General features: G+C 68.8%; 45 protein-coding genes, 1 tRNA gene, 1 rRNA gene and 1 pseudogene (1 of these 48 cut by a window edge). 30 read left to right on the top strand and 18 right to left on the bottom strand.

The annotated features are described in order from the left end of the window. On the bottom strand, positions 1 to 257 hold the start of the coding sequence (locus HHL10_RS21410) for a glycosyltransferase (protein WP_169162434.1). The gene continues 838 nt to the left of window position 1, outside the view; 257 of the gene's 1095 nt are visible here — the first part of the coding sequence; it begins with the start codon at positions 255 to 257; the stop codon falls past the left edge of the window. A gap of 392 nt (positions 258 to 649) precedes the next feature. Here HHL10_RS21410 and HHL10_RS21405 point away from each other — a divergent pair, with 392 nt between their 5' ends. From HHL10_RS21405 to HHL10_RS21335, 15 genes are all read left to right on the top strand, one after another. Continuing rightward, entirely contained in the window at positions 650 to 1624 is a 975-nt protein-coding gene (locus tag HHL10_RS21405; RefSeq protein ID WP_169162433.1) for an EpsD family peptidyl-prolyl cis-trans isomerase, read from the top strand. 116 nt (positions 1625 to 1740) lie between these two features. Further along, a complete protein-coding gene (gene epsE, locus HHL10_RS21400) occupies positions 1741 to 2505 on the top strand; it encodes a polysaccharide export protein EpsE (RefSeq protein ID WP_169162432.1) in 765 nt (254 codons plus the stop codon). 9 nt (positions 2506 to 2514) lie between these two features. Then, the gene (gene epsF, locus HHL10_RS21395; RefSeq protein WP_169162431.1) at positions 2515 to 3933 is read left to right on the top strand and encodes a chain length determinant protein EpsF; all 1419 of its coding nucleotides are present in this window, start codon (positions 2515 to 2517) and stop codon (positions 3931 to 3933) included. Beyond that, the gene (locus HHL10_RS21390) at positions 3933 to 4874 is read left to right on the top strand and encodes a polysaccharide biosynthesis tyrosine autokinase (RefSeq protein ID WP_169162430.1); all 942 of its coding nucleotides are present in this window, start codon (positions 3933 to 3935) and stop codon (positions 4872 to 4874) included. Before epsF ends, HHL10_RS21390 begins: the two co-directional genes overlap by 1 nt. Positions 4875 to 4903: 29 nt before the next feature. After that, a complete protein-coding gene (xrtB, locus tag HHL10_RS21385; RefSeq protein ID WP_169162429.1) occupies positions 4904 to 5776 on the top strand; it encodes an exosortase B in 873 nt (290 codons plus the stop codon). Continuing rightward, positions 5773 to 6495: an exosortase-associated protein EpsI, B-type gene (gene epsI / locus HHL10_RS21380; protein ID WP_169162428.1), complete on the top strand. Its 723-nt coding sequence runs from the start codon at positions 5773 to 5775 to the stop codon at positions 6493 to 6495. The genes xrtB and epsI overlap by 4 nt, the downstream gene beginning before the upstream one ends. Further along, positions 6492 to 8072 (top strand): hypothetical protein, encoded by a 1581-nt coding sequence (locus HHL10_RS21375; RefSeq protein WP_169162427.1) that lies wholly within the window; start codon positions 6492 to 6494, stop codon positions 8070 to 8072. Before epsI ends, HHL10_RS21375 begins: the two co-directional genes overlap by 4 nt. Next, entirely contained in the window at positions 8065 to 8964 is a 900-nt protein-coding gene (locus HHL10_RS21370) for a sulfotransferase family protein (RefSeq protein WP_169162426.1), read from the top strand. The genes HHL10_RS21375 and HHL10_RS21370 overlap by 8 nt, the downstream gene beginning before the upstream one ends. 54 nt (positions 8965 to 9018) lie before the next feature. Beyond that, entirely contained in the window at positions 9019 to 9732 is a 714-nt protein-coding gene (locus tag HHL10_RS21365; protein ID WP_169162425.1) for a sulfotransferase family 2 domain-containing protein, read from the top strand. Positions 9733 to 9741: 9 nt separating this feature from the next. After that, positions 9742 to 10674, top strand: a complete 933-nt coding sequence (locus HHL10_RS21360; RefSeq protein ID WP_259373280.1) for a sulfotransferase — start codon at positions 9742 to 9744, stop codon at positions 10672 to 10674. A gap of 3 nt (positions 10675 to 10677) precedes the next feature. Then, the gene (locus tag HHL10_RS21355) at positions 10678 to 11898 is read left to right on the top strand and encodes a glycosyltransferase (protein ID WP_169162423.1); all 1221 of its coding nucleotides are present in this window, start codon (positions 10678 to 10680) and stop codon (positions 11896 to 11898) included. Continuing rightward, positions 11898 to 13460, top strand: a complete 1563-nt coding sequence (locus HHL10_RS21350; protein WP_169162422.1) for a lipopolysaccharide biosynthesis protein — start codon at positions 11898 to 11900, stop codon at positions 13458 to 13460. Before HHL10_RS21355 ends, HHL10_RS21350 begins: the two co-directional genes overlap by 1 nt. After that, on the top strand, positions 13457 to 14437 hold the full coding sequence (locus HHL10_RS21345) for a sulfotransferase family protein (RefSeq protein ID WP_169162421.1): 981 nt from the start codon (positions 13457 to 13459) through the stop codon (positions 14435 to 14437). Before HHL10_RS21350 ends, HHL10_RS21345 begins: the two co-directional genes overlap by 4 nt. 50 nt (positions 14438 to 14487) lie before the next feature. Further along, positions 14488 to 15447: a sulfotransferase domain-containing protein gene (locus tag HHL10_RS21340; RefSeq protein WP_169162420.1), complete on the top strand. Its 960-nt coding sequence runs from the start codon at positions 14488 to 14490 to the stop codon at positions 15445 to 15447. 50 nt (positions 15448 to 15497) lie between these two features. Continuing rightward, positions 15498 to 15953 carry a serine O-acetyltransferase gene (locus tag HHL10_RS21335; protein ID WP_169162419.1) on the top strand — a complete coding sequence of 152 codons (456 nt, stop codon included), beginning with the start codon at positions 15498 to 15500 and terminating at the stop codon, positions 15951 to 15953. 34 nt (positions 15954 to 15987) lie between these two features. Here the strand turns inward: HHL10_RS21335 and HHL10_RS21330 are convergent, their stop codons facing one another. From HHL10_RS21330 to HHL10_RS31245, 7 genes and pseudogenes are all read right to left on the bottom strand, one after another. Then, positions 15988 to 17631, bottom strand: coding sequence for a glycosyltransferase family 39 protein (locus HHL10_RS21330; protein WP_169162418.1), 1644 nt, complete (start codon positions 17629 to 17631; stop codon positions 15988 to 15990). A 20-nt stretch (positions 17632 to 17651) separates the two neighbouring features. Next, a complete protein-coding gene (locus tag HHL10_RS21325; protein ID WP_169162417.1) occupies positions 17652 to 19112 on the bottom strand; it encodes a UbiA family prenyltransferase in 1461 nt (486 codons plus the stop codon). A 7-nt stretch (positions 19113 to 19119) separates the two neighbouring features. Next, complete coding sequence (locus HHL10_RS21320) at positions 19120 to 20067, bottom strand: NAD-dependent epimerase/dehydratase family protein (protein ID WP_169162416.1); 948 nt, start codon at positions 20065 to 20067, stop codon at positions 19120 to 19122. A 10-nt stretch (positions 20068 to 20077) separates the two neighbouring features. Continuing rightward, complete coding sequence (locus HHL10_RS21315; RefSeq protein ID WP_169162415.1) at positions 20078 to 20452, bottom strand: SMR family transporter; 375 nt, start codon at positions 20450 to 20452, stop codon at positions 20078 to 20080. Between the two features lie 297 nt (positions 20453 to 20749). Further along, positions 20750 to 22654, bottom strand: coding sequence for a sulfate adenylyltransferase subunit CysN (gene cysN / locus HHL10_RS21310; protein ID WP_169162414.1), 1905 nt, complete (start codon positions 22652 to 22654; stop codon positions 20750 to 20752). Between the two features lie 68 nt (positions 22655 to 22722). Further along, positions 22723 to 23622 (bottom strand): sulfate adenylyltransferase subunit CysD, encoded by a 900-nt coding sequence (gene cysD / locus HHL10_RS30680; RefSeq protein WP_235971705.1) that lies wholly within the window; start codon positions 23620 to 23622, stop codon positions 22723 to 22725. 687 nt (positions 23623 to 24309) lie between these two features. After that, positions 24310 to 24444 (bottom strand): annotated as a pseudogene (locus tag HHL10_RS31245) (winged helix-turn-helix domain-containing protein); the annotation flags it as partial. 882 nt (positions 24445 to 25326) lie between these two features. Here HHL10_RS31245 and HHL10_RS21300 point away from each other — a divergent pair. After that, positions 25327 to 25899, top strand: a complete 573-nt coding sequence (locus HHL10_RS21300) for a PEP-CTERM sorting domain-containing protein (protein ID WP_169162413.1) — start codon at positions 25327 to 25329, stop codon at positions 25897 to 25899. A 113-nt stretch (positions 25900 to 26012) separates the two neighbouring features. Here the strand turns inward: HHL10_RS21300 and HHL10_RS21295 are convergent, their stop codons facing one another. Together HHL10_RS21295 and HHL10_RS21290 are read right to left on the bottom strand one after the other, a co-directional pair. Continuing rightward, positions 26013 to 26525 carry a disulfide bond formation protein B gene (locus HHL10_RS21295; protein WP_235971699.1) on the bottom strand — a complete coding sequence of 171 codons (513 nt, stop codon included), beginning with the start codon at positions 26523 to 26525 and terminating at the stop codon, positions 26013 to 26015. Continuing rightward, positions 26522 to 26983, bottom strand: a complete 462-nt coding sequence (locus HHL10_RS21290) for a RidA family protein (RefSeq protein WP_169162412.1) — start codon at positions 26981 to 26983, stop codon at positions 26522 to 26524. The genes HHL10_RS21295 and HHL10_RS21290 overlap by 4 nt, the downstream gene beginning before the upstream one ends. Between HHL10_RS21290 and HHL10_RS21285 the strand changes: the two genes are divergently transcribed. The 6 genes from HHL10_RS21285 (at position 26982) to HHL10_RS21260 (ending at position 39224) form a co-directional block, all read left to right on the top strand. Continuing rightward, the gene (locus HHL10_RS21285) at positions 26982 to 29474 is read left to right on the top strand and encodes a DNA internalization-related competence protein ComEC/Rec2 (protein ID WP_169162411.1); all 2493 of its coding nucleotides are present in this window, start codon (positions 26982 to 26984) and stop codon (positions 29472 to 29474) included. The genes HHL10_RS21290 and HHL10_RS21285 overlap by 2 nt on opposite strands. Positions 29475 to 29562: 88 nt before the next feature. Continuing rightward, on the top strand, positions 29563 to 33081 hold the full coding sequence (locus tag HHL10_RS21280) for a transglutaminase family protein (protein WP_169162410.1): 3519 nt from the start codon (positions 29563 to 29565) through the stop codon (positions 33079 to 33081). 4 nt (positions 33082 to 33085) lie between these two features. Then, positions 33086 to 35587 carry a circularly permuted type 2 ATP-grasp protein gene (locus HHL10_RS21275; protein ID WP_169162409.1) on the top strand — a complete coding sequence of 834 codons (2502 nt, stop codon included), beginning with the start codon at positions 33086 to 33088 and terminating at the stop codon, positions 35585 to 35587. Positions 35588 to 35684: 97 nt separating this feature from the next. After that, positions 35685 to 36647, top strand: a complete 963-nt coding sequence (locus HHL10_RS21270; protein ID WP_310734646.1) for a transglutaminase family protein — start codon at positions 35685 to 35687, stop codon at positions 36645 to 36647. Between the two features lie 97 nt (positions 36648 to 36744). Then, positions 36745 to 38181 (top strand): circularly permuted type 2 ATP-grasp protein, encoded by a 1437-nt coding sequence (locus HHL10_RS21265; RefSeq protein ID WP_169162408.1) that lies wholly within the window; start codon positions 36745 to 36747, stop codon positions 38179 to 38181. A gap of 20 nt (positions 38182 to 38201) precedes the next feature. Further along, complete coding sequence (locus HHL10_RS21260; RefSeq protein ID WP_169162407.1) at positions 38202 to 39224, top strand: alpha-E domain-containing protein; 1023 nt, start codon at positions 38202 to 38204, stop codon at positions 39222 to 39224. A gap of 76 nt (positions 39225 to 39300) precedes the next feature. Here the strand turns inward: HHL10_RS21260 and mltB are convergent, their stop codons facing one another. Genes mltB through HHL10_RS21240 form a run of 4 tightly spaced genes read right to left on the bottom strand, consistent with a single transcriptional unit; the run spans position 39301 to position 44612 of the window. Then, positions 39301 to 40437 carry a lytic murein transglycosylase B gene (gene mltB / locus HHL10_RS21255; protein WP_169162406.1) on the bottom strand — a complete coding sequence of 379 codons (1137 nt, stop codon included), beginning with the start codon at positions 40435 to 40437 and terminating at the stop codon, positions 39301 to 39303. Between the two features lie 7 nt (positions 40438 to 40444). Then, entirely contained in the window at positions 40445 to 42541 is a 2097-nt protein-coding gene (locus HHL10_RS21250) for a transglutaminase TgpA family protein (RefSeq protein ID WP_169162405.1), read from the bottom strand. Between the two features lie 9 nt (positions 42542 to 42550). Then, positions 42551 to 43675: a DUF58 domain-containing protein gene (locus HHL10_RS21245; protein ID WP_169162404.1), complete on the bottom strand. Its 1125-nt coding sequence runs from the start codon at positions 43673 to 43675 to the stop codon at positions 42551 to 42553. Between the two features lie 10 nt (positions 43676 to 43685). Next, positions 43686 to 44612, bottom strand: a complete 927-nt coding sequence (locus tag HHL10_RS21240; RefSeq protein WP_169162403.1) for an AAA family ATPase — start codon at positions 44610 to 44612, stop codon at positions 43686 to 43688. A 31-nt stretch (positions 44613 to 44643) separates the two neighbouring features. Between HHL10_RS21240 and HHL10_RS21235 the strand changes: the two genes are divergently transcribed. Together HHL10_RS21235 and HHL10_RS21230 are read left to right on the top strand one after the other, a co-directional pair. After that, positions 44644 to 45585, top strand: a complete 942-nt coding sequence (locus HHL10_RS21235; RefSeq protein ID WP_169162402.1) for a histone deacetylase family protein — start codon at positions 44644 to 44646, stop codon at positions 45583 to 45585. Between the two features lie 124 nt (positions 45586 to 45709). Then, positions 45710 to 47122 (top strand): mechanosensitive ion channel family protein, encoded by a 1413-nt coding sequence (locus HHL10_RS21230; protein ID WP_169162401.1) that lies wholly within the window; start codon positions 45710 to 45712, stop codon positions 47120 to 47122. Positions 47123 to 47191: 69 nt separating this feature from the next. Here HHL10_RS21230 and HHL10_RS21225 read toward each other — a convergent pair whose 3' ends face one another. Both HHL10_RS21225 and HHL10_RS21220 read right to left on the bottom strand, forming a co-directional pair. Next, positions 47192 to 48718, bottom strand: coding sequence for a fumarate hydratase (locus tag HHL10_RS21225; RefSeq protein WP_169162400.1), 1527 nt, complete (start codon positions 48716 to 48718; stop codon positions 47192 to 47194). Between the two features lie 135 nt (positions 48719 to 48853). Beyond that, positions 48854 to 49450 carry a TIGR00645 family protein gene (locus HHL10_RS21220; RefSeq protein ID WP_169162399.1) on the bottom strand — a complete coding sequence of 199 codons (597 nt, stop codon included), beginning with the start codon at positions 49448 to 49450 and terminating at the stop codon, positions 48854 to 48856. Positions 49451 to 49619: 169 nt separating this feature from the next. On the opposite strand from HHL10_RS21220, the gene acs reads away from it, so the two are divergent. Then, the gene (gene acs, locus HHL10_RS21215) at positions 49620 to 51590 is read left to right on the top strand and encodes an acetate--CoA ligase (protein WP_169162398.1); all 1971 of its coding nucleotides are present in this window, start codon (positions 49620 to 49622) and stop codon (positions 51588 to 51590) included. Between the two features lie 130 nt (positions 51591 to 51720). On the opposite strand, the gene HHL10_RS21210 is transcribed toward acs, so the two are convergent. Next, positions 51721 to 52029 carry a c-type cytochrome gene (locus tag HHL10_RS21210; protein ID WP_169162397.1) on the bottom strand — a complete coding sequence of 103 codons (309 nt, stop codon included), beginning with the start codon at positions 52027 to 52029 and terminating at the stop codon, positions 51721 to 51723. A 120-nt stretch (positions 52030 to 52149) separates the two neighbouring features. Beyond that, a complete protein-coding gene (gene ilvD / locus HHL10_RS21205) occupies positions 52150 to 53829 on the bottom strand; it encodes a dihydroxy-acid dehydratase (RefSeq protein ID WP_169162396.1) in 1680 nt (559 codons plus the stop codon). A gap of 133 nt (positions 53830 to 53962) precedes the next feature. Here ilvD and HHL10_RS21200 point away from each other — a divergent pair, with 133 nt between their 5' ends. The 5 genes from HHL10_RS21200 to HHL10_RS21180 form a co-directional block, all read left to right on the top strand. Then, positions 53963 to 54886: a LysR family transcriptional regulator gene (locus HHL10_RS21200; protein WP_169162395.1), complete on the top strand. Its 924-nt coding sequence runs from the start codon at positions 53963 to 53965 to the stop codon at positions 54884 to 54886. Further along, positions 54886 to 55683, top strand: coding sequence for a prolipoprotein diacylglyceryl transferase (gene lgt, locus HHL10_RS21195; protein WP_169162394.1), 798 nt, complete (start codon positions 54886 to 54888; stop codon positions 55681 to 55683). Before HHL10_RS21200 ends, lgt begins: the two co-directional genes overlap by 1 nt. 10 nt (positions 55684 to 55693) lie before the next feature. Further along, positions 55694 to 56401 (top strand): DNA polymerase III subunit epsilon, encoded by a 708-nt coding sequence (dnaQ, locus tag HHL10_RS21190; protein ID WP_169162393.1) that lies wholly within the window; start codon positions 55694 to 55696, stop codon positions 56399 to 56401. Positions 56402 to 56438: 37 nt separating this feature from the next. Next, positions 56439 to 56513 (top strand) — tRNA-Val (locus tag HHL10_RS21185). Between the two features lie 487 nt (positions 56514 to 57000). Further along, positions 57001 to 57340, top strand: a 16S ribosomal RNA gene (locus HHL10_RS21180); the annotation flags it as partial.

Below are 57340 nucleotides of genomic sequence, written 5' to 3'. Positions count from 1 at the left end.
TGCGTGTGCAGCAGCCTGAAACCGCCCTGGCGCACCAGCGCCGCCACCTGCCGGGCGCAGCCCAAATCAAAACGGTGCCGCATGGGCATGGAGTGCAGGCAAATATGGCGGCTCGTACGCAGCGCGGGAAATTTGTCCGGCTTGAAGCACACGAAACTCACCTCGTGGCCCAGCGCCGTCAATTCCATGGCCAACAGGTCCTGAACCTTTTCGGCCCCTGCGTAATATTCCCCGTTGATGACATGCAAGACTTTCACGGGAGGGCTCCGGCAAAAAGGTGAAAGCAGCAGAACTTTTTGCAGTACCCATTGCTATAACAGGGATGCTGCCGAGACATGCGAAAGCACAAAACTCTGAGCATGGAAAAGTGATGTTTCAAAGATTTACCTCATGCACATTTTCATGCGTATTTCGCGGGTCCCGATAAACCTTAGCATTCCGGGATGCCTGATTCGCTACCGAAGTGAGGGTGGACTATTTCTACGGGAAACCCCTGTTCTCGTTAGTACCCGTGTTCACGGGGCTGCCGCTGGATTGTTGAAAAGGGTTTACTTCGCCCCATCGAGTGCATCCAGCTGCAGGTTCTCACGTTGACTCGTCAAATTCGGGCTGGCGGTTCGTGCAAATAGCTATCAGGAGGACACGACCCATGTCGCCGTTAATGCCCCGGGCTGTTGGTCAAAATCTGCTGCGCGCCGTGGTGATGGCGCCGTTGCTGCTTGGGCTTTTGGCGGCCTGCGGCGACAAAAAGGACAAGCCGGCAACGCAGGTCGCAGCCCGGGTGAATGACAAGGAGATTTCCGTCCACCAGCTCAACTACGTGCTGCAGCAGCAGGACGTGCGGCAGGACTCGGTGGAGGCGGCCAGCCGGCAGGTGCTCGATCGCCTGATCGACCAGGAGCTGGCGCTGCAGAAGGCGCTGGACCTCAAGATCGACCGGCAGCCCGCCGTGCTGCAGGCCCTGGAGGCCGCCAAGCGCGACGTGCTGGCCCGGGCCTACCTGGAGCGCGTCGCCGAGGCCGCCGCCAAGCCGACGGCGGCGGAAGTCGAGAAGTTCTACAAGGACAAGCCCGCGCTGTTCAGCGAGCGCCGCATTTACCAACTGCACGAAATCAATATCCAGGTCGGGCAGGATCGTTTGCCCGAGGTGGGCAAGCGGCTGTCCGCGGCCAAGGACCTGGGCGAATTCACGAAATACCTGCAATCCAGCGACATCCGGTTCGTGCAAAACCGAGCCGTCCGTGCCGCCGAGCAATTGCCGCTGGAACAGCTCGATGAATTTGCCCGCATGAATGACGGGCAGGCCCGTCTGATACCCACCGCGAATGGCGCCATCGTCATCGCGCTTGCCGGCTCGCAGAGCCAGCCGGTGTCGCTGGAAAAGGCCCGGCCGGCAATTGATCAATATCTGAGCACCCAGCGCAAGCGCGAGCTGGTCGAGCGGGATATCAAGGACTTGCGCAGCGCGGCCAAGATCGAGCTGGTCGGCAAGTTTGCTGAAAAACCGCAAAACACGGGGGGCAACCAAGCGGCGAACGGGCCCGGTGAAACCGACACGTCGAACGTCCCGGCGGCAGGGCCGGGAGCCTCGTCAATTGACCATGGATTGGGGGTAAACAAGTGAATATTTCGTACCGCAGCACGCGAATCGGGCTGGCTCTCATTTTGGCGGCGTGCGCGACCGCCCAGGCGCAGGGCGACAAATCAAATACCCGGCAGGCCGCCCTGACGCCGGCGGCCATGGCCGCCGCGCCGTCCTCGGCGGCCAATGTCGCGGATTACCGCCTCGGCCCCGGCGACGGCATCAAGATTTCCGTGTTCCAGAATCCCGACCTGGCGCTGGAAACGCGCATCACGGACACGGGGATGGTGACCTATCCCCTGATCGGCGCCGTGAAGATTGGCGGCCTGACCGTGCCCCAGGCCGAACAACGCATTGCCAATGCGCTGAGCAGCGGCAATTTCGTGAAGCAGCCCCAGGTGTCCATCCTGATCATGCAGGTCCGGGGCAACCAGGCGGCGGTGCTCGGCCACGTCAACCGGCCCGGCCGCTATCCGCTGGAGCTGGCGCAGATGCGCTTGACCGACCTGCTGGCCGTGGCCGGCGGGGTGGCGGAGTCCGGCTCCGACGTGGTCACGCTCGTGGGCGTGCGCGATGGCCGTCCCTTCAAGACCCAGATCAGCCTGTCCGACGCCTTGGCCGCCGGGCAGCTCGACAGCGCCTTCGACACGCGGGTTCAGGACGGCGACGTGGTGTACGTGGACCGGGCGCCCACGGCCTACATCTACGGCGAGGTCCAGCGACCGGGGCCGCTGCGCGTGGAGCGGGGCATGACGCTGCTGCAGGGCCTAGCGGCCGGGGGCGGGTTGACGGCCCGCGGCACCGATCGCGGCCTGAAGGTGCATCGCAAGGCGTCTGACGGGCATGTCGAGGTGCTGCAGCCGTCGATGAGCGAACCGTTGCGCGATGGGGACGTCGTGTACGTCCGCGAAAGCATTTTCTAAGGATCGAGCATGTCCATCGCCCAGTTCCTGGCCATCCTGCTGGCACGCTGGAAAGTCGTGCTGGCCGTGCTGCTGGCCACGGTGCTCACCACCATCGGCATCAGCCTGCTGCTGCCCAAGAGCTACACCGGCTCCGCCTCGGTGCTGGTGCAGGTGGCGGTGCCGGACCCCATCGCGGGCATCGGCCTGTCGAGCCAGCTCGTGCCGCAGGTCATCACCAGCCAGGTCGAGATCCTCAGCAGCGACCGGGTGGCGCAGCGGGCGGTGCGCCTGATGCGCCTGAACGAGAACGCCGACTTGCGCGCGCAATGGCAGGAGGCGACCCAGGGCGTGGGCGCCTTCGAGGCCTGGCTGGGCGACATGCTGCAGATCAACCTGCAGGTGGTGCCCAGCCAGTCCAACATCATCGCCGTCAACTACAAGTCGCCCGACCCCAAGCTGGCCGCCGCGACGGCCAATGCCTTCGTCCAGGCCTACCTGGAAACGGCGCTGGAGCTGCGGGTCGATCCGGCTCGGCAGTCGGCCGCGTTCTTCGATGAGCGCGCCAAGAGCCTGCGGCAGCAGCTGGACAAGGCGCAGATGGCCCTGTCCAAGTACCAGCAGGACAACGGCATCGTGGCCACGGACGAGCGCATCGACATCGAGACGGCGCGCCTGAACGAGCTGTCCTCGCAGCTGGTGGCGGTGCAGGCGCTGGCTGCCGAATCCCGCAGCCGCCAGGCCGCGGCCAACGGGGCCAGCGACCGCCTGCAGGACACGCTCAACAGCGGCGTGGTGAACCAGCTGCGCGGCGAGCTGTCGCGGCAGGAGGCCAGCCTGAGCCAGCTCAGCGCCCGCCTGGGCGATGCGCATCCGCAGGTCCGGGAAGCCAAGGCCGCCATCGCCAGCTTGCGCACCCGCCTCGACAACGAGGTGGCCCGCGTCGCCGGCGGCGTCGGCGTCAGCAACCGCATCAACCAGTCCCGCGAGGCCGAGATCCGCACGGCGCTGGAAAGCCAGCGCGAGCGCGTGCTCAAGCTCAAGGCACAGCGCGACGGCATGGCCTCGCTGCTGCGCGACGTGGACAACGCGCAAAAGGCCTACGACACCGTGCTGGCGCGGCTCAACACCACCAGCATCGAGAGCCAGGCCACCATGACGAACCTGATCGAGTTTTCCAAGGCCACCGAACCGATCGCGCCCTCGTCGCCGCAAATCACCCTGAACGTCATCGTCGCGACTTTCGTGGGCTCCCTGCTGGCCGTCGGCGCTGCCCTGGTTCTGGAATTCATGAATCGCCGTGTGCGCTCTCCCAGCGACATCGTTCAGCTGGTCGATATGCAGGTGATTGGTGTGCTCCCCAAACCCGACCGGAAGAATTGGTTCCGCGTCGGGCGTCCGGGCTCCATGCAAACGCGTCTGGTCGGTTATCACGGAAGGGCGGTCTAATGGAACTTCATCGCATTCCGACCACGGCGCAGCGCGACGGCACCTCGGGTTCGTCTTTCAATTACCGGACCGACCAAGGCAACGCGGTGGACGACAACGACGCGGCCAAGGAAAAGCCGCTCGGCGAAATCATCAAGGCGGCCAACCAGCTCAGTGATGAGCAAATCGAGCGCGTGCTCCAGCACCAGAAGGAGCGCGGCATCCGGTTCGGCGAAGCCGCCATCGAATTGGGCGTGGCCAGCGGCAACGACGTGCTGTGGGCCCTGTCGCAGCAATTCCACTATCCCTATCCGGCCAATTCCAAGAGCCTGCTCAGCAGCGAGCTGGTGACGGCCCGTGACCCCTTTTCCTTCCGCTCCGAGGCTTTTCGCGCCATCCGCAGCCAGCTGATGATGCAATTGTTCACGGATGAGGGCGGGGCGCGCTCGCTGGCCGTGGTCAGCCCGGATACCGGCGACGGCAAGACCTATTTCTCCGCCAACCTGGCCATTGCCTTTTCCCAATTGGGCGGGCGCACGCTGCTCATCGATGCCGACATGCGCAATCCGCGCCAGCACGAGGTGTTTTGCGTGGACAACACGGCCGGCTTGTCCGGTGTTTTGTCGGGCCGCACGCTGGTGAATGTCATCCGGCCGGTGGAGGAGTTGCCCAGCCTGTACCTGCTGCCCGTGGGCGCCGTGCCGCCCAATCCGCTGGAACTGGTGGAGCGGCCGGCCTTCGGCCTGCTGATGCGGGAGCTGTCGGCCAAATTCGATTACGTGGTGGTCGATACGCCGGCCTATGTGCACGGCTCGGACGCACCCGTCATCGCGGCGCGCTGCGATGGCGTGCTGACCATGGTGCGCGCGGGCCGAAGCCGGGCCACGGCTCTCCAGGACCTCACCACGGCACTGCGCAGCGTGCCCGTGCGCCTGTGCGGCGTGGTGATGAATGAATATTGAGCCGCCTTCGGGCGGTGCGGCAGTACAGCATGAAAGCTCCGGCTCTTTCCGGTTTCCCGGTCGCTGCGCAATGGTGGCCGTTCGCGCTGCTGTGCCTGGGCTTCGGCCTGCTGTACCTGCCCACCTTCGCGGACCTCTCGCGCACGATCTGGGCGTCGGACGAGCAGGGGCATGGGCCCATCATCCTGGTCGTCAGTTATTGGCTGGCCTACCGCAAGCGGCATGAATTGATGGCCACGCCGGCGGTGCCCAGGCCGCTGGCCGGCGCCCTGGTGTTTGCCGTGGGCTGGTTCCTTTACGTGTTCGGCCGTTCCCAGTCGATCATCGCCTTCGAGGTCGGCTCGCAGATTTTTCTCTGGACCGGGGTGCTGCTCATTTTCCGAGGCTTCCCGGCGGTCCGGATACTGTGGTTTCCGCTGTTTTTCCTCATTTTCATGGCGCCTCTGCCCGGCGCCGTCGTGGCGGCCTTGACGGCACCCTTGAAATCCGCCGTGTCCACCGTGGCGGAAACCGTGCTCTACAGCGTGGGTTACCCGGTGGCGCGCACGGGCGCGATGCTCAGCATCGGGCAATACCAGTTGTTCGTGGCCGATGCCTGCGCCGGATTGAATTCCATGTTCACGCTGGAATCGCTGGGCTTGCTGTACATGAATCTCATGAACTACAAGTCGGTGGCGCGCAACGTCGCGCTGGCGATTTGCATCATTCCAATTTCATTCTGCGCCAACGTGATCCGGGTCATGATTCTGGTCCTGGTGACTTATCACTTTGGTGATGCGGCGGGGCAGGGTTTCATCCACGGTTTTGCCGGCTTGGTGCTGTTCCTGGTGGCCCTGGTGCTGATGCTGGCGGTGGATTACCCGCTTGGCCGCCTGTTCCCGGAAAGGAGGGCGGCAGCATGAGCCCGGTGGCATTGCGCGTGCGGGTGCTGGTCGTTTTCATCGCGATGGCGCTGGCGTCCTGGTTGGCCCACGCGTTCCGGCCGTCGGTGCGTATCGCGGACACCCGACCGATGGGCACCTTGGAAGAAATCGTGCCCTCGCGCTTCGGCGATTGGCATATTGACGACAGCCTGCCGGCCATATTGCCTTCCCCGGAAGTGCAGGAAAAACTGGACCGCATTTACAACCAGGTCCTGTCACGGACTTATGTGGACGCTCAGGGTTACCGCATCATGCTGTCGATCGCCTATGGCGGTGACCAGTCCGACGGCACGACGGCCCACAAACCCGAAGTTTGTTATCCCGCCCAGGGGCTGGAAATCATCTACAACCGAGTGGGCACCATGAATGTCGATGAGCAGGTTTTGCCGGTACGCCGCCTGCGCGCGCGCATGGCAACGCGGCATGAGCCCATCACCTATTGGATCGTCGTGGGCGACAAGGCGGTGACCTCGGGCAGCGGCATGAAAATGGTCCAGCTCCGCTACGGCATTCGCGGATTCATTCCGGATGGGGTCCTGGTGCGGGTTTCGAGCATCGAGCGCGATCCGGAGGCGGCTTTTGCGCGGCATGAAGCCTTCGTGCGCGCCATGGCCGCCAGCCTGAGCGCGCCGGCCCGCCAGCGCCTGTTCGGTGCCGTGTCCGAGCCTGCAGCCGAAATCAAGGCGCCCGTGCTATGACCGCCAGCCCACTGCGCGGCACGCTGCCGATTCTGGTGGCCAGCCTGTTTATGGCCCTTTTCCTGGGGGCCGTGGCCGGCCTGGGGCGGCCGCTGCTGCTGGCGCCCTTCATCGGCCTGATCGGGCTGGCGACGCTGTTCGTCATCCCGTCGCCGTGGATGTTCTGGTCCCTGCTGGTGGGGTCGATGTTCGTGGTCGGGCCGGTGATGTATTTCGGCCATATCGAGAACGCGCGCTGGTTGCCGCCCTTGCTGGGCCTGGCGCTTTACGTCCCCTTGGTGGCGCATGTGCTGAAGCCACGCCGGGCCGCGCCCGAAGTCGGCTGGCCGCTCTGGTTTTTTGTGCTGAGCCTGTTTCTGGTGGCCGCGGCCTTCAGCACGGCGCTGGGTGACCCCCGGCTGGGCGAGGTGCTGGTGGCCTCGCGCGCCTATCTCGCGTTCTGGTCCATCGCGCTGGCGCTGGCGGTGGGCATGGTGTCGCAGTCCCACATGCTGCTGGCCTGGAAGGCGCTGATGGTTTGTGCCGTGCTGCAGTTGCCGGTGGCGATTTACCAGTATTTCGTGGTGGCCAAGATTTCCAACCGCTTGTCGCCCTGGGATGCGGTGGTGGGCACCTTTCCCGGCAACATGGACGGCGGGGGCGCCAGCCATGGCATGGGAATTTTTCTCCTGGTCGTCATGGCGGCGGTATTGGCCTTGTGGCGGACCCGGCAGATTCGCCGCAGCCTGGCGGTGGTAATTTTTCTGGCCATCCTGGCGACCCTGGCCCTGGCCGAAGTCAAGGCCGCGGTATTGATCATGCCGCTGGTGTTCGCGCTGGTGTATTACCGCGAGCTGCTGCGCCGCCCGTTGCTGAGCGTGGGCGCGGTGGTGATTTCCGTGGGCCTGATGGGCACCTTGCTCGCGGTATATGAAAACACCTTCTATGCCAACCGGGGCATGACCCTTTCGGGCAAATTGCCCACCTCGCCGTTGGCCGCGGTCCAGAACCAGCTCAATCCCGAGCAAATGCACACCCGTTCCGAAGGCGGGGTGATCGTCAGCCGGGCGGCGCGCATGGCGGACTGGTGGCAGCGCAATGTCCGCTACGGCGACCCTTACCACGCGCTCCTGGGTTACGGCGTCGGTGCCACGCAGCTGTCCACCATCGGCATGGGCGAGCTGGTGACCAAGATGCCTTATTCGCTGGACATGACCGGGACCGCCATCCTGTTATGGGAAACGGGCCTGGTGGGCCATTTGCTCCTGGTATTGGCCTTGCTGCTGGCCGCCAGGAATTGCAATACCAGCGTGCGCTCCAACGCGGTGCCGGCGATGCACAAGGCCATGCTGGAGGCCGCTTCGGCCGGATTGGTGCTTTATGCCGTCACCTTGCCCTACAGCAATTTCGCGCTGCGTGCTCCGCCCTCGCAGTTTCTGATGGTGTTCTTGCTCGGTTATTCGGCGTACTGGTGGCGCATCACGCGGGTGGCGCAATTTGCCCGAGCCGGCCGGTCTGAGGGTGCCGTGCACGGCGGGACTCCTTCCCAAATCGCAGCCCATGCTCAGCATCAGACCCCGAGGTATAGCCATGGATGACAAGGTCGTTTTTCTACTGGGTTCCGGGCGGTCCGGGACCACCTTGCTCTACAAGCTGCTGGCCGCGCATCCCGGCGTGGGTTATCTCAGCAATTACCAGAGCCGTGTGCCGGCGTTGCCGAGCTTGGCCGCCATGCACCGGGTGCCGCGCAACCTGCTGGGCATGAAACGCCGGGCCTGGTTTGGCGGCCAGGGCAACGCCTATTTCGAAGGTCGGCGCAGCTGGTCGCAGTTCTGGATTCCCGCGCCGGCGGAAGCCGAAAGCGTGTTCGAGCGCGCGAACGTGCCGCACACGCCGGCGGACAGTTTCGTGCTGGATGAGCGCAACGTGCAGCGCCTGCGCGACACCTTCGGCTCCGTGCTGCAGTACGGGGGCGGGGATGTGCTGGTGTGCAAGCGCACGGCCAACAATCGGCGGGTCAGGGTGCTGCGCCAAGTGTTTCCGCGCTGCAAGTTCATTCACCTGGTGCGTGACGGGCGCAGCGTCGCGGATTCCCTGGTGCGGGTGGGCTGGTGGTCGGATCACCAATTGTTTTGGGCCGGCAAGACGCCGCGCGAGCTCAAGGCCGAAGGCGCCAATGATCTGCATATTGCGGCCCGCAATTGGGTCGAGGGCATGCGGCAAATCGAACAGGGCCTGCGCCATGTGGAGCCGGACATGAGATACACACTGCATTATGAGCAGTTGTTGGCCGCCCCCCATGCCGAATTGCGCAAATTGTTCCAGTTCATGGGTGTGAACACATCGGTGCACCCGGAATACGAGGATTTCATCAGCTCGCTGTCCATCAGGCCCGTGGAAGCTTCGTGGCGGCGCAAATGGTCCGCGGTCGATTGTGAAACCGTGACCGCCCTGCAGCGCGACATGTTGAGCCGCTGGGGTTATGCATAAGGTGGTGGCCAAGGCCCTCGGCCACCGCGGCAACAGCAGTCAGCAGGAGCGCAGATGCATGCCATGATTCATTCGATATACCAGCGCTCCGTGCCTTGGAGCTATCGCCAGTTGCTGCGGGCGTACAAGCCCAATGGGCCGTTGCAGCAGTTGCGCACGCGGCCGGACGCCGAAGATTATTGCCTGGCACCGTTTGACGACAATCGCTGCATTTTCGTGCACATTCCGAAGACGGCGGGAATTTCGCTGTGCACGGCACTTTTCGGCTGCAAGGGCGGTGGGCATTTGACGGCCCGCGCTTACCGGGCATTGTTCGGTGCGCAGACCTTCTCGGATTATTTCAAGTTCACCTTCGTGCGCAATCCATGGGATCGCCTGGTGTCGGCCTATACCTTCTTGTCCCAGGGCGGCGCCAATGAGCGCGACCGGGAATGGGGGCGGCGGGTGCTGGGGCGTTACTCGTCCTTTGACGAATTCGTGATGGATTGGCTGGACCGCCGCAACATCTACACCCAGATCCATTTCGTGCCGCAGTGGGAATTCGTGGTCGGCACCCAGGACAAGATCTGCATGGATTTCGTGGGGCGCTTCGAACGGCTGCCCGAGGATTTTGCCTACGTGACCGAACAGATCGGCCGCTCCTGCCATCTGCCGCAGGTCAACGCCAGCCAGCGCACCGGCTACCGCGACTATTACAGCGACGCCAGCCGCCGGCGCGTGGAGGAAATCTACCAGCGCGATATCGAGCAATTCGGATACTGTTTCTGAGGCCTGTCCATGAAGGTGCTTTACGTTTGCTCGGCGGCCCGTTGTGGCTCGACCTTGACCGACATGTTCCTGGGCGGGCATCCGCAAGCCACGTCGCTGGGCGAAATCAATTTCCTGGCCAAGGCCATCAAGGTGGGCGAGCGCTGCTCCTGCGGCGCGCTGGTGCGCGACTGCCCGCAGTGGGAGGCGGTGTACGGGCGGCTCGGCCGCTGGGGCTTCGACCTGCAGGACCCTTATCGCTTCCGCCTGTGGGATGCGGTGGCCTGGACCTACATCGACAGCGCGCACCAGACCCAGGCTTTCCTGGCCGCCGTCAAGCTGCGCAAGGCCTGGATGGCGGCGCGCGACCTCGTGCCGCCCCCGGCGCGGGCGCTGTGCCCGGTGCCGCCGGCGTACCGTCAGGCGCTGGCCAACAAGATGCGGCTGTATGAGGCGGTGGCGCAGGCCTGGGACAAGCAGCTGGTGATCGACTCGTCGAAGAACGTGCGCGAGGCGGTCGAGCTCTACCAGCGCCATCCCGACACCGTGCGCATCCTGCTGGTGACGCGCGACGGCCGCGGCGTGTACCTGTCGCGCCGCAGCAGCGGGCGCGACCGGGAGGAGAGCGTCAAGGGCTGGCTGAGCTACTACGCGCGTGCGCTGGTGCTGCTGGAGCGGCATGTGCCGCCGGCCGCGCGCATGCAGCTCAAGTACGAGGACATCGCCGGCGACCCCGAGGCCGCCGGCCGTACCCTGTGCGACTTCGTGGGGCTGCAGTTCCAGCCCTCGATGCTGCAGCTCGACGGCGTGGTGCGGCACATGGTCAACGGCAACGCCACGCGCTTCGCGCCGGGCAAGGGCATCGCGCTGGACGAGCGCTGGCGCCGCGACCTGGCGCCGGGCGAGCTTTCCTTCTTCGACGGTCGAGGCGGGCGCATGAACGCCGCGCTGGGTTACCGCTAGTCCATGCTCAAGCTGCTCTACATCACGGAAGACACCTTTCCGCCGTACCGGGTCGACGTGGTCGAGCTGTTCGCCAGGCAGCTGGTGGCGCGGGGCTACACCATCGACTGGGTGATGGACGTGGCCTCGGCCAGCCCGGACATCGGCGCCGAAACGCAGTGGCTCGGCAGCCGGGTGTTCCTGGCGCGCAATGCCGCGGGCGACGGGCTGCTGGGCCGCGTCTCGCGCAACCTCAAGGGCCTGCTCAACGACCTGCGCATCCTGGGGCTGGCGCGGCGCGGCTACCACGTCATCCAGGTGCGCGACAAGTTCTTCGCCGGGCTGGTGGCGGCCTTGGCGGCGCGGCTCACCAAGGCCAAGTTCGTGTTCTGGATGTCCTACCCGCTGGCCGAGTCCAAGCTGCAGCTGGCGCAGAACCCGCGGGCGCGCTACCGCTGGCTGCTGCGCCTGAAGGGCCGGCTGATGCAGGCCACCCTGTACCGCGCCATCCTGCCCGCGGCCGACCATGTGTTCGTGCAGAGCGAGCGCATGCGGCGCGACGTGGCCGCGCGCGGCATCGACCCCGCGCGCCTCTCGCCGGTGCCCATGGGCATCCGGGCCGACAAGGTCGGCGTCCCCACGGACGCCCGCCCGCCCTCGCGCGAGGCGCCGCTGCTGCTGCACCTGGGCATCATCCTGCGCATCCGCAGCCCGGAATTCCTGCTGCGGGTGCTGCAGCTGGTGCGCCAGCGCTACCCGCGCGCCTCGATGGCCTTCGTGGGCGAGGGGCAGACGGCCGCCGACCGCCAGGCCCTGGAAGCGGAGGTCGCCCGGCTGGGGCTGCAGGACGCCGTGACCATCACCGGCTTCCTGCCCATGGAGCAGGCCTGGGAATGGGTGCAGCGCGCCGACGTCTGCATCTCGCCGTTCAAGCCCATTCCGGTGCTCGAATCCACCTCGCCGACCAAGCTCATCGAGTACCTGGCCATGGCCAAGTGCGTGGTGGCCAATGAGCATCCCGAGCAGTCGCTGGTGATGGAAGAGAGCGGCGCGGGCCGCTGCGTGGCCTGGGACGAGGAGGCTTTCGCGGCCGAGATCTGCCGGCTGCTGGACGAGCCGGCCGCCGCCCAGGCCATGGCCGCGCGCGGCCCGGAGTGGGTGCGGCGGCACCGCACCTACGACGTGATCGCGCAGCAGGTGGACGCCGCCTACCGGCGCCTGGTGGGGCAGGGAGCGGCCTGCTGATGGGCGGCGCCAAGCATCACGGCCATGGCCGCTACTCGGCCGCCCGGGTGCGCCGGGCCCTGCTGTACTTCCTGGTCGGCCGCGGCGCCCAGGCCCTGACCTTCCTGCTGCTGACGCTGCTGCTGGTGCGCGTGCTGTCCGCGCGCGACTACGGCGCCTACATGTCGATCTGGGGCATGGTCGAGCTGATGGTGCCGCTGAGCTCCTTCGGCCTGCTCGAAGCCACCCGCCGCTACCTGCCCATGCTGGCGCAGGCGGGCTCGCGCCAGGCAGTGCTGCCGTTCGTGCGCGGCGTGGTGGTGGTGCGCCTGGCGCTGCTGCTGGGCTGGGCGGCGGTGCTGGCGCTGGCCTGGTCGGCCGTGACGCGCTTCCTGGGCGTGGAGGCGCGCGACCTCGGCGGCGGCCTCGCGGCCTTCGGCGCCATCGCCGTCATCTGCAGCGTGCCGGCCTTCCGCTTCGTCAGCGAGATGCTGGAGTCGCTGCTGGAGCAGAAATGGTCGCAGTCGCTGCATGCGGCCATGCCGCTGGTGCGCATCGTCGGCGTGGGCGTGCTGATGGGCTGGGATGCGCTGAGCCTGCCGCACCTGCTGCTGCTCGATGCGGCCATCGCCATGGCGTTTCTCGTGGCCGCGCTGTGGGCGCTCTGGGGCAAGGTGCACGAGATTCCCGAAGGCCCGCCGGCCTCGACCGGCTTCGGCGAGGTGCTGAATTTCGCCTGGCACATGACCGGCGTGAACCTGCTGCAGGCCACGGCCAGCATCGGCGCGCTGCGGCTGCTGGTGGCGCGCTTCCTGGGCCTGGAAGCCGCCGGCATGTTTGCCTTCATCCAGCAGCTGCTGCTGATGGTGGGCCGCTACATGCCGACCCAGGTGCTGGGCAGCATCGTGCGTCCGGTGCTGGCCGCGCGCCATGCCCAGGGTGAGCACGAAACCGTCATTGGCGTGCTGGAGCTGCTGTGGAAGGCCAACCTGATGGTGCTGGTGGTGTGGCTGGCGGCGGTGGGCGTCAGCGGCGAGGCGCTGCTGGCGCATGCCAGCGGCGGCCGCTTCACCGACACGGGCCTGGTGCTGCTGCTGATGCTGCTGGGGCTGGGTGCCACCACGCAGGGCCAGACCATCTCGATGTGCATGCAACTCTATGGTCTGACGCAGCAGCTGCGCGCGCAGAGCCTGCTGTTCCTGCTGGTGCCGCTGGGCGTGGCGCTGGGCAGCCCCTACGGCATGTCCGGTGTGGCTGCCGGCATCGCGATCACGCATGGCATCAAGAACAGCTTCGCGATCTGGTGGCTGCGGCGGCAGGGCATCCGGCTTGCCTATGACCTGCACGCGCTGGGCCGCATCACCGTCGCCATGGCGGTGGCCGTGCTGCTGGCCGCGGCCTTGCATGCCCTGCTGGGGCCCTGGGTGGCCCTGGTGATGCTGGGGCTCTTCACGGCCGGCGCCATGGTGCTGTGCAAGCCGCTGCGCGAGAGCGAGTTCACGATCATGTCGGGCCTGCTCAAGGGGCGGCTGGCGACCTGGCTGCGCGCGCTGGTGTATGTCGATCGCAAGGGGGTGGCATGAAGTCCGAAGCGGGTCCGGTGTTCGTGGTCGGGGTCAACGGGTCGGGCACGACCATGCTGGCCGATGCGCTGGGCAACCATCCCGCCCTGTACATGCTGCCGCGTGAAACCCGGGTGCTGCCCAGCCTGCTGCACAAGTACGGCACGCCCCAGGCGCTGGCGGGCGACGGGTTGAAGGCGCTCGCGCACGAGCTGGGGCGCAGCAAGGCCTTCTGGCGCGAAAACGGGGATCAGCCCGTGCTCATCGGCGACGACGAGCTCGCCGGTGCCGGCCATGCCGCCGAGGCCATGGCCCGGGTCTACCTGCACATGGCCCGGCGCGAGGGCAAGGCACGCTGGGGCGACAAGACGCCGATGTACGTGCAGCACCTGGCGCTGCTGGGCCGGGCCTTTCCGGACGCGCGCTTCGTGCATGTGCTGCGCGACGGCCGCGATTGCGCGCAGTCCTTCCACCGGCGCTGGAGCCTGTCGCCCTTGCGCTCCATCTGGCGCTGGAAGAAGGCGGTGGCCACCGGGCGCGAGCAGGGACGGCAGCTGGGCGCGCGCTATACCGAGGTGAAGTACGAGGACCTCACGGCCGACCCGGAGCGCTGGATGCGGCAGCTGTGCGACTTCCTGGAGCTGCCGTTCTCGGCCGAGGTGCTGAAGTCGCGCATGCGCTACTTCGACCCGAGCTCGGCCCAGGCCGGCACCGGCGCGATGGTGCGCAACTCCGAGCGTTGGCGCACCTACTTCAACAGCGGCACGGTGGCGCAGCTCGAAGCCGTGGCCGGCCGCATGCTGCACGACGCCGGCTACCGGGTGGAACAGCGCGGCGATGCCGACCCGGCGGCCTGGCGGCTCGGCTGCCTGAAGTGGATGGACTGGGCGCGCATGACGCGCATGCACCTGGTGAACACCAAGCGCGCTGCCGGCGTGCGCGCTTTCATGCTGCGCGCCCGGGAAGCGGTGGCGCAGGACCGCGTCAACCGCTATTGAGACTTCCGGGCCGCGCGGCCCCTCCTGGCTGGACCTTGCATGGAGCGTTCATGACACTGCCCAACTTCATCATTGGCGGTACCGAGAAGGCGGGCACCACCTCGGTCTTCACTTACCTGCTGTCCCATCCCCAGGTGTGCGGCTCCAAGGTCAAGGAGACTGATTTCTTCCGCCAGGACGATGGCGCCGATCCGGGGCGCAGCGCCGAGGCCTATGCCGCCTACTTCGCGCACTGCAAGTCGCGCGAGGCGCGCGTGGTGATGGAGGCCTCGCCGGGTTATCTGGGCGAGTCCCGCACCGTGGCGCCGCGCATGCAGGCGCTGTTGAAGGATGAGGTGAAGCTGCTGTTCATCCTGCGCAACCCGGTGGACCGGCTTTATTCCTCCTTCAATTTCCACAAGGCCCGGCTCGAATTGCCGGCCGAATTGAGCTTCGAAGATTATGTGGAGCGCTGCCTGCAGTTTGATCGGGGCGTGCCGGCGGAAAAGCTGGGTATTGGCCGCTGGTTCCTGCAGGTACTGGATTTCGGCCGCTACGCGCCGCACCTGGAACCTTTTTTGGAGCGCTTTCCCGCGGCCCGCATTCGCATCATGTTTTATGAGGAACTGCAGTGCGACGAGCGCGCCTTCATGAAGGAGTTGTGCGTCTTCCTGGGCATCGACGCCGCCTATTTTGACGACTACACCTTCCAGGCTGCCAACGTCACCTTCTCCAGCCGCTTCGAAGGGCTGCACCGGTACGCCTTGAAACTCAACCACATGCTGGAGCCCGTATTGCGGGCCCGGCCCGGCCTGAAACGGGGCCTGGTGGGGTTGTACAAGAAATTCAACCAGGCCCGCCAAGGTTATCCGGCCATGCCGGCGCCCATGCGCGACCAGCTGCAGGCTTATTACGAGCCGAGCATTCGGCAATTGGCCGGCATCGTGGGCGAGGCCGCCGTACCCGGCAGCTGGCAGGCACCGTCGTCGGCTGCGCCGGCCGGTTCGCTCAAAGTGCAGCCTGCGCGCTGACCGAGAATATGGCCATGGATGCCAAGGTTTCGTGAATTCAGGAGTGCGCTATGGAAAAGCTCTACTACTTGTCGCACTACCTTTACCTGAAAAAGATTCCTGTTTTGCCCAAGCTGATCGAATTGATGATTCGGTTCTTCTTCCATGCCTCCATTCCCTACCAGGCCGACATCGGGCCGGGTGTGTCCTTCGGCCACCGCCAGGGAATCATGATGGGGAAGCGGGTGAAAGTGGGCCAGCGCTGCAAGATCCGGCATCAGGTCACCATTGCCGGCGGCAAAGGGGGCGGGGCGGTCATCGGCGATGACGTGCAAATTGGCGCCGGCGCCAAGATCATCGGCGCGATCCGCATCGGCAACCGGGTGCGCATCGGCGCCAATGCGGTGGTCGTCAAGGATGTGCCGGACGACGCCACCGTGGTCGGCATTCCGGCCCGCGTGGTCCGGATCGCCGGCAAGAAGGTGGTGGACGCCAAGGAAGATATTTCGGCGGCGGAATTGGTTTGAAACCCGACCGGGTCTGATTCAACGTCGCTTTCGGTCAGCGGGCCGATGTTGCTGTGCTGGATGGCAACGCAGACGCCGGGCGCATGCAAATTGCCTGTGTGGCTGGATGATGCAGCCAGCTCAGGCCGGCACTCCAGAAGGCATAGTCCTCCCGGTTGCCGATCAAGCCCAGGTCCAGCACGCCGGGGGTTTTGACTGCGGCACGTTGATCGCTGCTCAGGATGCGGACCTGGCGGCCCGATACCGGGTGCCGCAGCCGCGCCTCCTTGCCGGCGTCGTATTCCAGCAATTGCCAGTCGGACTGGGTCAGGTACAGCGGCAGCCAGCCCCAGCTCCAGACGTTCTGCCCGAAACGGGGCACGGGTGACATCACCACCGTCAAATCGGACTGGCAGCCGTTCACCAATTCGGCCAGCTGCTTGTAGAAAAGCACGCTGTTTTGCGGGACCTCGAAATTCTCGATCTGCTTCAGGAAACTCAAGTACGCCCCGGCGGAGCGGGCGCCGTCATGGGTGCCGACGATCAGGGGGCTTTCGGCCCAGGCGGTCAATGGGCGCTGTTTCAGCGAACTGGGAGCGGGAATGCCGAACAACAGCAGGCCGGCCAAAATGCCCAGTGAAAAGGTGACGCCCGTGCGCAGCGTGGAATCCATCAATGCCTGGGGCTGGGAGCGTGACCGGCCTTGAGCGGCCCGCGCCAGCGCCTGGGCCAGCGCGACGACCAGGCACAGAAAGAACGGGATCAGGTATTTGCCGGAGTAGAGATTCTTCAATGGGGCCAGTGTGGGGAGCAGGGCCAGGCCCAGCAGAATCCAAAGTCGCGTCTGCCTTTTGTCCAATAGGCCAGGCCCCGGCTGGTGGCAGGCCCACCACAGCAGCGGCAGCACCACCAGTGCCGGCCCCATGGAAAACAGGATGATTTTCAGGCGGTAGAGCAGATTGACGTCATGCTCGCCCTGGCCATAAAGCCGCAGGATCGCGGCGGCCTCCTGGATGAAATCCGGTTGCCAGGCCAGAAAAGCCAGGGCGACCAGAATGCCGCCGGCGATGAGCAGCAGGGCGCGCCGGATCGGGTTGTGGCTGGTCCAGAAGGCCTGCAGCACGAGGGCGGCAGGGATCATGGCCAGGAAATCCAGCCGGAACAGGCAGCCCAGCCCCGTGGCCATGCCGGCCAGCACCATGGTGAACGCCGGCCTTCGGGAGCTGTCGGCCCGGTGGGCCAGCAGCAGCCCCGCGGTGATGAACGGCAGGGCCAGGGCCGTGGTATTGAAATACAGCGTCGTGACCCAGAGTTCGGTCAGGCACAGCGTCAGTGCCAGGGCCAGGCCGCGGGCATAGGCCACGCCCTTGAAGATCCGGGTGAGCAGCAGATACAGCAGCGCCAGGGCCGCGCCGCCGAAAAGCTGGGCGACATAAGCCAGGGAAAAGGGCCGGTCCAGCAGCGGGTACAGCGCGGACAGCAGCTCGTAGGACAGCGGCTGCCAGTGGTAGCGGTACACGCCGGCGCGTCCCAGGCTGTCGAACTGGCTCATGCCGAACAGCATGGCCAAGCCGTCGCCTTCGAACCCCTGGTGGTCTCCGGACAGCACCGGAAACAGCAGCAGGGCCAGGACGATGACCGGGGTCGCTGCCGACCGGCCGTGTCGGGGCGGGTGTTCCGTGACGCAGGTGCTGCTCATGCCCGGAGCCAATGCAAAGCTCAGGCGCTGAGCCAGATCAGCCCGATGGCAACCAGCACGAACACCCGGCTGACCCAGTCCCGCGCCGCGAACACCACCGGGTCGTCATGCAGGCGGCGCCGGTTCGCCTTCAGCCACAGGCGCAGCAGCCAGAACAGCAGGATCGGGCCCAGGGCCCACAAGTACTGCGGATGCTTGAAACGCTGGGCGGTGAGGGGGTCGTTCAGGTAGAGCAGCAGCACCACCACGGCCAGCTGCCCCGCGGCGGCGCCGGCGGCGATGACGAAGGTCTGGTCACCGATCAGGTAGCCGCGCGAGCGCAAGGCCGCGGTATCGGTGGGCAGCGTCATGGCGATTTCGACGTAGCGCTTGGCAAAGGCCAGGCTGAGAAACAGGAACACCGAGAAACTGAACATCCACAGCGACAGCGGCACGCCCAGCGCCATCGCGCCGGCGACGATGCGCAGGGTATAGAGCAGGGCCAGCACGCACACGTCCACCACCGCCCGCCGTTTGAGCCGCAGCGAATAGGACAGGCTCAATCCCATGTAGACCAGCAGGCACAGCGTGAATCGCCCGGGCAGCAGGCCCAGCGACAGCCCCACCGAACCGATGAACAGGGCGGCGCTCATGCCCAAAGCGCTGGGAATGGAAATCAGCCCGCTGGCAAAAGGACGGTGGCGCTTGCGCACATGGCGCCGGTCCGCCTCCAGGTCCAGCAGGTCGTTGACCACGTAAATGGCGGAGGCCATCAGGGAAAAGGCCAGCATGGCCAGCGGCACGTGCAACAGCGCGGCGGTGCCCAATTGCGAGGCCGACGGCAGGATCGGCAGCAAGGGCAGGGCGATCAACAGATTCTTGAGCCACTGGTGCAGCCGCAGCCCGTACAGCACGTCCATCAGCCGGGCACGCGGCGGGCGGATGACGCAGGTCACGGGCGCCACCGCGCGCGCCGAGGATTCGAGCGCGGCCGAGCGGGTGATGAGCAGCGCTTCCGAGGTTTCACGCCAGATGGGCAAATCCACGGGCTGGTCGCCCACATACGCGAATTGATCGCCATGGGCGCGCGCGTCTTCACGAATGGCGGCCAGCTTGCGCGCGCCGCTCATGTTGCTGTGCCCGTCCGAAGCCAGCACGGCATCGAACAGGCCGAGGTGCTGGGCCACGGCCTGCGCAAATTTCAGGTTGGAGGCCGTGGCCAATACCACGCGCCGGCCTTCGGCGCGCGCCTCGCGAATCAGCTCAAGCACCTCTTCGCGGTAGGGCAGGCTGCTGACGTCGAGCTCCACCCGCTGCGCGATCTCATGCTTGAGCTGCGCCTTGCCCTGCAACAGCCAGCGCGGCAGGTTCAGCAAGGCCAGCGGGTCGCTGCGCACCAGCCGCAACACCGATTCATGCAGCAGGTCGGTGGCGATGAGCGTGCCGTCGAGATCGACGTAAAGCGGCAGGGAAGGCGCTGCGGCCGCCTCCGCGGTATTCATGGCGGATTTAATGGCGGGCTCCTGCACGGACAGGCTGAAACTCGCTGCCGTAAATGTGGCGCGCGATATGGCGCGCGATGAGGGCGTTGTCGTGGCGGGGCTGCCAGCCCAGGGCCAGGGAGCGGTCTATATCGAGCACATGCGGCCAGGTCAGCATCAGCACCTGCTCGCGCGCCAGCAGGCGCCAGCCGCTCAGCGCCGCCAGCCACTGCAGCGGCTTCAGGGGCAGGTGCACGATGCGCGCCGGCGGCGCGCTGATTTCCTGCTGGATCTCCCGCACCCAGTCGTTGATGGACAGCGGCCTGGGCGCGGCGGCGTTGTAGAAGCCGCGCGCGCGTTGCCGCACCACGGTGTCCACCAGCCGTGCCACGTCCTCGACATGCACCATGGCCACGGGATGGTCGGCCCGGCCGGGCACCAGCACCGGCCGGCCGCGGGCGATGGCGCGCACGAAATTGCGGAACAGCCCTTCGCGCCCGGGGCCGCCGATGATGCAAGGGATCACCGTGGCCCAGCGCGCCATGCCCTGTTCCACGAAGCCCTGCGCCGCCAGCTTGGAATGGCTGTAGACGCCCTGACCCTGCATGAGGCTGTCGGTGCCGTACTGCGGCGCGCCGTTTTGCGCGTACATCATGCTGGTGCCGATATTGACGAAATGGGTGTCTTCGTCACGGTAACGGTCCACCAGCCGCTGGGTCGCCTCGATATTGTTGCGCCTGAACCAGCCCACGCGGCCGAGCAGCGGCAAATTCGGGGATACATATTGAACGGCCGCCGCGTGCACCACCGCGTCCACCACGGGCAATTGGCGGGTGAAATGGGCATCCGCCAGGTCGCCGCGCAAATCCATGGGGCCGGCGAGATCGGTGGTCGTGACCTGGTGGCCGACCTCTCGCAACCGGGCGGCGCAATATCCACCCAGAAACCCGTTGGCACCGGTGAGTAGAATGCGCATATTTTCTGCCTCAGCCGCGTGAAAGAATGATGACGCCCACCATGATCACGCCGATACCGATGAGCCGATGCGGCGTCAGGGCCTCGCCCATGAATTGCCAGGCGATGAAGGCATTGACCACGTAACCGATGGACAGCATGGGATAAGCCACCATCACGTCCACCCGCGACAGCGCCGCGATCCAGAGCACCAGGCTGACCACATAACAGGCCATGCCGGCCATGATCCAGGGCTGCGTGCCGACGCTGAGGGCCAGCTCCACGGGGCTGTGGCGGCCATCGAACCCGATGAAACCCAATACCCGGGTGCCGGCTTTCAATGACAGTTGGGCCGCTGCATTGAGAAGGACACCGCAAAGAATCAATGCAAAGGTGCTGAGCTTCATGGTACTTCCGGTGGAAGGAATAGTATGGGCGTGTTTTAGCCCATGCGCAGCTTTGCAAGCCATGTTTACCCTTAATTACGCTCCACGCAAGGGCGGGGGTAATTGGTTAATTTATTTGGCGAGTATTGGTGCCGCGGCGGGATGCGGGCACGCCGAGCAAAAACCTTGACAAGGTGATGCCCAATGAAGTTGGGCCGCTGCCGAATCCACGACAGCGGCCCAGGTTTATTTCCAGCCCCGCGATAAGGTTTTAAGGCCGCGCCCTTCCCAGGGTGGCGGCCGGGGCCGGGATATTTGTCAGTTAATGAAACCGAGTTCGCGCAGCTTGGCGATGACGATGTCGGCGGCCTGCTCGGCGGTGGTGTCGAGCGTGTTGACGCGCAGCTCCGGCGCCTCGGGCGGCTCGTAGGGGCTGTCGATGCCGGTGAAGTTCAGCAGCTCGCCGCGGCGCGCCTTGCGGTAGAGGCCCTTGACGTCGCGCTCCTCGGCCACTTCCAGCGGCGTGTCCACGTGGATCTCGATGAACTCGCCCTCGGCCAGCAGGCTGCGCGCGAGCTCGCGCTCGGCGCGGAAGGGCGAGATGAAGGCCGTCATCACGATCAGGCCGGCGTCGGCCATCAGCCGCGCCACCTCGGCCACGCGGCGGATGTTCTCCACGCGGTCCGCCTCGGTGAAGCCCAGGTCCTTGTTCAGGCCGTGGCGCACGTTGTCGCCGTCGAGCAAGTAGGTGTGGCGCCCCAGGGCGTGCAGCTTCTTCTCCACCAGGTTGGCGATGGTGGACTTGCCCGCGCCCGACAGGCCCGTGAACCACAGCACCGCGGGCTTCTGGCCCTTGGCCAGCGCGCGCGCCTCCTTGTTCACGTCCACCGGCTGCAGGTGGATGTTGTGCGCGCGGCGCAGCGCGAAGTGCAGCATCCCCGCGCCCACCGTGCTGTTGGTCATGCGGTCGATGAGGATGAAACCACCCGTGTCGCGGTTGGCGCCGTAGGCGTCGAAGGGCACCGGGCGGTCCAGCGCCAGGTTGCACACGCCGATCTCGTTGAGCTCCAGCTTCTTGGCCGCCAGGTGCTCCAGCGTGTTGACGTTGACCTTGTACTTGGGCTCGGTGATGGTGGCGCTGACGGTGCTGGTGCCGAGCTTGAGCAGGTAGGGGCGCCCGGGCAGCAGCGGCTCCTCGGTCATCCAGACGATGGTGCACTCGAACTGGTCGGCCACCTCGGCGGGCGCCTCGGCCTTGCAGATCACGTCGCCGCGCGAGATGTCGATCTCGTCGGCCAGCGTCAGCGTGATGGACTGGCCCGCCACCGCCTGCCCCAGGTCGCCGTCGGCGGTGACGATGCGCGCCACGCGGCTCTCGCGGCCCGAAGGCAGCACGCGCACGCGGTCGTCCGGGCGGATCACGCCGCTGGCGATGGTGCCGGCGAAGCCGCGGAAGTCCAGGTTGGGGCGGTTGACCCACTGCACCGGCAGCCGGAAGGCGCCCTGCTGCTGCGCCTGCTCCTCGATCCCCACCGTCTCCAGGTAGCCCATCAGCGTGGGGCCGTGGTACCAGGGCGTGGCGTCGCTGTGCTGCAGCATGTTGTCGCCGCGCAGCGCCGACAGCGGGATGGCGGTGATGTCGGTCAGGCCGATCTGGCGCGCGAAGGCGCGGTACTGCTCCTCGATGTCGCGGAAGGTCTGCTCGGAGTAGCCCACCAGGTCCATCTTGTTGATGGCCAGCACCACCTTCTTGATGCCGATGAGGCTCACCAGGTAGCTGTGGCGCCGGGTCTGCGTGAGCACGCCCTTGCGCGCGTCGATCAGGATCACGGCCACGTCGGCGGTGGAGGCGCCGGTGATCATGTTGCGCGTGTACTGCTCGTGGCCCGGAGTGTCGGCCACGATGAACTTGCGCCGGTCGGTGCTGAAGAAGCGGTAGGCGACGTCGATGGTGATGCCCTGCTCGCGCTCGGCCGCGAGGCCGTCCACCAGCAGCGCGAAGTCGATCTCGCCGCCCTGCGTGCCCCACTTGCGCGAGTCGGCCTCGATGGCGGCGAGCTGGTCCTCGAACAGCATCTTCGATTCGTACAGCAGCCGCCCGATGACGGTGCTCTTGCCGTCATCGACGCTGCCGCAGGTGATGAAGCGCAGCAGGCTCTTGTGCTCGTGCTGCTTGAGGTACTTCTCGATGTCGTCGGCGATGAGGTCGGAAACGTGGGCCATGGTGTGTCCTTATGAGAGTTCGGGGGGCTGGAGCTCGGGTGCGCGCGCAACGGGCGCGGCGCACGGGCTCAGAAGTAGCCCTCCTGCTTCTTCTTCTCCATGGACGCGGCGGCGTCGTGGTCGATCATGCGGCCCTGGCGCTCGGAGGTGCGCGCCAGCAGCATCTCCTGGATGATGGCCGGCAGCGTGTCGGCCTCGGACTCGAAGCCGCCCGTGAGCGGGTAGCAGCCCAGCGTGCGGAAGCGCACCTTGCGCATCATCGGCATCTCGCCGGGGCGCAGCGGGAAGCGCTCGTCGTCCACCATGATCAGCGTGCCGTCGCGCTCCACCACCGGGCGCTCCTTGGCCAGGTACAGCGGCACGATGGGCACGTTCTCCAGGTAGATGTACTGCCAGATGTCGAGCTCGGTCCAGTTCGACAGCGGGAACACACGGATCGACTCGCCCTTGTGCTTGCGCGCGTTGTAGAGCTTCCACAGCTCGGGGCGCTGGTTCTTCGGGTCCCAGCGGTGCTGCGCGGTGCGGAAGCTGAAGATGCGCTCCTTGGCGCGCGATTTCTCCTCGTCGCGGCGCGCGCCGCCGAAGGCCGCGTCGAAGCCGTAATGGTCCAGCGCCTGCTTCAGGCCCTGCGTCTTCCACATGTCGGTGTGGATCTGCGAGCCGTGGTCGAAGGGGTTGATGCCCAGCGCCTTGGCCTCGGGGTTCTGGTAGACGAGCAGCTCCATGCCCAGCTCGCGCGCCATGCGCTCGCGCATGGCGTACATGTCGCGGAACTTCCAGGTGGTGTCCACGTGCAGCAGCGGGAAGGGCGGGGGCGCCGGATAGAAGGCCTTCTTGGCCAGGTGCAGCATCACCGCGCTGTCCTTGCCGATGGAGTACAGCATCACGGGCTTGTCGGCCTCGGCGACCACCTCGCGCATGATGTGGATGCTCTCTGCCTCCAGGCGTTGCAAATGGGTCAGTTTCATGGCGGGCTGCTCTCTCTTGGGGGAGGGGAAAACGGCGGCCGCGGCGCGCGCGGCCGATGAAGTCGGCTTCGAACTCGGAAACGGGGCGGCCGCCGCCGGCGTGGCGGGCCGCCAGGGAGCGGGCGCGCGGGCGGCGGCCTTGGCGGCCGACGCGGGCGCGCTGAGGATGGCCGGCGGCGGCGCGGGGGGCAGGGCGCGCGGCGCCGGCGGCACGCCGGGCTGCGCCGCCGGCCGCGGTGCCGCGCTGCGCAGCGGCGCCGGCGGCGCGGAAGCCACTGGCGCGGCGGCCGTCACCCGGCGCAGCGCCACGGGGCAGGCGTGCAGCGTGATGCCCAGCGGCCGCAGTTGCTCGCGCAACGCCGCGGTGGCGGGGCTGTCGGCGTCCAGGCCATGCATCAGCGCCAGCACCGGGCCGCCGGCGGCGCGCTGCAGCCGCTGCAGGAAGTCGGCCTGCGCGCCCGGCTGGCCGGACGCCAGCGGCAACCACAGCAGGCTGCCGCGCAGGCTCAGCGCCACCAGCAGCCGCGACGGCGCAGCGCCGGCCTCGCCCACGCGCAGCTCGCCGCACCAGTACAGGGCCGCATGCTGCTGCCGCGCCTGGCGCACCCGCTGCGGCAATGTTTCTTGCAGCCATTGCTGCGTGGCCGGCGTGTCGGCCGCGTCCTGCAGCGGGCACAGGCGCAGGCCCCAGCGCTCCAGGTAGCGCGTGACGGTGCGCTCGCCCAGCGCCACGCCCAGCTCCTGCTGCACCCAGCGCCCCAGCGCCTCGCGCTGCCACAGCGGCGTGCCCGGCGCGCTGGCCTCGGGCGGCTGCGTCAGCACCAGGCGGCGCAGCGCCTGCTCCTGCGCCGCGCTCAGGGCCCGACCTTCGCCCTGCTGGCGCCCGCGCCCGCGCACCGCCACCGCGCTCCAGCCGCCGGCCAGGAAAGCCTTGTGCGCGGCAATGACGGTCGGCGCGCTCAGGCCGGTTTCGGCCCGGATCTGCTGCAGCGAGCGGCCCTCCAGGCGCAGCTCCACCGCGCGGCGCCGCCGCGCATTGAGCTGCTGGACGCTCGACTCCAGAACGACGCTATCTTCAGCCACTGAAATTTAAATATGACTATTCGTCATTAAGCATTTAATGTGCTTAATTATAGGAGGAGCTGCCGATCCGGCTGTTTCGGCACCCAACTTGATCGCGGGGTGATGGCCGGAGCCGGCGCAAGCGCCTCGCGGCCACGTCCTGGCTGTCCGTCGCGGTGCCCCACGCGCCGCGTCCGCACTCCTGACGTGGCATGAGCCGGCGGCCTGCACCCCGCGCGTCGTGTACCCGGGCTGGGCTGCGGCATCGACGCTGTCCGGCCCGGGCCGGTGGCCATGGCGGCAAAAGGGATTCCCGAAGATGGGCAAGCCACCAATTTGCGGTGCCGGGGCAGTGCGAGAAATATTTCAAAAAGAAAACACGGCGGTGCCTCGCCGAAAATTTGTCTTAAACCCCTGCTGTTGTTGCGGAAAATCCGGCTGTCAGTGCCTGCAACCAAATTGATGTATCTTTTTGTGCCGCCTGCCGAGGCCTGTTCTATATGGCGAACGCAATGTCTGCCATCATTTGTAAATGGCTGAAAGATATTGCAAATTCGCGCCGCCCATCTGCGTCATGCGATTACGGGGTTGACCCTAGGTGGCCGGAGAATCAGATTGGAGTAGCCGTTCCGGCGTGAAAACATGTCCCGTTATTTTTCAGCAAGGACGATTCAAATGAAGTTTCGTGCGATTGCATGGGTGGCTGCCGCAGTATTTTTACCCTCGGCGCACGCCCTCGACTACAGTTGGGATAACCATGGAGATACGGAAACCTTCGTCAGGAATGTCGGCAAGAGCGTCACTTTCATGGACGACGCCCGCTATATCCTGACGCCGCTGCAGAGCGGCACCACCGGGGTCAAGGCCACTTTTGCGCTGACCCGGGGCACCATCGGTTCGCTGAAGGTCGATTTCTATGGGGATTATTATGGGCCCGACAAATATCTGGGCTCATTTGTGGGCGATCTTTCCAAAGGCCCGCTGACCTTCAGTTTCGAGCATATCGAGGGCCGCAAGAAATACTATTACCTGATCACCGGCACCACGGGCGCCAGCGGGGCCGGCTATACGCTGACCTCGAATCTCGTGGCGGACAGCGCGCTCGGTCATGTGGCTGCGCCGGTGCCCGAGCCGGCGAGTTACGCGATGTTTGCCCTGGGTGCGGCGCTGCTGCCGCTGGCGCGCCGCATGCGCCAGCGCCGCTCGGCCAAGTAAATCGCGTTTTGTTTTCAGGCACCGCGGCGGCTGCCGGGACGGCAGCCCATGCCGCGGTGGCTGGGCGCGCGGTGCACGCCGTGGTGGTGTGGCCGCCGCGCCGCGGCCTCTTATCAGCGGCCCGGGCGGCGCAGGCCCAGCAGGGCCGCCGCGCCCAGCAGCAGGTACATCGCCAGGCTCCAGAACTCGTAGGGCAGGCCCAGCAGGTCCACCGCGGCGTCGGCGCAGCTGGCGCGGGGCTGGAAGATCTCAGGCAGGCTGGCGTCCAGGCCGAGCATGGCGATGATCCGGTCGGCCAGCGTCAGGTTGCAGGAGGTGGAGCTGGCCGCCACGAAGTGCTGCCACAGCGCCGCGCCCACGCCCAGCAGCGCCAGCACCAGCACCAGCCCCAGGCCCATGGCGCGCAGCAGCCGCGCCTGCGCCGTCCAGGCCGCCAGCCCGGCCAGCGCGATCAGGGCGAAGATCAGCCGCTGCAGCACGCACCAGGGGCAGGGCTCCATGCCGAACACATGCTGCGACACCAGTGCCGCGCCGATGGCCCCCGCGCTGGCGAGCGTGATCAGCCCGGGCAGCGGGTCGCGCCACATCGAGGCGCTGCTGCCCGCGGAGGGCGAAGCGAGGTTCATTGCACTTCGGCGATCAGCTCGATCTCCACGCAGGCGCCCAGCGGCAGCTGCGCCACGCCGAAGGCGCTGCGGGCATGCGCGCCGACTTCAGGCCCGAACACCTCGCCCAGCAGGTTGGAGCATCCGTTGGTCACCAGGTGCTGCTCGGTGTAGGTGGGCGCGCTGTTGACCAGGCTCAGCACCTTGACGATGCGCGCCACGCGCGAGAGGTCGCCCACGGCCGCCTGCAGCGTGCCCAGCAGGTCGATGGCCACCGCGCGCGCCGCGGCGGCACCTTCCTCGGTGCCCATGTCGGCGCCGAGCTGGCCAACCCAGGGTTTCCCATCTTTCTTGGCGATGTGGCCGGAGAGAAAGACCAGCTTGCCGCTTTGCACGAAGGGCACGTAAGCGGCGGCGGGCACCGCCACCGGCGGCAGCGTGATGCCCAGGGCATTCAGACGGTCTTGGACAGTGGACATGGCAAAGCCTGTGCAGGGGGTGAAAAAGGCGCGGAATCCTACACCGCCCTTTTGGGGGGACGGCCAGGGCCTGCGCCTGGCCGCCCTGGCCGCGGCAGGGCTGCTGGGCACGGCATGGCAGCTCCAGCAGCCGCGGCTGTGGTCCACGGCGCTGGATGCCGCGCTCCTGATCGTGGCGCCCCTGCTGCTGCTGGTGGGTTGGCGGTTGCGCCGGCATCGAGGCGCGTTCGTCCTGGCGCTGGCGGCCCTGGCCGCGCTGGGCGCCGCCAACGCCAGCCTGCAGGCGCGCGCCCGCCTGGCCGATGCCCTGGCGCCGGAACTGGAGCGGCAGCCGGTCGAGCTCACCGGGCTGGTGGCGGAGCTGCCGCAGGACAGCGCCGAAGGGCTGCGCTTCGTGCTGGCGGTGGAGCAGGCGCGGCGCGCTGACGGCACGGCCGCCGCAGTGCCGCACCAGGTGTCGCTGGCCTGGAGCCGTGGCGGGCCGGACGAGCCGGCGCTGTCCGCACCCGGCACCACGCTGCGCGCCGGGCAGCGCTGGCGGCTGTGGGCGCGGCTGCAGGCGCCGCATGCGCTGCTCAATCCACACGGCTTCGACGGCGAGCTGTGGCTGTTCGAGCGCGGCATCCGCGCCACGGGCAGCGTGCGCGCCGAGCCCGCGGCGCCGCGGCTGCTGGACGAGGCCGCGGGCTATCCCATCCAGCGCGCGCGCCAGCGGGTGCGCGACGCCATCGAGGCGCAGGTGGACGATGCCCGCGCCGCCGGCGTGCTCGCCGCGCTGGCCGTGGGCGACCAGGCCGCCATCGACCGCGCCGACTGGGCGCTGTTTCGCGCCACCGGCACGGCGCACCTGATGGCGATCAGCGGCCTGCACATCACCATGTTCGCCTGGCCGGCGGCGCTGGCCGTGGGCGCGGCCTGGCGGCGCGGCCCGGTGCTGCGCTGGTGGCCGGCGCCGCGCGCGGCACTGTGGGGCGGCGTGGCGCTGGCTGCCGCCTACGCGCTGCTGGCGGGCTGGGGCGTGCCGGCGCAGCGCACGGTGTGGATGCTGGCCAGCGCCGCGCTGCTGCAGGCGCTGGGGTTGCATTGGCCCTGGCCGCTGCGGCTCATGGCAGCGGCGCTGGTGGTCGGCGCGCTGGACCCCTGGGCGCTGCTGCAGCCGGGCTTCTGGCTGTCCTTCGCGGCCGTGGGCCTGCTGATGGCCTCGGAGCCGGCGCGGCCGGCCGTGAGCGAGAGCACCGGTGCCGCGGCCGATGCGCCGGCCGACAGCCCGGCCGTCGGCCTGGCCCGGCGCGGCGCCGCGCTGCTGCGCGCCGGGCTGCGCACGCAGCTCATTGCCACCGTCGGGCTGGCGCCGCTGACGCTGCTGCTGTTCCAGCAGGTGTCGGTGGTGGGATTGGCGGCCAACCTGCTGGCCATCCCGCTGGTGACGCTGGTGATCACGCCGCTGGCGCTGCTGGGCGTGCTGTGGGCGCCGCTGTGGAGCGTGGCGGCGGCGCTGCTGTCGGCGCTGGTGGCGGTGTTGTCAGCGCTGGCTGCCGTGCCGGGGGCGGTGTGGAGTGCCGCGGCGGCGCCGGCCTGGGTCCAGGCGGCGGGACTGCTGGCCGGGCTGCTGCTGGTGGTGCCCTTGCCGTGGCGGCTGCGCCTGCTGGGCCTGCCGCTGCTGCTGCCCCTGGTGCTGCCGCCGCCGCAGCGCCCGCCCCCGGGGCAGTTCGAGGTGCTCGCCGCCGACGTGGGGCAGGGCAGCGCGGTGCTGATCCGTACCCACGACTCGCTGCTGCTCTACGACAGCGGCCCGCAGTACGGCCCCGGGCGCGATGCCGGGCAACGCGTGCTGACGCCGCTGCTGCAGGCCCTGGGCGAGCGCCGCATCGACACCCTGGTGCTCAGCCACCGCGACATGGACCATGCCGGCGGCGGCGCCTCGCTGCTGGCTGCCTTCCCGGTCGGGGAACTGCTGAGCTCGCTGGAGCCGCAGCACCCGCTGCGCCAGGGCGGCACGCCGCACCGGCGCTGCGAGGCCGGCCAGCAGTGGCAGCGCGACGGCGTGAGCTTCACCGTGCTGCACCCCGGCGCCGCGGCCTACGCGCAGCCGCGCCTGCCCACCAACGCGCTGAGCTGCGTGCTGCAGGTCCGCGATGCCGCCGGGCGCCGCCTGCTGCTCACCGGCGACATCGGCGCGGCGCAGGAGGCGGCGCTGCTGGAGCGCGACCCTGCCGCGCTGCGCAGCGCGCTGCTGCTGGTGCCGCACCACGGCAGCCGCGGCTCCAGCAGCGCGGGCTTTGTCGATGCGGTGTCACCGGCCGTGGCCGTGATCCAGGCCGGCCACCACAACCGCTTCGGCCATCCGGCGCCCGAAGTGGTGCAGCGGCTGCAAGCCCTCGGCACCGAGGTGGTGCAGAGCCCGGACTGCGGCGCCTGGCATTGGCGGGACGGCCAAGCCGCCTGCGAGCGCGCACTGCAGCCGCGCTACTGGCGCCACCGCTTGCGCTGAGCATCGAGCCACCGCCGGGCGGCCGGGGATAACCCGGGTGCAACAATTGCATTCCCACTCGTTCTTTCATTGAAGAGGGAACGTCGTCGTGTCCATCCATGTCGCGCTGCACCACGTCACGCATTACCGCTATGACCGTCGCGTGGGCCTGTCGCCGCAACTGGTGCGCCTGCGTCCGGCACCGCATTGCCGCACGCCCATCCTGAGTTACGCGCTGCGCGTGGAGCCCGCCCAGCACTTCATCAACTGGCAGCAGGACCCGTTCTCCAACCACGTGGCGCGGCTGGTGTTCCCGGAGCCGACCACGGAGTTCAAGGTCACCGTCGATCTCGTGGCCGAGATGTCGGTGTTCAACCCCTTCGACTTCTTCCTGGAGCCGCAGGCCGAGAAGTTCCCCTTCGGCTACAGCGAGGACAGCGCGCGCGACCTCGTGCCCTACCTGGCCACCCTCCCGCTGACACCGCGCCTGGCCGCCTTCGTCGAGGCCGTCCCGCGCGAGCCGCAGCCCACGGTCAACTTCCTGGTCGATCTGAACCGGCGCGTGCAGCAGGAGGTGGGCTACCTCATCCGCCTGGAGCCGGGCGTGCAGACGCCCGAGGAGACGCTGGAAAAGAAAAGCGGCTCATGCCGCGACTCGGCCTGGCTGCTGGTGCAGGTGCTGCGCCGGCTCGGCCTGGCCGCGCGCTTCGTCTCGGGCTACCTGATCCAGCTCGTGCCCGACGTGAAGGCGCTGGACGGCCCCTCCGGCGCCGAGGCCGACTTCACCGACCTGCATGCCTGGTGCGAGGTCTACCTGCCCGGCGCGGGCTGGATCGGCCTGGACCCGACCTCGGGGCTGCTGGCCGGCGAGGGCCACATTCCCGTGGCCTGCACGCCCGAGCCCTCCACGGCGGCGCCGATCAGCGGCGCGGTGGGCCAGTGCGAGGTCGAGTTCGAGCACCACATGGCCGTCTCGCGCATCCACGAGTCGCCGCGCGTGACCCAGCCCTACACCGAGGCGCAGTGGAGCGAGCTGCTGGCGCTGGGCGCGCAGGTGGACGAGCGGCTGCAGGCGCAGGACGTGCGGCTGACCATGGGCGGCGAGCCCACCTTCGTGTCGGTGGACGACCGCGACGGCGCCGAATGGAACACCGACGCCCTGGGCCCGACCAAGCGCGGTCGCGCCCTGGAATTGCTGCACCGCTTGCATGCCGAGTACGGCCAAGGTGGTTTCCTGCACTTCGGCCAGGGCAAGTGGTACCCGGGCGAGCAGCTGCCGCGCTGGGCCATGACCATCGCCTGGCGCGCCGATGGCGAGCCCTGCTGGCGCGACCCCGGCCTCTTCGCCGACGAGCGCGAGCCGCAACCCTACACCTGGGCCGACGCGCAGCGCTTCATCACCCGGCTGGCGGCGCGGCTGGCGGTCCAGGCCGAGCATGTCATGCCCGGCTACGAGGACAGCTGGTACCACCTCTGGCGCGAGCGCCGGCTGCCGGTGAACGTCGATCCCTTCGACGCCAAGCTCGATGACGAACTGGAGCGCGTGCGGCTGCGTCGCGTCTTCGCGCAGGGTCTGGACCACGTGGTGGGCTACGCGCTGCCGCTGCGCCGCGACGGCGCCGCCTGGGCCAGCGGCCCCTGGTTCCTGCGCGACGAGAGGATGTACCTGCTGCCCGGCGACTCGCCCATGGGTTTCAGGCTGCCGCTGGACTCGCTGCCCTGGGCCTCGCTGGAGGACCGGGAGCAGGACTTCATGCCCGACCCCTTCGCGCCGCGCGGCCCGCTGCCCCCGGCCAACGTGCCGGTGCAGCAGCGCCCCGGCTACGACGCGCACCATGTCGGCACCGGCTGGGCCGAGGGCGGCACCGTGGCGCTGCAGGGCCAGCCCTGGCCCGGTGAGGGGCAAGGCTTTGATGGCGGGTCGGGCGCCGCCGGCGGGGTCGGTGACGCGCTCGGCGCCGGCACGGGCACCCTTGGGAAAGACGGCCGCTTTGCCAGCGCCCAGGTGCAGCAGGCCACGCCCGCGCGCCACGAGTCGGCCTCCGGGATCACGCGCACCGCGCTGTGCGTGGAGGTGCGCGACACCGCGCGCGCCAACGGCCCCAAGGCCGAGCTGGCATCCAAGGCGAGCACCGGCGCGATCCATGTCTTCATGCCGCCGCTGCAGCACCTGGAGGACTACCTGGCGCTGCTGTCCCAGGTGGAGGCCACTGCGGCGGAGCTGGGCGTGCGCATCGTGCTGGAGGGCTACCCGGCGCCGCGCGATCCACGTTTGAAAATCCTGCAGGTCACGCCCGATCCGGGCGTCATCGAGGTCAACATCCACCCGTCCCGCAGCTGGGACGAGCTGGTCGCCCACACCGAGTTTCTCTACGACGCGGCGCACCAGAGCCGGCTGTCCACTGAAAAATTCATGCTCGACGGGCGCCACACCGGCACGGGTGGTGGCAACCACCTGGTGCTGGGCGGCGCCACGCCGGCGGACAGCCCCTTCCTGCGCCGCCCGGACCTGCTGGCCAGCCTGCTCACCTACTGGCACAACCACCCGAGCCTGAGCTACCTGTTCAGCGGCCTCTTCATCGGCCCGACCAGCCAGGCGCCGCGCTTCGACGAGGCGCGCGACGACCAGGTCTACGAGCTAGAGATCGCGCTGGCCGAGCTGGAGCGCCAGAGCGCCAGCCCGGCGGGCGTGGCGCCCTGGCTGGTGGACCGTCTGTTCCGCAACCTGCTCATCGACGTCACCGGCAACACGCACCGCGCCGAGTTCTGCATCGACAAGCTCTATTCGCCCGACGGCCCCACCGGCCGGCTGGGGCTGCTGGAGCTGCGCGCGTTCGAGATGCCGCCACATGCGCGCATGAGCCTGGCGCAGCAGCTGCTGCTGCGCGCGCTGGTGGCGTGGTTCTGGCGCGAGCCCTGCCGCGGCCGCGGCGACACGCGCCTGACGCGCTGGGGCACGGCGCTGCACGACCGTTTCACCTTGCCGACCTTCGTGCGCATGGATTTCGACGACGTGCTGGCCGACCTGAAGGCGGCGGGTTTCAGCTTTGATCCGGCCTGGTTCGGGCCGCATTTCGAGTTCCGCTTCCCCGTCATCGGCAGCATGGCCACGCAGGGCACGGAGCTGGAGCTGCGCACGGCGCTGGAGCCCTGGCACGTGATGGGCGAGGAGGGCGCTGCCGGCGGCACGGTGCGCTACGTGGACTCCTCGCTGGAGCGGCTGGAGGTGAAGGTCAGCGGGCTCAACGGCAACCGGCATGTGGTCACGGTCAACGGGCGTGCGCTGCCGCTGCAGCCCACGGGCCGCGTGGGCGAGTTCGTCTGCGGCGTGCGCTACCGCGCCTGGCAGCCGCCCTCGGCGCTGCACCCGACCATCGGCGTGCACGCGCCGCTGACTTTCGACCTGGTGGACCGCTGGATGTCACGCTCGGTGGGCGGCTGCCGCTACCACGTGGCGCATCCGGGCGGGCGCAACTACGAGACCTTCCCGGTCAACGCCTACGAGGCCGAGAGCCGGCGCCTGGCGCGCTTCTTCAAGCTGGAGCACACGCCCGGCCGCCTGGAGGTGGCGCCGGCGCGGCCGAGCCTGGAGTTCCCGTTCACGCTGGACTTGCGCACCCCGGGATGAGCCGATGAGCGCCGTCACGCCCCACAGCCGCCCGCGCGCGGCCGCCAGCGCCGCCGACTGGCTGGCGCGGCTGCCGCCCACCGGCACGCTGGACGAGTGGCGCGCGCCGGACCGCAGCCTCAGCCCTTCCTGGCAGCGCTTCCTGGCCACGCTGCCGGCGCGGCCGCAGGCCTTCAGCGCCGAGCTGCAGCGCCGCGCCCAGCAGCTGGCGCAGCAGCTGCGCACCGACGCCACCACACACAACGTACACGGTACGGAACAGTCGTTGTCGTGGACGCCGGAGCTGCTGCCGCTGGTCATGGAGCCGGCCGACTGGGCCGCCATCGAGCGCGGCGTGGCACAGCGCGCGCAGCTCCTGCAGCTCATCCTGGCCGATGCCTACGGCGAGCAGCGCCTGCTGCAGCGCGCGTTGCTGCCGCCGGCACTGCTGTTCCGCCACCCGGGCTACCTGCGCCCGCTGCACGGCTTCACGCCGCCGGGCGGGCAGTTCCTGCACGTGGTGGCCTTCGAGCTGGCGCGCGGGCCCGACGGGCGCTGGTGGGTGACGGCGCAGCGCACGCGCGGCCCCGCCGGGCTGGGCCATGTGCTGCAGCACCGGCTGATCGTGTCGCGGCTCTTTCCCGAGGCGTATGAGCAGCTGCGGGTGCAGCACATGGCGTCGAGCTTCCGGCGGCTGCTGCAGTCGCTGCGCGCGCAGGCGGCGCTGGCCGCGGGCGATGCGCATCCGCGCCTGGCGCTGCTCACGCCCGGGCCGGACGCGCCGGGCTATTTCGAGCATGCCTACCTGGCGCGCTACCTGGGCCTGCCGCTGGTGGAGGGCGGCGACCTCACGGTGCGCGGCGAGCGCCTGTACCTGAAGATGCTCGAAGGCCTGGCGCCGGTGCACGGGCTGCTGCGCCTGATTGACGACGCCCAGTGCGACCCGCTGGAGCAGGAGGAGCACGCCGGCGACCAGGGCGTGCCCGGGCTGCTGCAGGTGCTGCGTGCCGGGCGGCTGGCGTTGGCCAATGCGCCGGGCAGCGGCTTCCTGGAGTCGCCCGCGCTGTCGGGCTTCCTGCCCGGCATCGCGCAGGCCCTGCTGGGGCAGCCGCTGCTGCTGCCCACGCTGGCTTCCTGGTGGTGCGGTGAGGCGGCGGCCTGGCAAGGCGTGCAGCCGCATTTGCCGAAGCTGTGCATGCGCCCCAGCTTCGGGCCCGATGGCGGTGCGCTGCGCCCCGACGCGGGGCGCATCCAGGAGGACCCCGAGGCCTGGACGCTGCAGGAGCATCCCGGGCGCTCGCGGGCCCTGCGCTGGCGCGAGGGCCGGCTGGAGGCGGTGCCGGTGGGACTGCGCGTCTACGCCGTGGCCGACGGCGCGGGCCACTGGCAAGTGCTGCCCAGCGGGCTGGCGCGCGTCACGGGCGAGGCCGACGCGCCGCTGCTGCCCGGCGGCGGCAGCGCGCTGGACCTCTGGGTGCGCACCGACGGCACGGTGGACACCTTCAGCATGCTCACGCGGCGCCTGGGCGTGGACGACATCCTGGCGCGCCGTGGCCCGGTGGCCAGCCGCACGGCCGAGAGCCTGTACTGGCTAGGCCGCTACACCGAGCGTGCCGAGCAGGCGGTGCGGCTGGCGCGCGCGGCGCTGCGGCGCACCCAGGAGGGCGAGCCCTCGCCGCCGGTGCTGCGTGCGCTGCGCGCGCTGCTGCAGCGCGCCGGGCTGCTGGGCGCGCAGGCGCCGGCCGGGGCGCGCACGAGCCTGCAGCGCGCGCTGGTCAAGGCCCTGGCCGAGGACAACGGCGTGGGCGCGCAGCTGGCGGCGCTGTCGCGCTCGGCGGGCAGCCTGCGCGAGCGGCTCTCGCCCGAGCAGTGGGGCCTGATGCGGCGCATGGGCCGCGACCTGCATGCGGCGCTGCTGCCACAGGGCCGGGCCGCGCCCGGCGCGGCGGAGGTGCTGCGCGCACTGGACGCGGTGGCGGTGCAGCTGGCCGCCGTCACCGGCGCGCAGTCCGACCGCATGACGCGCGACTTCGGCTGGCGGCTGCTGGCCGTGGGCCGCCATCTGGAACGCCTGGTCAGCCATGCCACGCAGTTCGGCGTGCTGCTGCGCGAGGGCGCGCTGGGCCAGCCCGAGGGCAACGCGCTGCTGCTGGAGCTCTACGACAGCACCATCACCTTCCGCGCCCGCTACCAGCAGCACCAGGACCTGATCGCGCTGGTGGACCTGCTGGTGCTGGACGACAACAACCCGCGCGCCTGGGCCTGCGTGCTGCGCCGGCTGCGCACCGAGCTGCGCAAGCTGCCCATCGCGCCCGAGGTGGCCGACGAGCTGCTGGCCGGCCTGCCCGCCCAGGGGCCGGGGCTGACGCTGCAGGCCATCAGCGGGCTCGATGACGAGGCCCTGCGCCAGTCCCTGGCCGCGCTGTCCACGCAGCTTGCCGCCGCCGGCGCGCAGCTCTCCGACGACATCGGCAAGCGTTTTTTTGCCCATGTGAGCGACCCGCTGCAGACCCATGAGCCCGCCTGACGAATCCCTGCCGGCCATGCCCGGGGCCTGCCCTGCCGCTCCCCCGCCCAAGGCTCCAGTGCTCGCAGCCGATGCCCGGGCCGGCGCCGCAGACGCCGTGGCAACGCCCGCCGAGCCCGTCCACCTGGGCCTGGCCGTCGAGCATGTCACCCGGTACCGCTACGGCTCGGCGGTGGAGCTGGCACACCACGTGGCGTGGCTGCGCCCGCGCGAGGAACCCTGGCAACAGCTGCGGGACTTCGAGCTGCGCATCGAGCCGCCGCCGGACCACGCGCGCGAGGCGCCGGACCGGCACGGCAACCCGCGGCTGCTGTTCAGCCTGGCGCGCCCGCATGACGCGCTGGAGGTGCGTGCGCGCAGCCGGGTGCGGCTGCATTCGCGCGCCACGGCGCTGCAACCCGGGGCCTCGCTGCCCTGGGAGGCGGTGGGGCAGCGGCTGCGCTACCGCGCCGGCTGGCGCTGGGAGCCGGCGGTGGAGTTCTGCGCCTGGTCGCCGTTCGTGCCGCGGCTGCCGGCCCTGCGCGAGCTCGCGGCGCCCAGCTTCACGCGCGGGCGTCCGCTGGCCGAGGCCGCCATCGAGCTGATGCAGCGCATCCACGACGGCTTCGAGTACCGCAGCGCCAGCACCCAGATCGACACCCCGCTGGCCGAGGTGCTGGCCCAGCGCCGCGGCGTGTGCCAGGACTTCGCGCACGTGCTGGTGGGCGCGCTGCGCGCCATGGGGCTGGCCGCGCGCTACGTCAGCGGCTACCTGCTGACGCGCCCGCCCGAAGGGCGCCCGGCGCTGGTGGGCGCCGACGCCTCGCACGCCTGGGCCGCGGTGTGGTGCCCCGGCGCCTACGCCGACGAGGGTGTCAACGGCGCCTGGCTGGAGCTGGACCCGACCAACCGCATCGTCCCGGACATCGAGCACCTGCGCGTCGCGGTGGGGCGCGATTTCGGCGACGTCACGCCGCTGCGCGGCGTCATCCGCGGCGGCGGCACGCACGCGCTGGATGTGCGCGTGCACACCGTGCGCTGGGGCCGGGAAGGGGACGAGGGCGCCGCCGACACGGCCTGATACATGGCACGTCGCGTGCCGCGGCAGCGGTGTGCGGGGCCTTGGGTGACGCCATGGCACACAAGTTGCGAAAGCCGTGCAGGAAGGAGCTTCAACGATGAGACCCAGCTTCGACGAGATGCGTCCGCACCCAGACGCCGTCCGCGAGCACTACCGCCGCTTCGCCCAGTGGCTGCAGCGCCAGCCGCGCGAGCTCATGGATGCCCGGCGCCAGGAAGCGGAGATGATCTTCCGCCGCGTCGGCATCACCTTCGCCGTCTACGGCGCGCAGGACGATGGCGCCGGCACCGAGCGGCTGATCCCCTTCGATCTCATCCCGCGCGTGATCCCGCGCGCCGAGTGGAAGCGCATGGCGCAGGGCCTGCGCCAGCGCGTCACGGCGCTCAACCGCTTCATCGCCGACGTCTACGGCGCGCAGGAGATCCTCAAGGCCGGGATCATTCCGGCCGAGCAGGTGCTGAACAACGCGCAGTACCGGCCCGAGATGGCGGGCGTGAGGCTGCCGCACGACCTCTACGCGCACATCGCCGGCATCGACCTGGTGCGCGCCGCCAACCCCGACGGCTCGGGCACCAACTACGTGCTGGAGGACAACCTGCGCGTGCCCAGCGGCGTGAGCTACATGCTGGAGAACCGCAAGATGATGATGCGGCTCTTCCCCGAGCTCTTCGCCACCGAGCGCGTCGCGCCCGTGGCGCATTACCCCGACCTGCTGCTCGACACGCTGCGCTCCGTGGCCCCGGCCGGCGTGGAGGAGCCCACCGTCGTGGTGCTCACGCCCGGCATGTACAACTCGGCCTACTTCGAGCACGCCTTCCTGGCGCAGCAGATGGGCGTGGAGCTGGTGCAGGGCTCGGACCTGTTCGTGCAGGACGGCAGCGTGCACATGCGCACCACGCAGGGCCCCCGCCGCGTGGACGTGATCTACCGCCGCATCGACGACGACTTCCTCGACCCGCTGGCCTTCCGCCCCGACAGCGCGCTGGGCTGCGCCGGGCTGATGCAGGCCTACCGCGAGGGGCGCGTGACGCTGTGCAACGCCGTGGGCACGGGCATCGCCGACGACAAGTCCATCTATCCCTACGTGCCCCGGATGATCGAGTTCTACCTGGGCGAGAAGCCGATCCTGGAGAACGTGCCGACCTGGCAGTGCCGCGAGGCCGAGTCGCTGAAGTACGTGCTGGCGCACCTCAATGAGCTGGTGGTCAAGGAGGTGCACGGCGCCGGCGGCTACGGGATGCTGGTGGGCCCGGGCGCGAGCAAGGCCGAGATCGAGGCCTTCCGCGACAAGCTCGTCGCCCACCCGCAGCACTACATCGCCCAGCCCACGCTGAGCCTGTCCACCTGCCCGACCTACGTGGAGTCGGGCATCGCGCCTCGCCACATCGACCTGCGCCCCTTCGTGCTCAGCGGCGCGGGCGGCGTGCAGATGGTGCCCGGCGGCCTCACGCGCGTGGCGCTCAAGGAGGGCTCGCTGGTCGTCAACTCCTCGCAGGGCGGCGGCACCAAGGACACCTGGGTGCTCGAGGAATAAGAAGGAAAGGACGCAACGTCATGCTGTCGAGGACCGCGGACCATCTGTTCTGGATGGCCCGCTACATGGAGCGCGCCGAGAACACGGCGCGCATGCTGGACGTCAACCTGCAGACCTCGCTGCTGCCGCAGTCGGCCGACCGCGCCGAGGCCGGCTGGCGCGGGCTGCTGGGCATCTCGGAGCTGGAGGAGAACTTCAGGCGCAAGTACGGCGAGGTCAATGCCCAGAGCGTCATGAACTTCATGGTGCGCGACGAGAGCAACTTCTCCAGCATCCTGTGCTGCCTGCGCGCGGCGCGCGAGAACGCGCGCGCGGTGCGCGGCGCGCTCACGACCGAGGTGTGGGAGACGCAGAACCAGACCTGGCTGGGCTTCGTCAAGCAGATGCACAGCGGCGCCTTCGAGCGCGACCCGGCCGCCTTCTTCGACTGGGTCAAGTACCGCTCGCACCTGAGCCGCGGCGTGCGCACCGGCACCATGCTGGAAGACGAGGCGATGTACTTCCTGCGCCTGGGCACCTTCCTGGAGCGCGCCGACAACACCGCGCGGCTGCTCGACGCCAAGCTGCACGCCCTGGGCGGCGCCTTCACGCTGCCGCACAACGGCAACGGCCACAACGGCCACAACGGGCAGAGCCAGAGCCAGGTTCAGGTCCAGGGTGATCAGGCCGAGGCGCAGGAGGTGGACTTCTACTACTGGTCCGCGGTGCTGCGCTCGGTGTCGGCCTTCGAGATCTACCGCAAGGTCTATCGCAACGTGATCCGGCCGGACAAGGTGGCGGAGCTGCTGATCCTGCGCCCGGACATGCCGCGCTCGCTGCTGGCCTGCCTCAACGGGATCATGGAGCAGCTGCAGCTGGTGGCCAACGAGCACAGCGCCGAGACGATGCGCCTGGCCGGCAAGCTGCAGGCGCAGCTGCGCTGGGGAACCATCGAGGAAATCATGGAAGAGGGCCTGCACGACTACCTGGTCGAGTTCCTGCGCTGCGTGGGCGACCTGGGCGTGGGCATCAGCCGCGATTTTCTCGTGCCGATGGAGGGCTGAGCCCGCCGCCACGGGGCCCGCGCCCCGGGCTCCCGGTGCTCGCCGTGGGCATTCCCGGCACAGGGGGCCGGTGCCCTCAGCGCTCGGCCGCCACCGCCTGGCCCAGCTCGATCACGGCCAGCGCGTAGTAGCTGGACCAGTTGTAGCGGGTCACGGCATAGAAGTTCTGCGTGCCCGCGACGTAGCTCGGCGCCGCGTCGCCGTTGAACAGCTCCACCAGCGCCAGCGGCCCGGGCAGCTCGCGCGCGGCGCGCTCCAGCGCGGCGCCATGCTCGGCGAACTGCGCCGGCGTGAAGGTGGGCAGGATGTCCGGCGCCAGCAGCGTGGCGCGCCCGACGCGGTCCTCGGGCGGCGCCACCGAGAAATGCGTGGGCAGCCCGGGCTGCCAGCCATGGCTGTGCAGGTAGTGCGCCACGCTGCCGATGGCGTCGGCCGTGCTGTTGATCAGGTCGATGTGGCCGTCGCCGTCGAAGTCCACCGCGTAGCGGTTGATGCTGCCGGGCATGAACTGCGGCAGCCCGATGGCGCCGGCGTAGGAGCCGCGCACCTCGGCCGGGTCCAGCCCCTCGCGCTGGCTCCACACCAGCAGCTGCGCCAGCTCGTCGCGGAAGAAGCCGCTGCGGTCGCTGCGCCCGCTGGGGAAGTCGAAGGAGAGGGTGGCCAGCGCATCGAGCACGCGGAATGAGCCCATGTTGCGGCCGTAGTAGGTCTCCACGCCGATGATCCCCACCACCAGCGAGGCCGGCACGCCCCAGCGCGCTTCAGCCTGCGCCAGCCAGCGCTCGTTCTCGGCCCAGAACTCGCGCCCAGCGGCGATGCGCCGCGGCTCGACGAAGCGGGCGCGGTAGGCGGCCCAGTTCTTCGCCGTGGCCACGGGCGGCGGCATGATCAATCTCGCCACGCTGGGGAGGTAACGCGCCTGCGCCAGCTGCTGCTGCACCCAGGCCTCGTCCAGCTCGTACTTGCCGGCGATCTCCGCGCCGATGCGCATCACGTCCTCGCGCCGGCCGTAGGTGACGATGTCCGGGTCGCTGTCGTTGCGCACTGTGCGCGGGGCGGCCGCCACACGCGTCTTCGGCGTCTTCGCCGTTTTCGCCGCGGCGGCCTGGGCCTTGGGCTCGGCCTGCGGCGCGGCGCAGGCGGACAGGAGGAGGGAACTGCTCAGCAGCGCCGCCGCGGCAAGGGCGGCGCACAGGGGGGTACGGCAAGGCATCGGGCGATTATGGCGAGCGCACCGGCGCCTCCCGGCCCGGCGGCGTCCCTGCGGCCAACGCGGTGGGCGCCGGCGCGCAGGAAGTCCCGACCCGGGCGGCGGCGCCGGCCACCGCGCGCTCGAAGCAGCGCAGCCAGCGGCGCAGCGCGCGCGCGTCGGCCGCCGCGCCCGGCGCGTAGCGCAGTGTCTCCAGCGCCAGCAGCTCGGCCTCGACCTGCGCGCCCTCCGCGCCCAGGCGCTGCCGCACCCGGGCCGCGAGCGCGCGCGGCGTCTCGTGCGGCGCCTTGTCGATGCCCAGCCGCGCCAGCGCGCGCGCCAGCCGCAGCTGCAGCCGCTGCCACGGGTCGCGCGGACGCCGCAGGCCGCGCGCGGCCACGACGGCACCGATCACGCCCACCAGCGCCAGCAGCCCCCCCAGCAGCCGCAGCAGCGTGCGCGTGCTCGGCGCCTCGATGCCCAGGCGGCGCAGCAGCTGGAACTGGTCGGCCCGCGAGTAGCGCAGCAGCGCGCCGTTCCAGGCGCCATTGAAACCGTCCCAGGCGCCGCGCCACTGCCGCAGCAGTGCCGGGCTCCAGTGCTGCAGCGCCTGCGACAGCAGGTCGCCATCCTCCAGCAGCGCGCCGCGCTGCACGCGCTCGGGCGCCACGGCCGCGGTGGGGTCCACGCGCTGCCAGCCGCGGCCGGCGATCCAGACCTCGGCCCAGGCATGGGCGTGGCGGTGGCGCACGGTCCACCAGCCGTCCTGCGGGAAGGGGTCGGCGCCCTGGAAGCCCGTGACCACCCGCGCCGGGATGTCCAGCGCGCGCATCACCACCACGAAGGCGGCGGCGAAGTGCTCGCAGAAGCCCTCGCGGCGGTCGATCCAGAACGCGTCCACCGCATGCGGCCCCGGCGCGCCGCCGGCCGGCGCCAGCGTGTAGCTGAAGCGGCCCAGGCGGATGTGGCCCAGCACCGCCGTCACCAGGGCGGCGGCGTCGGCCTGGGGCAGGCGCCGGCGCAGGTCCGCCGCCCATTGCAGCGTGCGCGGATTGAAGCCCGCGGGCAGCGCCACGTCCTCGCGCAGCGCGGGCGTGGGCTCCAGCGGGCCGAGTTGGTAGTCGGGCCAGGCCTGGGCCTGCAGCGTCAGCGGCCCCGACAGCGGACGGTGCAGCAGCCAGTCGCCCTGGGCGCCGAGCTGTGCCGGCAGCTGCGAGGTGTCCAGCAGCGGCGTGAGCTCCAGCAGCGGCAGCAGCGGCAGGGGTGAGGGCTCCAGGCGCATCTCGTAGCGCAGCCCCGGGCCGTCCACCTGCAGCGGCACGGGCGGCTCGCTGGAGGGGCGCGGCGTCCAGGTGCGCCCGTCGAAGGCGGAGAGCACCGGGCCGCGCCAGTACAGCGACTGCAGCGGCGGCACCGGCCCGTCGAAGCGCACGCGGAAGGCGACGCGGTCGTCCTGGCCCAGCGCCGCCATGCCGCCCAGGGTCAGCGTGCCCGACAGCCCGGTGCGCGCCAGCGCCGGTGCCGGCGCGCTCCACAGCGGCCCCAGGCGCGGGAACAGCAGGAACAGCAGCAGCGCCAGCGGCGCCCCGCGCAGCACCGCGCCGGCGGCCACGCCTGCGGCCTCGCGCAGCGGCGGGTAGCCCAGCGGCCGGTGCGCCAGCACCAGCACCGTCAGCAGCCCCCAGGCCGACAGCGCCATGGCCAGCGCCAGCCCCGGCGTCTGCGCGTACAGGAAGTGCGTCAGCACCAGGAAGAAGCCCAGGAAGAACACCACCAGCGCATCGCGCCGCGCGTGCAGCTCCAGCGTCTTGAGCGCCATCAGCACCGCCAGCAGCGTCACGCCCGCGTCGCGGCCCAGCAGCGTGCCGTGGCTCCAGGCGGTGAGCGTCACCGCCAGCGCCAGCAGCGCCCAGCGCAGCGGCCGCGGCGGCAGTGGCCGGCGCCACCAGGCCAGGCCCGCGCGCCACAGCAGCGTCACTGCCACCAGCACCCCGCACCAGCCCGGCAGGTGCGCGGCATGCGGCAGCAGCGTCCAGGCGATGACGATGAGCAGGAACAGCAGGTCGCGCGTGGAGCGCGGCAGCGTGGGGGCGCCGCGCAGGGGGTCCGGGAAGGAGCGGGAGGACACGATCCGTGCTCAGTCCGCCGAGGCGCCGCAGCGAGGCTGACGCGCGGCCCCCGCACCAGGATCGAGTGACCCATCCCACAGCGCCAGCGCCTGCAGCAGCCGCTGCCGGTGCGCCGCGCCCAGTCCGGCCGGGATGGGCTGCCCGGGCAGCTCCAGCGCGCAGGGCACCTCGGCGCGCGACGCGGCCAGCACCCAGGCGGCCAGGCGCGACAGCCGCGCCTCCGTGTCGCCGCCGCCCGCGTCCTGCCAGCGCAGCCACAGCGGCGCGGGCCGCCCGGCCTGGCGCTCGCGGCTGACCAGCTCGCCGTGGTGCGCGCTCTTCTTCCACAGCAGCTCGTGCGGCGCGTCGCCGCGGCGGTAGGCACGCACGCCGGCGAAGTCGCCGTCCTCGCGCGCGGGCCGCGTGCCGGCGCAGGGGCGCGGCTCCGGGCGCGGCAGCGGCGGCGCCGGCTGCTCCGGCGCCGGCCAGGCCAGCGGCAGCGTCGCCGGGCGCCACAGCGTCCAGGCGCGGAACAGGCCGAAGGGATAGCTCGTCTGCACGCGCAGCGTGGGCAGCTCGTGGCGGCCACGCGCCGGCGGCGTCCAGTGCAGCTCCACCAGCGCCTGGCCCTGCGCCGGCACGTCCACCCAGGCCGGGCGCGCGCGCGGCTCGTCCCACACCAGCGCGATGCCGTGGCGCGCCGGGCCGGGGTTGAGGCATTCCACCTGCAGCGCCATCGGCTGCCCGGCAAAGCCCGGCACCGGCTCGCGCAGCTGCAGCTCCAGCCCGCGCAGCGTGCGGTGCGTCTGCAGCATGGAGGCGAAGGCCGCGCCCGCCAGCGCGAAGCACATCAGGTAGCCCAGCGCCAGCTGCAGGTTGATGGCCGCCAGCAGCATCAGCGCCAGCGTGCCGCCGAACAGCCAGCCGGCGCCCGTGGGCACGATGTAGAGGCAGCGCTGCTCGATGCTCCAGCGCGCGCTGCGCGGGTGGCGTTTCAGCAGCCAGCGCCGCAGCAGCCGGCGCAGCCGCCCGCGCCGAGGGCTGGCGGACTGCGCCGTGCCCCGTTCGCCCTGGGCTTGTCGAAGGGCCGGCGCTGACCCGGGGGCTTCGACGGGCTCAGCCCGGGCGGACGTGGTGGTGTGCGGCACGTCCATGCGCTGAGGCTCAGGGCAGGGCGACGGCCTCGACCAGGGCCCGCACCTGCGCGGCGCGGCCGCGGCCGCTGTCGCCGGGCACTTGCAGCCGGTGGGCCAGCACCGGCACGGCCATGGCCTGCAGGTCGTCGGGCGCCACGTAGTCGCGGCCCTGCAGCAGGGCGCGGGCACGGGCGGCGCGCAGCCAGGCGATGCCCGCGCGCGGGCTCAGGCCCTGGGCGAACCAGCGCCCGTCGCGCGTGGCGGCGATCAGCGCCTGCAGGTAGTCCAGCAGCGCGTCCGAGGCATGCACGCCCAGTACCGACTGCTGCGCCGCCAGCAGCGCTTCCGGGCCCATCACCGGCTCCAGCCGCGCGATGGCGCCGCGGCGGTCCTCGCCGGCCAGCAGCGCGCGCTCGCTGGCGCGGTCCGGGTAGCCCAGCGTGATGCACATCAGGAAGCGGTCGAGCTGGCTCTCGGGCAGGGCGAAGGTGCCGAGCTGGTCGCTGGGGTTCTGCGTGGCGATGACGAAGAAGGGCGAGGGCAGCGCCCGCGTCTGGCCCTCGATGCTGACCTGCTGCTCCTCCATCGCCTCCAGCAGCGCGCTCTGCGTGCGCGGGCCGGCGCGGTTGATCTCGTCGGCCAGCAGCACTTGCGTGAACACCGGCCCGGGATGGAACACGAAGGCCTCGCGGCTGCGCTCGTACACGCCCACGCCCAGCAGGTCGCTGGGCAGCAGGTCGGCCGTGAACTGCACGCGCGCGAAGCGCAGGCCCAGCGACACCGCCAGCGCGTGCGCCAGCGTGGTCTTGCCCACGCCGGGCAGGTCTTCGATCAGCAGGTGGCCGCCGGCGAGCAGGCAGGCCACGCAGTCCTCGACCTGCGCGCGCTTGCCCACCACCACGCCGTCGATCTGCGCCACAAGCCTTTGAAGGAGTTCTCCGGATCGCGCATTCATGGGGGCACCTTAAATCACAATGGTCCCTGCCATGACGACCGCCTACTACAGCCACCCCGCGTGCCGCGCTCACGACATGGGCGCCGGCCATCCGGAATGTCCGCAGCGGCTCGATGCCATTGCCGACCACCTGCGCGCCACCGGCCTGGACATCGCGCTGGACTGGCGCGAGGCGCCACCGGCCCCCATCGAAGCCCTGGAGCGCGCGCACAGCGCCAACTACGTGCTGCAGATGCGGGACCTGCTGCAGCGCCTGCGCGACGAGGGCGAGCGCAAGGCGCTCGACCCCGACACCTACGCCGGCCCCGCCACCTGGGACGCCGCGCTGCGCGCCGCCGGCGCCGCGCTGACGGCCACCGACGCCGTCATCGACGGCGAGCTGCGCAACGCCTTCTGCGCCGTGCGCCCGCCCGGGCACCACGCCACGCGCGACCAGGCCATGGGTTTCTGCTTCTTCAACAACGTGGCGGTGGCGGCGCGCCACGCGCTGGACGTGCGCGGGCTGCAGCGCGTGGCCATCGTCGACTTCGACGTGCACCACGGCAACGGCACCGAGGACATCGTCGCCGGCGACGAGCGCGTGCTGATGGTGAGCTTCTTCCAGCACCCGCTGTATCCGGGCAGCGGCGCCGTGCCGCTGGGCACCAACATGGTCAACATCCCGGTGCCGCCCTACACGCGCGGGCCCGAGGTGCGCAGCCTCATCGAGGCGATGTGGATGCAGCGGCTGGAGGACTTCCGGCCGCAGATGGTCTTCTTCTCCGCCGGCTTCGACGCGCACCGCGACGACGACCTGGGCCAGCTCGGCCTGGTCGAGGCGGACTACACCTGGATCACCAAGCGCATCAAGGAAGTGGCCGACCGCCATGCGCAGGGCCGCATCGTGTCCTGCCTGGAAGGCGGCTACGACCTCGGCGCCCTGGCGCGCAGCGTGGCGGCGCACCTGCGGGTGCTGGCCGAGGTGGATCACTGAGGCGGCCGCGGCGCGCGTCACCGGCATGACGCCCGGTGGAACGCGCGCCCGGGCCGGTTGTGTGGCCGCCGCGCGGCGGCCGGCGGCATGGCCGGCCGCCCTGACATGAACGACAAGGGGAAGAATGAATCCGACTGACCTGCAGCGGCTGCTGTCGTCGCTGACGCAGCGCGGGCTGCTCATCGAGCTGGGCACGCTGGCGGCGTGCCTGGGCGCGGCCTGGCTGATCACGTGGCTGCTGCGCCGGCGCAGCGCCAGCGCGCAGAGCGTCTGGCTCGGCGACCACATCGTGGACGGCGTGCTGTTTCCGTTGCTGGCGCTGGCGGGCGTGTTCGCGGCGCGCTGGGGCTTGCAGGCCGGCATGGTGCTGCCGCGGCCGGCGCTGCTGCAGCTGGCGGTGCCGATCCTGGCCTCGCTGCTGATCATCCGGCTGGGCGTGCGGGTGCTGGAGGTGGCCTTTCCGAAGTCGCAGCTGGTGCGGGTGGCGGAGCGCACGCTGTCGTGGGTGGTGTGGATCGGCCTGGTGCTGTGGCTCACCGGCGCGCTGCCGCTGCTGCTGGGCGAGATGGAGCAGATCCACTGGAAGGTGGGCGGCGGCAACGTCACGCTGCGCAGCCTGGTCGAGGGCAGTCTCTCGGCGGTGCTGGTGCTGGTGCTGATGCTGTGGCTGTCCGCGGCCATCGAGACGCGGCTGCTCTCCGGCGCCGGCGAGCCCGGTTTCGGCGGCAACCTGTCGCTGCGCAAGATCGCCGCCAACGCCACGCGCGCGCTGCTGCTGCTGGTGGGCCTGCTGCTGGCGCTGTCGGCGGCGGGCATCCCGCTGGGGGCGCTGTCGGTGTTCGGCGGCGCTTTAGGCGTGGGCATCGGCTTCGGCCTGCAGAAGCTCGCCTCCAACTACGTCTCGGGCTTCGTGATCCTGGCCGAGCGCAGCTTGCGCATCGGCGACGTGGTGAAGGTGGACAACTTCGAGGGCCGCATCACCGACATCAACACCCGCTTCACCGTGGTGCGCGCGCTCAACGGGCGCGAGTCGATCGTGCCCAACGAGCTGCTGATCACGCAGCGGGTGGAGAACCTCACACTGTCCGACCCGCGCGTGGTGCTGACCAGCACGGTGCAGGTGCCCTACGGCACCGACATCGACTGGCTCATTCCGCGCCTGGTCGAGGTGGTGCGCGAGGTGCCGCGGGTGCTGGCCGACCCGGCGCCGGCGGTGCTGCTGTCGAGCTTCGCCGCCGACGGCCTGGAGCTGACGGTGTCGTACTGGATCGGCGACCCGGAAAACGGCCTGGGCGGCGCGCGCAGCGACGTCAACCGCGCGCTGCTGCGCGAGCTCGACCGGCAGCACATCGGCATCCCGTTCCCGCAGCGCGTGGTGCAGGTGCAGGCCGCGCCGGGCGCGGAGGCCGCGGCGCAGCTGCTGCAGGGCACGCCGCCCGCACCGGCCTTGCAGCCGCCGCAGGCCACGCCAGCCGCCCAGCCGCCGTCCTCACCGGTGCCGGCCACCGCACCGCAGCCGCCCGGCGTGCCTTCCTGAGGCGTTGCGGACAGGCACAAAAAAACGGCGCCCGCGGGCGCCGTTTTCATGCAATGGCTGAAAGCCTGGTCAGGCCACGGCCACCGGGATCTTGCCGATCTTGGCCTGCCATTCGGCGGGGCCGGTCTGGTGCACGCTGGTGCCGTTGGCATCGACGGCCACCGTCACGGGCATGTCCTTGACCTCGAACTCGTAGATCGCTTCCATGCCCAGGTCGGCGAAGCCCACCACCTTGGCCGACTTGATGGCCTTGGACACCAGGTAGGCGGCGCCGCCCACGGCCATCAGGTAGGCGCTCTTGTGCTTGCGGATGGCCTCGATGGCGACGGGGCCGCGCTCGGCCTTGCCGATCATCGAGATCAGGCCGGTGTTGGCCAGCATCATCTCGGTGAACTTGTCCATGCGCGTGGCCGTGGTCGGGCCGGCCGGGCCCACCACCTCGTCGCGCACCGGATCGACCGGGCCGACGTAGTAGATGACGCGGTTGGTGAAGTCCACGGGCAGTTGCTCGCCCTTGGCCAGCATGTCCTGGATGCGCTTGTGCGCGGCGTCGCGCCCGGTGAGCATCTTGCCGTTGAGCAGCAGCGTGTCGCCGGGCTTCCAGCTCGCCACCTCTTCCTTGGTCAGCGTGTCGAGGTTGACCTGCTTGCTCTTGTTGTAGTCGGGCGCCCAGGCCACGTCGGGCCACAGGTCCAGGCTCGGCGGCTCCAGGTAGGCCGCGCCCGTGCCGTCGAGCACGAAGTGCGCGTGGCGCGTGGCGGCGCAGTTGGGGATCATCGCCACGGGCTTGGAAGCGGCGTGCGTGGGGTAGGTCTTGATCTTGATGTCCAGCACCGTGGTCAGGCCGCCCAGGCCCTGCGCGCCGATGCCCAGCGCATTGACCTTCTCGTACAGCTCCAGGCGCAGCTCCTCGAGCTTGTTCTGCGGGCCGCGCTGCTGGAGCTCGTACATGTCGATGTCTTCCATCAGCGCTTCCTTGGCCAGCAGCATGGCCTTCTCGGCGGTGCCGCCGACGCCGATGCCCAGCATGCCCGGCGGGCACCAGCCCGCGCCCATCTGCGGCACGGTCTTGAGCACCCAGTCCACCAGGTTGTCGCTGGGGTTCATCATCACGAACTTGGTCTTGTTCTCGCTGCCGCCGCCCTTGGCGGCGACGATGACGTCGACCGTGTTGCCCGGCACCACGCTCATGTGGATCACCGCGGGCGTGTTGTCCTTGGTGTTCTTGCGGGCAAAGATGGGGTCGTCCAGCACCGAGGCGCGCAGCACGTTGTCCGGGTCGAGGTAGCCGCGGCGCACGCCCTCGTTGACGGCATCCTCGATGGAGCCGGTGAAGCCTTCGAGCTTCACGTCCATGCCGATCTTGAGGAACACGTTGACGATGCCGGTGTCCTGGCAGATCGGGCGGTGCCCTTCGGCCGACATCTTGGAGTTGGTCAGGATCTGCGCGATGGCGTCCTTGGCCGCCGGGCTTTGCTCGCGCTCGTAGGCGCGGGCCAGGTGGGCGATGTAATCGGCGGGGTGGTAGTACGAGATGTACTGCAAAGCGCCAGCAACGCTTTCGATCAGATCGCTCTGCTTGATGATCGTGGTCATGGGGGCACCGGGGAGGGTGTTGAGGCAAACCCGTCAAGTTTAACGGCCGACCTGAGGGCAGCCTGACGCCCTGGCATTGCGCTCGCCATGGCGCGGACCACCGCAGGCATCACGCCGTGATGCCGCGCCCGGAACTCAATGCTTGCCGTTGCTCAGCAGCCGGTCGGTGGCGGCGATGGCCATGGCCGACAGCAGGAAGGCGACGTGGATCACCGTTTGCCACATCAAGACCTTCTCGCTGTAGTTCTCGGCGTTGATGAAGGTCTTGAGCAGATGGATGGAGCTGATGCCGATGATCGCGGTGGCCAGCTTGACCTTGAGCACCGAGGCGTTGACGTGGCTGAGCCACTCGGGCTGGTCGGGATGGCCTTCGAGGTTCATGCGCGAGACGAAGGTCTCGTAACCCCCGACGATGACCATGATCAGCAGGTTGGAGATCATGACCACGTCGATCAGGCCCAGCACGACCAGCATGATGACCGTCTCGTTGAGCTTGGGCTCCCAGTCCGGGCCGGCCTTGTAGCCGATGCTGTTGACCAGCGACTGCAGCGCCTGCGTGTCGCCCAGCGCGGCCTGCACGAGGTGCATGAGCTCGACCCAGAAATGGAACACGTACACGCCTTGCGCCAGGATCAGCCCCAGGTACAGCGGCAGCTGCAGCCAGCGGCTGGCGAAGATCATGTTGGGCAGCGGGCGCATGCGCACCTGGGTCGGGTCCTGAAGCGAGGCCATGGCAAAGAAGGGGGGTTGAAAGGCGCCGCATTCTAGGGTTCTCCCTTGCTGCGCTGCAGCAAGGAGTAAGCCCTTCGTCAGCCGTCTTGGACACAGTGGATTCGTTCGCCCGCGGCAGTTTTCACGGGCACCGCTACTCGCAATCCAGAGGAATGCAGGAGACAGATTCATGAGTGAAGTCGATAGCAAGCTGTACGCGCCCGCCCCCGAGGTGGTCCAGAACGCTCACGTGTCGGGCATGGAGGCTTACCAGGCCCTGGTGGCCGAAGCCGAAGCCGACTACGAGGGCTACTGGGGTCGCCTGGCGCGCGAGTTCGTGAGCTGGCAGCAGCCGTTCACGCAGGTGCTCGACAGCTCCAACGCGCCGTTCTTCAAGTGGTTTGCCGACGGCAAGCTCAACGCCTCCTACAACTGCCTGGACCGCAACGTCGAGGCCGGCAAGGGCGACAAGACCGCCATCATCTTCGAGGCCGACGGCGGCGAAGTCACCAAGGTGACCTACAAGGAACTGCTGGAGCGCACCTGCCGCCTGGCCAATGCGCTCAAGGCGCAGGGCGTGAAGAAGGGTGACCGCGTCGTCATCTACATCGCCATGTCCATCGACGGCGTGGCCGCCATGCAGGCTTGCGCGCGCATCGGCGCGACGCACTCGGTGGTGTTCGGCGGCTTCTCGGCCCAGTCGCTGCGCGACCGCATCGAGGACACCGGCGCCAAGCTGATCATCACCGCCGACCACCAGGTGCGCGGCGGCAAGCAACTGCCCCTGAAGGCCATCGTGGACGAGGCCCTGGCGCTGGGCGGCTGCGAGAAGATCGAGAAGGTGCTGGTGGTCAAGCGCAGCGGCGCGGACGTGGCCATGACCGCGGGCCGCGACGTCTGGATGGACGACGCCCTGGCCGGCCAGGATTCGTTCTGCGAGCCCGAGTGGGTCGAGGCCGAGCACCCGCTGTTCCTGCTCTACACCTCCGGCTCCACCGGCAAGCCCAAGGGCGTGCAGCACTCCACCGGCGGCTACCTGCTGCACGCGGCGCTGACCACCAAGTGGACCTTCGACCTCAAAGACAACGACGTCTTCTGGTGCACGGCCGACATCGGCTGGGTCACGGGCCACACCTACATCACCTACGGCCCGCTGGCGCTGGGCGCCACCGAGATCGTGTTCGAAGGCGTGCCCACCTACCCGGACGCCGGCCGCTTCTGGAAGATGATCCAGGACCACAAGGTCACCGTCTTCTACACGGCGCCCACGGCCATCCGCTCGCTGATCAAGGCCGCGGAAAGCAACGAGGCCGTGCATCCCAAGAGCTACGACCTGTCCTCGCTGCGCATCCTGGGCTCGGTGGGCGAGCCCATCAACCCGGCCGCCTGGGAGTGGTACCACCAGCACGTGGGCGGCGGCCGCTGCCCGATCGTGGACACCTTCTGGCAGACCGAGACCGGTGGCCACATGATCACGCCGCTGCCGGGCGCCACGCCGCTGGTGCCGGGCTCGTGCACGCTGCCTTTCCCCGGCATCCAGGCCGCGGTGGTGGACGAGACGGGCAAGGAAGTGCCCTGGGGCCAGGGCGGCATCCTGGTGGTCAAGAAGCCCTGGCCGTCAATGATCCGCACCATCTGGGGCGACCCCGAGCGCTTCAAGAAGAGCTACTACCCCGAGGACTTCAAGGGCCAGCTCTACCTGGCCGGCGACGGCGCGATCCGCGACGCCAAGACGGGCTACTTCACCATCACCGGCCGCATCGACGACGTGCTGAACGTGTCGGGCCACCGCATGGGCACGATGGAGATCGAGTCGGCGCTGGTGAGCTGCACCGAGCTGGTGGCCGAGGCCGCCGTGGTGGGCCGTCCCGACGAGACCACCGGCGAGGCCATCTGCGCCTTCGTGGTGCTCAAGCGTCCCCGTCCCTCGGGTGACGAGGCCAAGGCCATCGCCAAGCAGCTGCGCGACCACATCGCCAGGGAGATCGGCCCCATCGCCAAGCCCAAGGACATCCGCTTCGGCGACAACCTGCCCAAGACCCGCAGCGGCAAGATCATGCGCCGCCTGCTGCGCTCGGTGGCCAAGAACGAGGCCGTCACGCAGGACACCTCCACGCTGGAGAATCCGGCCATCCTGGAGCAGCTCGGCCAGGCCTACTGAGCTGGCTCAGGACCAGTGAAAATGCCCCGCAGCGCGGGGCATTTTTCATGGCGCCCTTGTGCGGCGCGGGAGCCGCGCAGACGAAAAAAAGCCCTGCGGGGCAGGGCTTCGTGGTCAATGGGGAGCCGGATTACTTCTGGCTCAGGACCCACTTGGCCAGCTGCTTGGCCTCGTCGGCCGAGACCTGCGGGTTGGCCGGCATCGGGACCGGGCCCCACACGCCAGCGCCGCCCTTCTGGATCTTCTCGGCCAGCTTGGCTTCGGCGGTCTTGTCGCCAGCGTACTTGGCCGCCACGTCCTTGTAGGCGGGGCCAACCAGCTTCTTGTCGACGGCGTGGCAGGCCAGGCAGTTCTTCTTCTGGGCCAGCTCCTGGTTGGCGAAAGCCGGGGCAGAGACGGCCGCGGCGGCGGCAACGATCACGGGAAGCAGAAACTTCATGATTTCCTTTCGGGCTGCGGAATTCGATCAGCGGTTGGCAAAAGTGCGCTGCGGGCGCAGAGTCTGCAACGCAATTTTAGGAGTTTCGGTTGACCTGACCCTGACGCAGCGCTCACGGGCTCAATCGAACTTGTCCAGCACCGCGCCCGACGAGGCGCTGCAGGCGTTGCGAGCGAACTTGGCCAGCACGCCCCGGGTGTAGCGCGGCACGGGCTGCTTCCACTGGGCGCGGCGGCGGGCCAGCTCCTCGTCGCCGACATGCAGCTGCAGCAGCAGCTGGTGCGCGTCGATGGTGATGGCATCGCCCTCCTGCACCAGCGCGATGTTGCCGCCTTCGTAGGCCTCGGGCGCGACGTGGCCCACGACCATGCCCCAGGTGCCGCCGGAGAAGCGCCCGTCGGTGATCAGGCCCACGCTCTCGCCCAGTCCCTGGCCGATGAGGGCGCCGGTGGGTGCGAGCATCTCCGGCATGCCGGGGCCGCCCTTGGGGCCCAGGTAGCGCAGCACCATCACGTCGCCCGCCTTGATCTGGCCGGCCATGATCGCCGCCAGCGCCGACTGCTCGTCATCGAACACGCGCGCCGGGCCGGTGATCACCGGGTTCTTCAGGCCCGTGATCTTGGCCACGCAGCCTTCGGGCGAGAGGTTGCCCTTGAGGATGGCCAGGTGGCCCTGCGCGTAGATCGGGTTCGAGACCGGCTGGATCACGTCCTGATCGGGCGAAAGGTCGGGCACGTCGGCCAGGTTCTCCGCCACGGTCTTGCCGGTGATGGTCATGCAGTGGCCGTGCAGCAGGCCGGCCTCGAGCAGTTCCTTCATCACCGCCGGGATGCCGCCGGCACGGTGCAGGTCCACCGCCAGGTACTGGCCCGAAGGTTTCAGATTGCACAGCACCGGCACCTTCTTGCGCATGCGTTCGAAGTCGTCGATGGTCCACTCCACGCCCGCGGCATGCGCGATGGCCAGGAAGTGCAGCACCGCGTTGGTGGAACCCCCGGTGGCCATGATCACCGCCACGGCGTTCTCGATGGACTCGCGCGTGACGATGTCGCGCGGCTTGAGGTCCTTCTTCACCGCCTCGACCAGCACCGCGGCGGCGCGGCGCGTGCTCTCCACCTTCTCCTCGTGCACGTTGGCTTCGGTGGAGGAGTAGGGCAGGCTCATGCCCAGGGCCTCGAAAGCCGAGCTCATGGTGTTGGCGGTGTACATGCCGCCGCAGGAGCCGCTGCCGGGAATGGCGCGCTTCTCGATCTCGCAGAAGTCCTCTTCCGACATCTTGCCGGCGCTGAACTGGCCCACGGCCTCGAAGACGCTGACGATGTTGAGGTCCTGACCCTTGTAGCGGCCCGGCAGGATGGTGCCGCCATAGACGTAGATGGACGGCACGTTGGCGCGCAGCATGCCCATCATGCCGCCGGGCATGTTCTTGTCGCAGCCGCCGATGACCAGTACGCCGTCCATCCACTGGCCGCCCACGCAGGTCTCGACGCAATCGCTGATGACCTCGCGCGACACCAGCGAGTACTTCATGCCCTCGGTGCCCATGGCCATGCCGTCACTGATGGTGGGCGTGCCGAAGACCTGCGGGTTGGCGCCGGCGGCCCTGAGGCCTTCCACCGCGGCATCGGCCAGGCGCTGCAGCCCGGAGTTGCAGGGCGTGATGGTGGAGTGACCGTTGGCCACGCCGATCATCGGCTTGCCGAAATCGCTCTCGGTGTAGCCCATGGCGTAGTACATGGACCGGTTCGGGGCGCGCGCCACGCCCTCGGTGATGTTCCTGGAACGGCGGTTGTCGCTCATGGGGTACTCCTGCGGTGGATGGCGCCGGCCGGGCCTGCGGGCGCGGGCAACGCCGGCGGGCGGCAGTATGGCGCCGCTGAAAAATTCGAGTCCAATATATTTGTCAGCTGCAATTGATTCATGGAGCGGATCAATGATCGAGCTGCGGCCCTTGCGGCAATTCGTCGCGGTGGCGGAGGAACTGCACTTCGGACGCGCCGCACAGCGGCTGCACATGACCCAGCCGCCGTTGACCCAGGCCGTGCAGGCGCTGGAGCGCACGCTGCAAGTGCAGCTGCTGCAGCGCACGCGGCGCTCGGTGGCGCTCACGCCCGCGGGCCAAGCCTTGCTGGAGCAAGCCCGGCGCCTGTTGCGCGAGGCCGAAGCGCTGCCCGAGGCGGTGCGCGCGGCCGCGGCAGGGCTGTCGGGGCGGTTGCGGCTGGCTTTCGTTTCCAGCATTGCTTACGGGCCGCTGCCGGGTTGGCTGCGCAGCTTCCGTGAACACCATCCCGACGTGGAGCTGCAATTGCGCGAAGCGACCATGGATGTGCAGCTTGAGGCGCTGGCTGCGGGTGACATTGATGCGGGCTTCGTGCTGCATGCGCCGGCGGCAGTGCCTGCGGCGCTGCACGCGCTGTCGGTGCTGAGCGAGTCGCTGGTGCTGGCTTTGCCCGCGGATCATCCGGGAGCCGGGCCCGAGCCCTTGCGCTTCGAGGACGTGTCGGCTGAACCGTTGCTGATCTTTCCGCGGGCCGTGGCGCCGTCGCTGTTCGACGCGGTGCTGGCCCGCTACCACGTCGCCGGCTGCGCGCCGCGCATCGTGCAGGAGGCGATTCAGCTGCAGACCATCGTCAGCCTGGTGTCGGCCGGCATGGGCGTGGCCTGGGTGCCGGCATCGATGACGCAACTGCAGCGTCCGGGCGTGGTCTACCGGCAGATTGCGCGTGACGCGCCGATGGCGCATACCAGCCTGCTGTGGCAGGAGGACGGACCCGTGGTGCAGCGCTTCGTCCGCCACGTACAGGCGCAACTGAACGTGCAGCGACAATCCGCTGCCCTGGAAGGAGGAGTCCGCTGATGCTCGTGCATCCCCAGTTCGACCCCATCGCGCTTTCTCTCGGACCGCTGCAGGTGCATTGGTACGGTCTGACCTACATGGCGGCCTTTGGCCTGTTCTTGCTGCTGGCCATGCGACGCGTGCGCCAGCCCTGGTTCACGCAGGCCGGCTGGACCCGGCGGGACGTGGAAGACCTGCTGTTCTTTGGCGTGCTGGGTGTGGTCGTCGGCGGGCGGCTGGGCTATGCGCTGTTCTACAAGCCGGGCTACTACGCCAGCCACCCGCTGGAGGTATTCATGGTGTGGCGAGGCGGCATGTCCTTCCACGGCGGCCTGCTCGGTGTGCTGGCGGCGATGGCGCTGTATGCGCATCGGCGCCGACGGCACTTTCTGGAAGTGACGGACCTGATCGCGCCCTGCATACCCATCGGGCTGGCCTGTGGACGCATCGGCAACTTCATCAACGGTGAGCTGTGGGGGCGGGCGGCCGATCCGTCGCTGCCCTGGGCCATGGTGTTCCCGCAGTCCGGCTCGGCGTTGCCGCGCCATCCCTCGCAGCTCTACCAATTCGCGCTGGAAGGCGTGCTGCTGTTCGTGCTGCTGTGGCTGTATGCGCGCAAGCCGCATCCCTTGGGCCGCGTATCGGGCGCGTTCCTGGTCGGCTATGGCGTCTTGCGCTTCGTGGCCGAGTACTTCCGTGAGCCCGACAGCTTCCTGGGCCTGCTGGCGCTCAACATGAGCATGGGTCAATGGCTGTGCCTGCCGATGATTGGCGCCGGTGTGCTGTTGTGGACAACTGCATCGCGCCGTGCGGGCTAGCATCGCGGCCATGCGACAGATCTTTCTGGACACCGAGACCACCGGCCTGAGCCCCGAGAACGGCGACCGCATCGTCGAAATCGGCTGCGTCGAGATGGTTGGGCGGCGCCTGAGCGGCCGCAACAAGCACTTCTATTTGAACCCCGAGCGCAAGAACCACGAAGAGGCGGTGCGCATCCACGGCTTGACGGACGAATTCCTGGCCAACAAGCCCGTGTTTGCTGCCGTGGCGGACGAGCTGATGGAGTTCCTGGCGGATGCCGAGATCATCATCCACAACGCCGCGTTTGACGTGGGCTTTCTGAACGACGAATTGCGCCGGCTGGGTCGTCCTCCGCTGGGCCAGCATGTGACGCAGATCACCGACAGCCTGCTGATGGCGCGGGAACTCTATCCGGGCAAGGCCAACTCGCTGGATGCGCTGTGCCGGCGTCTGGAGGTCGACAACACCAGCCGTACATTCCACGGCGCCTTGCTGGACGCGGGGTTGCTGGCTGAGGTCTACATCCGCATGACGCGCGGACAGAACGCGTTGGTCATGGAAGAGGAAGAGGAAACTGTGGTGGTGGAGGAAGAGATCCCAGCCATCGACCTCACACAGTTCACTTTGCCAGTGCTGAGTGCCACTGAGTCCGAATGCTTGGCACATGAGGCTCTTTTGGCCGAGCTGGAAAAATCCAGTGGGGGACTTGCGCATTGGAAAAAAATCATGCCATAATGGCGGTCTTCCGGGATAGGAAGGAAACGCAAATCCCGGGCGGTTAGCTCAGCGGTAGAGCACTGCCTTCACACGGCAGGGGTCGCAGGTTCGAACCCTGCACCGCCCACCAGGCCAGCGGCAGCATCCATTGTTGCTTTTGACTTGAAAGTGTTTGTGTTACTAAAAATTCGCCGCGAGGTGTTGACATTAAATTTAAAGCGATGTCATAATTTGCGGCCACGCTGAGCGGGTTGAGTTGATCGAGCGGTGCGGTTGGTGTGCTGCTTGTGTGGCAGCCATCATTGATGGTTGCTGTTGAACTAACCAGCTTAGTTAGTGATTCGAAATTCCGAGTGCTTGACAAGGTTTTTTGAATGTGTCAGAATTTCAAGCTTCGCTGAACAAAACTGCGAAGCGCTGCAACAGCGGCAAGCTCTTTAAAAACATACAGCCGATAAGCGTGGGCGTTCGGGCCCGGGTACGGAAGGTGTCTCACACAAGAGGGTGGAGTCTTTGGGCTCTGTCCTGAGATGCTGGACTTGTTTTGGTGTCTCGAACGCTCGACAGTGAAGTTGAAGAGTTTCTTCGATTTCCTTTGAGCAGTAATATTCAAGATCGAACTGAAGAGTTTGATCCTGGCTCAGATTGAACGCTGGCGGCATGCCTTACACATGCAAGTCGAACGGTAACGGGCCTTCGGGTGCCGACGAGTGGCGAACGGGTGAGTAATGCATCGGAACGTGCCCAGTGGTGGGGGATAGCCCGGCGAAAGCCGGATTAATACCGCATACGACCTGTGGGTGAAAGCGGGGGACCGTAAGGCCTCGCGCCATTGGAGCGGCCGATGTCAGATTAGGTTGTTGGTGGGGTAAAGGCCTACCAAGCCGACGATCTGTAGCTGGTCTGAGAGGACGACCAGCCACACTGGGACTGAGACACGGCCCAGACTCCTACGGG

The organism is Azohydromonas caseinilytica, from assembly GCF_012927045.1.
Classification (GTDB): domain Bacteria; phylum Pseudomonadota; class Gammaproteobacteria; order Burkholderiales; family Burkholderiaceae_C; genus Azohydromonas; species Azohydromonas caseinilytica.
This window is presented reverse-complemented; position numbering and strand designations above follow the sequence as displayed.

Bases quoted from the DNA above. Each gene is read 5' to 3' on its own strand.
- HHL10_RS21230 (WP_169162401.1), top strand. From the start codon at position 45,710: ATGAATCCGACTGACCTGCAGCGGCTGCTGTCGTCGCTGACGCAGCGC.
- HHL10_RS21285 (WP_169162411.1), top strand. From the start codon at position 26,982: ATGGCAAAGCCTGTGCAGGGGGTGAAAAAGGCGCGGAATCCTACACCG.
- HHL10_RS21290 (WP_169162412.1), bottom strand. From the start codon at position 26,983: ATGTCCACTGTCCAAGACCGTCTGAATGCCCTGGGCATCACGCTGCCG.
- HHL10_RS21315 (WP_169162415.1), bottom strand. From the start codon at position 20,452: ATGAAGCTCAGCACCTTTGCATTGATTCTTTGCGGTGTCCTTCTCAAT.
- epsE (WP_169162432.1), top strand. From the start codon at position 1,741: ATGGCCGCCGCGCCGTCCTCGGCGGCCAATGTCGCGGATTACCGCCTC.
- HHL10_RS21375 (WP_169162427.1), top strand. From the start codon at position 6,492: ATGACCGCCAGCCCACTGCGCGGCACGCTGCCGATTCTGGTGGCCAGC.
- HHL10_RS21360 (WP_259373280.1), top strand. From the start codon at position 9,742: ATGAAGGTGCTTTACGTTTGCTCGGCGGCCCGTTGTGGCTCGACCTTG.
- HHL10_RS21350 (WP_169162422.1), top strand. From the start codon at position 11,898: ATGGGCGGCGCCAAGCATCACGGCCATGGCCGCTACTCGGCCGCCCGG.
- HHL10_RS21245 (WP_169162404.1), bottom strand. From the start codon at position 43,675: ATGGACGTGCCGCACACCACCACGTCCGCCCGGGCTGAGCCCGTCGAA.
- HHL10_RS21265 (WP_169162408.1), top strand. From the start codon at position 36,745: ATGAGACCCAGCTTCGACGAGATGCGTCCGCACCCAGACGCCGTCCGC.
- HHL10_RS21200 (WP_169162395.1), top strand. From the start codon at position 53,963: ATGATCGAGCTGCGGCCCTTGCGGCAATTCGTCGCGGTGGCGGAGGAA.
- epsI (WP_169162428.1), top strand. From the start codon at position 5,773: ATGAGCCCGGTGGCATTGCGCGTGCGGGTGCTGGTCGTTTTCATCGCG.
- lgt (WP_169162394.1), top strand. From the start codon at position 54,886: ATGCTCGTGCATCCCCAGTTCGACCCCATCGCGCTTTCTCTCGGACCG.
- cysD (WP_235971705.1), bottom strand. From the start codon at position 23,622: ATGAAACTGACCCATTTGCAACGCCTGGAGGCAGAGAGCATCCACATC.
- HHL10_RS21325 (WP_169162417.1), bottom strand. From the start codon at position 19,112: ATGAATACCGCGGAGGCGGCCGCAGCGCCTTCCCTGCCGCTTTACGTC.
- HHL10_RS21210 (WP_169162397.1), bottom strand. From the start codon at position 52,029: ATGAAGTTTCTGCTTCCCGTGATCGTTGCCGCCGCCGCGGCCGTCTCT.
- HHL10_RS21300 (WP_169162413.1), top strand. From the start codon at position 25,327: ATGTCCCGTTATTTTTCAGCAAGGACGATTCAAATGAAGTTTCGTGCG.
- HHL10_RS21355 (WP_169162423.1), top strand. From the start codon at position 10,678: ATGCTCAAGCTGCTCTACATCACGGAAGACACCTTTCCGCCGTACCGG.
- cysN (WP_169162414.1), bottom strand. From the start codon at position 22,654: ATGGCCCACGTTTCCGACCTCATCGCCGACGACATCGAGAAGTACCTC.
- HHL10_RS21365 (WP_169162425.1), top strand. From the start codon at position 9,019: ATGCATGCCATGATTCATTCGATATACCAGCGCTCCGTGCCTTGGAGC.
- HHL10_RS21340 (WP_169162420.1), top strand. From the start codon at position 14,488: ATGACACTGCCCAACTTCATCATTGGCGGTACCGAGAAGGCGGGCACC.
- HHL10_RS21335 (WP_169162419.1), top strand. From the start codon at position 15,498: ATGGAAAAGCTCTACTACTTGTCGCACTACCTTTACCTGAAAAAGATT.
- HHL10_RS21295 (WP_235971699.1), bottom strand. From the start codon at position 26,525: ATGAACCTCGCTTCGCCCTCCGCGGGCAGCAGCGCCTCGATGTGGCGC.
- HHL10_RS21345 (WP_169162421.1), top strand. From the start codon at position 13,457: ATGAAGTCCGAAGCGGGTCCGGTGTTCGTGGTCGGGGTCAACGGGTCG.
- HHL10_RS21390 (WP_169162430.1), top strand. From the start codon at position 3,933: ATGGAACTTCATCGCATTCCGACCACGGCGCAGCGCGACGGCACCTCG.
- ilvD (WP_169162396.1), bottom strand. From the start codon at position 53,829: ATGAGCGACAACCGCCGTTCCAGGAACATCACCGAGGGCGTGGCGCGC.
- acs (WP_169162398.1), top strand. From the start codon at position 49,620: ATGAGTGAAGTCGATAGCAAGCTGTACGCGCCCGCCCCCGAGGTGGTC.
- HHL10_RS21370 (WP_169162426.1), top strand. From the start codon at position 8,065: ATGGATGACAAGGTCGTTTTTCTACTGGGTTCCGGGCGGTCCGGGACC.
- dnaQ (WP_169162393.1), top strand. From the start codon at position 55,694: ATGCGACAGATCTTTCTGGACACCGAGACCACCGGCCTGAGCCCCGAG.
- HHL10_RS21330 (WP_169162418.1), bottom strand. From the start codon at position 17,631: ATGAGCAGCACCTGCGTCACGGAACACCCGCCCCGACACGGCCGGTCG.
- HHL10_RS21225 (WP_169162400.1), bottom strand. From the start codon at position 48,718: ATGACCACGATCATCAAGCAGAGCGATCTGATCGAAAGCGTTGCTGGC.
- mltB (WP_169162406.1), bottom strand. From the start codon at position 40,437: ATGCCTTGCCGTACCCCCCTGTGCGCCGCCCTTGCCGCGGCGGCGCTG.
- HHL10_RS21260 (WP_169162407.1), top strand. From the start codon at position 38,202: ATGCTGTCGAGGACCGCGGACCATCTGTTCTGGATGGCCCGCTACATG.
- HHL10_RS21320 (WP_169162416.1), bottom strand. From the start codon at position 20,067: ATGCGCATTCTACTCACCGGTGCCAACGGGTTTCTGGGTGGATATTGC.
- xrtB (WP_169162429.1), top strand. From the start codon at position 4,904: ATGAAAGCTCCGGCTCTTTCCGGTTTCCCGGTCGCTGCGCAATGGTGG.
- HHL10_RS21240 (WP_169162403.1), bottom strand. From the start codon at position 44,612: ATGAATGCGCGATCCGGAGAACTCCTTCAAAGGCTTGTGGCGCAGATC.
- HHL10_RS21235 (WP_169162402.1), top strand. From the start codon at position 44,644: ATGACGACCGCCTACTACAGCCACCCCGCGTGCCGCGCTCACGACATG.
- epsF (WP_169162431.1), top strand. From the start codon at position 2,515: ATGTCCATCGCCCAGTTCCTGGCCATCCTGCTGGCACGCTGGAAAGTC.
- HHL10_RS21220 (WP_169162399.1), bottom strand. From the start codon at position 49,450: ATGGCCTCGCTTCAGGACCCGACCCAGGTGCGCATGCGCCCGCTGCCC.
- HHL10_RS21275 (WP_169162409.1), top strand. From the start codon at position 33,086: ATGAGCGCCGTCACGCCCCACAGCCGCCCGCGCGCGGCCGCCAGCGCC.
- HHL10_RS21405 (WP_169162433.1), top strand. From the start codon at position 650: ATGTCGCCGTTAATGCCCCGGGCTGTTGGTCAAAATCTGCTGCGCGCC.